At 71.5% G+C, this 55,683-nt stretch carries 53 protein-coding genes and 5 tRNA genes (2 of these 58 running past the window's edge); 20 read left to right on the top strand and 38 right to left on the bottom strand.

Annotation, left to right across the window (positions count from 1 at the left end; translation table 11 throughout):
* On the top strand, positions 1–219 hold the final stretch of the coding sequence (locus ACLIN4_RS25400) for a CAP domain-containing protein (protein ID WP_411576261.1). Its footprint begins 972 nt before the window's first position; the window shows 219 of its 1,191 coding nt (coding positions 973–1,191); its start codon lies beyond the left edge, outside the window; its stop codon occupies positions 217–219.
* Between the two features lie 208 nt (positions 220–427).
* Here the strand turns inward: ACLIN4_RS25400 and ACLIN4_RS25395 are convergent, their stop codons facing one another.
* Positions 428–856, bottom strand: coding sequence for a DUF6924 domain-containing protein (locus tag ACLIN4_RS25395; protein WP_411576260.1), 429 nt, complete (start codon positions 854–856; stop codon positions 428–430).
* 147 nt (positions 857–1,003) lie between these two features.
* On the opposite strand from ACLIN4_RS25395, the gene ACLIN4_RS25390 reads away from it, so the two are divergent.
* Positions 1,004–1,408, top strand: a complete 405-nt coding sequence (locus tag ACLIN4_RS25390; RefSeq protein ID WP_411576259.1) for a winged helix-turn-helix transcriptional regulator — start codon at positions 1,004–1,006, stop codon at positions 1,406–1,408.
* A 26-nt stretch (positions 1,409–1,434) separates the two neighbouring features.
* On the opposite strand, the gene mutM is transcribed toward ACLIN4_RS25390, so the two are convergent.
* The 9 genes from mutM to ACLIN4_RS25345 form a co-directional block, all read right to left on the bottom strand.
* Positions 1,435–2,295 carry a bifunctional DNA-formamidopyrimidine glycosylase/DNA-(apurinic or apyrimidinic site) lyase gene (gene mutM / locus ACLIN4_RS25385; protein ID WP_100044544.1) on the bottom strand — a complete coding sequence of 287 codons (861 nt, stop codon included), beginning with the start codon at positions 2,293–2,295 and terminating at the stop codon, positions 1,435–1,437.
* An 88-nt stretch (positions 2,296–2,383) separates the two neighbouring features.
* Complete coding sequence (rnc, locus tag ACLIN4_RS25380; protein ID WP_179342458.1) at positions 2,384–3,229, bottom strand: ribonuclease III; 846 nt, start codon at positions 3,227–3,229, stop codon at positions 2,384–2,386.
* Positions 3,230–3,236: 7 nt separating this feature from the next.
* On the bottom strand, positions 3,237–3,410 hold the full coding sequence (gene rpmF / locus ACLIN4_RS25375) for a 50S ribosomal protein L32 (protein ID WP_003951102.1): 174 nt from the start codon (positions 3,408–3,410) through the stop codon (positions 3,237–3,239).
* A 2-nt stretch (positions 3,411–3,412) separates the two neighbouring features.
* Positions 3,413–4,057 carry a YceD family protein gene (locus tag ACLIN4_RS25370; RefSeq protein WP_100044542.1) on the bottom strand — a complete coding sequence of 215 codons (645 nt, stop codon included), beginning with the start codon at positions 4,055–4,057 and terminating at the stop codon, positions 3,413–3,415.
* Between the two features lie 155 nt (positions 4,058–4,212).
* On the bottom strand, positions 4,213–5,328 hold the full coding sequence (locus tag ACLIN4_RS25365; RefSeq protein WP_107477931.1) for a cell division initiation protein: 1,116 nt from the start codon (positions 5,326–5,328) through the stop codon (positions 4,213–4,215).
* A gap of 142 nt (positions 5,329–5,470) precedes the next feature.
* Positions 5,471–5,950, bottom strand: coding sequence for a pantetheine-phosphate adenylyltransferase (coaD, locus tag ACLIN4_RS25360; RefSeq protein WP_290013448.1), 480 nt, complete (start codon positions 5,948–5,950; stop codon positions 5,471–5,473).
* Between the two features lie 26 nt (positions 5,951–5,976).
* Complete coding sequence (rsmD, locus tag ACLIN4_RS25355; protein ID WP_382086298.1) at positions 5,977–6,564, bottom strand: 16S rRNA (guanine(966)-N(2))-methyltransferase RsmD; 588 nt, start codon at positions 6,562–6,564, stop codon at positions 5,977–5,979.
* A 78-nt stretch (positions 6,565–6,642) separates the two neighbouring features.
* Positions 6,643–8,853 (bottom strand): ATP-dependent DNA helicase RecG, encoded by a 2,211-nt coding sequence (recG, locus tag ACLIN4_RS25350; RefSeq protein WP_289910734.1) that lies wholly within the window; start codon positions 8,851–8,853, stop codon positions 6,643–6,645.
* A gap of 61 nt (positions 8,854–8,914) precedes the next feature.
* Positions 8,915–10,630, bottom strand: a complete 1,716-nt coding sequence (locus tag ACLIN4_RS25345; RefSeq protein WP_411576258.1) for a DAK2 domain-containing protein — start codon at positions 10,628–10,630, stop codon at positions 8,915–8,917.
* 264 nt (positions 10,631–10,894) lie between these two features.
* Here ACLIN4_RS25345 and rpmB point away from each other — a divergent pair, with 264 nt between their 5' ends.
* Positions 10,895–11,080 carry a 50S ribosomal protein L28 gene (rpmB, locus tag ACLIN4_RS25340; protein ID WP_003993230.1) on the top strand — a complete coding sequence of 62 codons (186 nt, stop codon included), beginning with the start codon at positions 10,895–10,897 and terminating at the stop codon, positions 11,078–11,080.
* Positions 11,081–11,524: 444 nt separating this feature from the next.
* Here the strand turns inward: rpmB and thiD are convergent, their stop codons facing one another.
* Together thiD and ACLIN4_RS25330 are read right to left on the bottom strand one after the other, a co-directional pair.
* A complete protein-coding gene (gene thiD / locus ACLIN4_RS25335; protein WP_289910795.1) occupies positions 11,525–12,322 on the bottom strand; it encodes a bifunctional hydroxymethylpyrimidine kinase/phosphomethylpyrimidine kinase in 798 nt (265 codons plus the stop codon).
* Complete coding sequence (locus ACLIN4_RS25330; protein ID WP_043379495.1) at positions 12,319–13,287, bottom strand: thiamine-phosphate kinase; 969 nt, start codon at positions 13,285–13,287, stop codon at positions 12,319–12,321. Before ACLIN4_RS25330 ends, thiD begins: the two co-directional genes overlap by 4 nt.
* 229 nt (positions 13,288–13,516) lie before the next feature.
* On the opposite strand from ACLIN4_RS25330, the gene ACLIN4_RS25325 reads away from it, so the two are divergent.
* On the top strand, positions 13,517–13,750 hold the full coding sequence (locus ACLIN4_RS25325) for an Lrp/AsnC family transcriptional regulator (RefSeq protein WP_019328745.1): 234 nt from the start codon (positions 13,517–13,519) through the stop codon (positions 13,748–13,750).
* A gap of 231 nt (positions 13,751–13,981) precedes the next feature.
* Here the strand turns inward: ACLIN4_RS25325 and ACLIN4_RS25320 are convergent, their stop codons facing one another.
* The 3 genes from ACLIN4_RS25320 to ACLIN4_RS25310 all read right to left on the bottom strand — a co-directional run bounded on the left by ACLIN4_RS25320 (position 13,982) and on the right by ACLIN4_RS25310 (position 17,072).
* A complete protein-coding gene (locus ACLIN4_RS25320) occupies positions 13,982–15,151 on the bottom strand; it encodes a D-alanine--D-alanine ligase family protein (protein WP_107477928.1) in 1,170 nt (389 codons plus the stop codon).
* Between the two features lie 92 nt (positions 15,152–15,243).
* Positions 15,244–16,254, bottom strand: coding sequence for an NAD(P)H-dependent glycerol-3-phosphate dehydrogenase (locus ACLIN4_RS25315; RefSeq protein WP_100044538.1), 1,011 nt, complete (start codon positions 16,252–16,254; stop codon positions 15,244–15,246).
* The gene (locus tag ACLIN4_RS25310; RefSeq protein WP_411576257.1) at positions 16,251–17,072 is read right to left on the bottom strand and encodes a lysophospholipid acyltransferase family protein; all 822 of its coding nucleotides are present in this window, start codon (positions 17,070–17,072) and stop codon (positions 16,251–16,253) included. The genes ACLIN4_RS25315 and ACLIN4_RS25310 overlap by 4 nt, the downstream gene beginning before the upstream one ends.
* A gap of 135 nt (positions 17,073–17,207) precedes the next feature.
* On the opposite strand from ACLIN4_RS25310, the gene cofC reads away from it, so the two are divergent.
* Both cofC and ACLIN4_RS25300 read left to right on the top strand, forming a co-directional pair.
* On the top strand, positions 17,208–17,846 hold the full coding sequence (gene cofC / locus ACLIN4_RS25305; protein WP_290013441.1) for a 2-phospho-L-lactate guanylyltransferase: 639 nt from the start codon (positions 17,208–17,210) through the stop codon (positions 17,844–17,846).
* A gap of 9 nt (positions 17,847–17,855) precedes the next feature.
* On the top strand, positions 17,856–18,059 hold the full coding sequence (locus ACLIN4_RS25300; protein WP_043379509.1) for a hypothetical protein: 204 nt from the start codon (positions 17,856–17,858) through the stop codon (positions 18,057–18,059).
* 115 nt (positions 18,060–18,174) lie between these two features.
* Here the strand turns inward: ACLIN4_RS25300 and ACLIN4_RS25295 are convergent, their stop codons facing one another.
* The 4 genes from ACLIN4_RS25295 to leuC form a co-directional block, all read right to left on the bottom strand.
* A complete protein-coding gene (locus tag ACLIN4_RS25295; protein ID WP_411576256.1) occupies positions 18,175–18,852 on the bottom strand; it encodes an HU family DNA-binding protein in 678 nt (225 codons plus the stop codon).
* Between the two features lie 137 nt (positions 18,853–18,989).
* Complete coding sequence (locus ACLIN4_RS25290; RefSeq protein ID WP_043379514.1) at positions 18,990–19,220, bottom strand: hypothetical protein; 231 nt, start codon at positions 19,218–19,220, stop codon at positions 18,990–18,992.
* Between the two features lie 276 nt (positions 19,221–19,496).
* Positions 19,497–20,090 (bottom strand): 3-isopropylmalate dehydratase small subunit, encoded by a 594-nt coding sequence (gene leuD / locus ACLIN4_RS25285; RefSeq protein WP_100049732.1) that lies wholly within the window; start codon positions 20,088–20,090, stop codon positions 19,497–19,499.
* Positions 20,091–20,095: 5 nt separating this feature from the next.
* Positions 20,096–21,523: a 3-isopropylmalate dehydratase large subunit gene (gene leuC, locus ACLIN4_RS25280; protein WP_043379519.1), complete on the bottom strand. Its 1,428-nt coding sequence runs from the start codon at positions 21,521–21,523 to the stop codon at positions 20,096–20,098.
* A gap of 197 nt (positions 21,524–21,720) precedes the next feature.
* Between leuC and ndgR the strand changes: the two genes are divergently transcribed.
* Positions 21,721–22,437 (top strand): IclR family transcriptional regulator NdgR, encoded by a 717-nt coding sequence (gene ndgR, locus ACLIN4_RS25275; RefSeq protein ID WP_010984119.1) that lies wholly within the window; start codon positions 21,721–21,723, stop codon positions 22,435–22,437.
* 141 nt (positions 22,438–22,578) lie between these two features.
* On the opposite strand, the gene ACLIN4_RS25270 is transcribed toward ndgR, so the two are convergent.
* From ACLIN4_RS25270 to ACLIN4_RS25230, 9 genes are all read right to left on the bottom strand, one after another.
* Positions 22,579–22,651, bottom strand: a tRNA-Glu gene (locus tag ACLIN4_RS25270).
* Positions 22,652–22,695: 44 nt separating this feature from the next.
* Positions 22,696–22,767, bottom strand: a tRNA-Gln gene (locus ACLIN4_RS25265).
* A gap of 20 nt (positions 22,768–22,787) precedes the next feature.
* Positions 22,788–22,860, bottom strand: a tRNA-Glu gene (locus tag ACLIN4_RS25260).
* Between the two features lie 62 nt (positions 22,861–22,922).
* Positions 22,923–22,995, bottom strand: a tRNA-Glu gene (locus tag ACLIN4_RS25255).
* A 39-nt stretch (positions 22,996–23,034) separates the two neighbouring features.
* Positions 23,035–23,106, bottom strand: a tRNA-Gln gene (locus ACLIN4_RS25250).
* Between the two features lie 93 nt (positions 23,107–23,199).
* The gene (locus ACLIN4_RS25245) at positions 23,200–23,934 is read right to left on the bottom strand and encodes an HAD family hydrolase (RefSeq protein WP_107477926.1); all 735 of its coding nucleotides are present in this window, start codon (positions 23,932–23,934) and stop codon (positions 23,200–23,202) included.
* 124 nt (positions 23,935–24,058) lie between these two features.
* Positions 24,059–25,543, bottom strand: coding sequence for a glutamate--tRNA ligase (gltX, locus tag ACLIN4_RS25240; RefSeq protein WP_100049609.1), 1,485 nt, complete (start codon positions 25,541–25,543; stop codon positions 24,059–24,061).
* Positions 25,536–26,321, bottom strand: coding sequence for a fumarylacetoacetate hydrolase family protein (locus ACLIN4_RS25235; RefSeq protein ID WP_100049608.1), 786 nt, complete (start codon positions 26,319–26,321; stop codon positions 25,536–25,538). The genes gltX and ACLIN4_RS25235 overlap by 8 nt, the downstream gene beginning before the upstream one ends.
* Positions 26,322–26,491: 170 nt before the next feature.
* Positions 26,492–26,680, bottom strand: a complete 189-nt coding sequence (locus ACLIN4_RS25230) for a hypothetical protein (protein WP_179342456.1) — start codon at positions 26,678–26,680, stop codon at positions 26,492–26,494.
* A gap of 601 nt (positions 26,681–27,281) precedes the next feature.
* Between ACLIN4_RS25230 and ACLIN4_RS25225 the strand changes: the two genes are divergently transcribed.
* From ACLIN4_RS25225 to ACLIN4_RS25190, 8 genes are all read left to right on the top strand, one after another.
* Entirely contained in the window at positions 27,282–31,124 is a 3,843-nt protein-coding gene (locus ACLIN4_RS25225; RefSeq protein ID WP_411576255.1) for a nitrate- and nitrite sensing domain-containing protein, read from the top strand.
* 9 nt (positions 31,125–31,133) lie between these two features.
* Positions 31,134–31,547 carry a roadblock/LC7 domain-containing protein gene (locus tag ACLIN4_RS25220; protein WP_003973453.1) on the top strand — a complete coding sequence of 138 codons (414 nt, stop codon included), beginning with the start codon at positions 31,134–31,136 and terminating at the stop codon, positions 31,545–31,547.
* Between the two features lie 111 nt (positions 31,548–31,658).
* Positions 31,659–32,057, top strand: a complete 399-nt coding sequence (locus ACLIN4_RS25215) for a DUF742 domain-containing protein (RefSeq protein WP_019328729.1) — start codon at positions 31,659–31,661, stop codon at positions 32,055–32,057.
* Positions 32,038–32,613 carry a GTP-binding protein gene (locus ACLIN4_RS25210; RefSeq protein WP_003973455.1) on the top strand — a complete coding sequence of 192 codons (576 nt, stop codon included), beginning with the start codon at positions 32,038–32,040 and terminating at the stop codon, positions 32,611–32,613. Before ACLIN4_RS25215 ends, ACLIN4_RS25210 begins: the two co-directional genes overlap by 20 nt.
* 411 nt (positions 32,614–33,024) lie before the next feature.
* On the top strand, positions 33,025–36,324 hold the full coding sequence (locus ACLIN4_RS25205; protein ID WP_382024991.1) for a nitrate- and nitrite sensing domain-containing protein: 3,300 nt from the start codon (positions 33,025–33,027) through the stop codon (positions 36,322–36,324).
* A gap of 10 nt (positions 36,325–36,334) precedes the next feature.
* The gene (locus ACLIN4_RS25200) at positions 36,335–36,748 is read left to right on the top strand and encodes a roadblock/LC7 domain-containing protein (protein WP_004983065.1); all 414 of its coding nucleotides are present in this window, start codon (positions 36,335–36,337) and stop codon (positions 36,746–36,748) included.
* Positions 36,749–36,842: 94 nt separating this feature from the next.
* The gene (locus ACLIN4_RS25195; RefSeq protein ID WP_100045091.1) at positions 36,843–37,415 is read left to right on the top strand and encodes a DUF742 domain-containing protein; all 573 of its coding nucleotides are present in this window, start codon (positions 36,843–36,845) and stop codon (positions 37,413–37,415) included.
* Entirely contained in the window at positions 37,396–37,977 is a 582-nt protein-coding gene (locus ACLIN4_RS25190) for a GTP-binding protein (protein ID WP_009314218.1), read from the top strand. The genes ACLIN4_RS25195 and ACLIN4_RS25190 overlap by 20 nt, the downstream gene beginning before the upstream one ends.
* A 179-nt stretch (positions 37,978–38,156) precedes the next feature.
* On the opposite strand, the gene ACLIN4_RS25185 is transcribed toward ACLIN4_RS25190, so the two are convergent.
* From ACLIN4_RS25185 to ACLIN4_RS25175, 3 genes are all read right to left on the bottom strand, one after another.
* Positions 38,157–38,354, bottom strand: coding sequence for an acyl-CoA carboxylase epsilon subunit (locus tag ACLIN4_RS25185; RefSeq protein ID WP_043379547.1), 198 nt, complete (start codon positions 38,352–38,354; stop codon positions 38,157–38,159).
* A 17-nt stretch (positions 38,355–38,371) separates the two neighbouring features.
* A complete protein-coding gene (locus tag ACLIN4_RS25180; RefSeq protein WP_411576254.1) occupies positions 38,372–39,955 on the bottom strand; it encodes an acyl-CoA carboxylase subunit beta in 1,584 nt (527 codons plus the stop codon).
* Between the two features lie 154 nt (positions 39,956–40,109).
* Complete coding sequence (locus ACLIN4_RS25175) at positions 40,110–42,491, bottom strand: polysaccharide lyase 8 family protein (RefSeq protein WP_411576253.1); 2,382 nt, start codon at positions 42,489–42,491, stop codon at positions 40,110–40,112.
* Positions 42,492–42,630: 139 nt separating this feature from the next.
* On the opposite strand from ACLIN4_RS25175, the gene hpnR reads away from it, so the two are divergent.
* Together hpnR and ACLIN4_RS25165 are read left to right on the top strand one after the other, a co-directional pair.
* Positions 42,631–44,124 carry a hopanoid C-3 methylase HpnR gene (hpnR, locus tag ACLIN4_RS25170; protein WP_290014890.1) on the top strand — a complete coding sequence of 498 codons (1,494 nt, stop codon included), beginning with the start codon at positions 42,631–42,633 and terminating at the stop codon, positions 44,122–44,124.
* A gap of 91 nt (positions 44,125–44,215) precedes the next feature.
* Positions 44,216–44,773 (top strand): YceI family protein, encoded by a 558-nt coding sequence (locus ACLIN4_RS25165; protein WP_289911684.1) that lies wholly within the window; start codon positions 44,216–44,218, stop codon positions 44,771–44,773.
* 153 nt (positions 44,774–44,926) lie between these two features.
* Here the strand turns inward: ACLIN4_RS25165 and ACLIN4_RS25160 are convergent, their stop codons facing one another.
* Positions 44,927–45,541 carry a TetR/AcrR family transcriptional regulator gene (locus tag ACLIN4_RS25160; RefSeq protein ID WP_289911681.1) on the bottom strand — a complete coding sequence of 205 codons (615 nt, stop codon included), beginning with the start codon at positions 45,539–45,541 and terminating at the stop codon, positions 44,927–44,929.
* 76 nt (positions 45,542–45,617) lie between these two features.
* On the opposite strand from ACLIN4_RS25160, the gene ACLIN4_RS25155 reads away from it, so the two are divergent.
* Together ACLIN4_RS25155 and ACLIN4_RS25150 are read left to right on the top strand one after the other, a co-directional pair.
* Complete coding sequence (locus ACLIN4_RS25155; RefSeq protein ID WP_269955884.1) at positions 45,618–46,511, top strand: DMT family transporter; 894 nt, start codon at positions 45,618–45,620, stop codon at positions 46,509–46,511.
* Positions 46,512–46,693: 182 nt separating this feature from the next.
* A complete protein-coding gene (locus ACLIN4_RS25150; RefSeq protein WP_411576252.1) occupies positions 46,694–47,878 on the top strand; it encodes a Cmx/CmrA family chloramphenicol efflux MFS transporter in 1,185 nt (394 codons plus the stop codon).
* Positions 47,879–47,949: 71 nt separating this feature from the next.
* Here the strand turns inward: ACLIN4_RS25150 and ACLIN4_RS25145 are convergent, their stop codons facing one another.
* From ACLIN4_RS25145 to ureA, 6 genes are all read right to left on the bottom strand, one after another.
* Positions 47,950–49,308, bottom strand: coding sequence for a hypothetical protein (locus ACLIN4_RS25145; protein WP_289911677.1), 1,359 nt, complete (start codon positions 49,306–49,308; stop codon positions 47,950–47,952).
* An 83-nt stretch (positions 49,309–49,391) separates the two neighbouring features.
* Positions 49,392–50,996: a citramalate synthase gene (gene cimA, locus ACLIN4_RS25140; protein WP_107478618.1), complete on the bottom strand. Its 1,605-nt coding sequence runs from the start codon at positions 50,994–50,996 to the stop codon at positions 49,392–49,394.
* A 345-nt stretch (positions 50,997–51,341) separates the two neighbouring features.
* Entirely contained in the window at positions 51,342–51,956 is a 615-nt protein-coding gene (locus ACLIN4_RS25135) for a TetR/AcrR family transcriptional regulator (protein ID WP_289911674.1), read from the bottom strand.
* Positions 51,957–51,968: 12 nt separating this feature from the next.
* Positions 51,969–52,988, bottom strand: a complete 1,020-nt coding sequence (locus ACLIN4_RS25130; protein WP_107478620.1) for an agmatine deiminase family protein — start codon at positions 52,986–52,988, stop codon at positions 51,969–51,971.
* A 29-nt stretch (positions 52,989–53,017) separates the two neighbouring features.
* A complete protein-coding gene (locus tag ACLIN4_RS25125) occupies positions 53,018–54,730 on the bottom strand; it encodes an urease subunit alpha (protein WP_107478621.1) in 1,713 nt (570 codons plus the stop codon).
* Positions 54,727–55,485: an urease subunit gamma gene (ureA, locus tag ACLIN4_RS25120; RefSeq protein WP_382024406.1), complete on the bottom strand. Its 759-nt coding sequence runs from the start codon at positions 55,483–55,485 to the stop codon at positions 54,727–54,729. The genes ACLIN4_RS25125 and ureA overlap by 4 nt, the downstream gene beginning before the upstream one ends.
* A 145-nt stretch (positions 55,486–55,630) precedes the next feature.
* Here ureA and ACLIN4_RS25115 point away from each other — a divergent pair, with 145 nt between their 5' ends.
* A protein-coding gene (locus ACLIN4_RS25115; RefSeq protein WP_411576251.1) for a cytosine permease crosses the window boundary here: on the top strand, positions 55,631–55,683 show its 5' end (the start). 1,393 nt of this gene lie beyond the right edge of the window; 53 of the gene's 1,446 nt are visible here — the first part of the coding sequence; its start codon is at positions 55,631–55,633; its stop codon lies off the right edge, out of view.

The following is a 55,683-nucleotide window of genomic DNA, read 5'->3' as shown; positions in this document are numbered from 1 at the left end:
GGCGCGACCCCCTGGGACCGCGCCGAGGCGGCCGGGATAGGCAACCTCGGCGGCGAGAACATAGCCCGCGGCCAGACCGACGCCCAGGCCGTGATGGACGCCTGGATGGACAGCCCCGGCCACCGCGCCAACATCCTGAACTGCGACTTCCAGACCCTGGGCGTCGGCGTCCACTTCGGCTCCGGCGGCCCTTGGTGGACGCAGAACTTCGGCTACTGAGACAACCGCAGGTCAGCGGGCCAGGCGCCCTCATGGGCCGGGTCCGGGCCGTCAGCGGCAAGCTTCTCGTCCCACAAGACGCGACCGGTCCCGGCACTCGCGGCCCGAAGCGCCGGCCGGCTGTGGACCTCACCCCGAAGCAGCTCCAGCCCGAAGCCGCTCCGCCGACCCCCCCCCGCCGTCGTGCGCCGGGAGGGGACGGCCCGGTTCAGTCGTCGCCCCAGCCGCGGAATGTCCCTGAACCGTCAACCGCGTCGGCGAAATCGGCGAAGTCCATGTTGGCGATGCTCAGATTGGCGGAAACCTCGGGGTACCACCGGGCCGGTACCCGGAACGTCCGTCCGGGTTCGTCGTAGAGGTCGACGGCCAGGAGCGGAGACGAAGGGTCGGTCATGGTGGCCGTATCCGCGAGGAACACGTAGGTGAGGTCGTCGTCGTCCTCGGTGGCCGTCTCCTCGTCGGTCAGCGCCTGGATGCTCACGTCGGTGAAGCGGGGGTCACTGACGTACGTAGCGTGCGGGGATCCGTCTGCGGCGTCGATCGTTGCTTGTACCGAGACCCAAGCCGCGTCATCGCCGAAGTCGGTTCGCACCGTCGAGGTCAGATCCTTCGGTGCAGGCAGGAGCACGCTGGCCATCCTGCCAGGTGCGAGAAGCGTTGGGGTCGGGCCGTCTGCGGTCCGTGCGGGGGCGCACTTCCTCGGCTGCTGATCCCGCGCCGAGGAGCACTCACCCCCGCTCCGCGCGCTCTGCGGGGCAGCGCTGTGCTCACGTACGCTGGAGGTATGTCGACCACGCAGGAGCGCACGGTGGAGCAGGACCTGCCGTACGACGTGTTCTCCCGGGCCTGTCCCTCGCGCGGCACTCTGGAGCACGTCACGGGGCGCTGGGGCGCGCTGACGCTCGGCGCGTTGTACGAGGGGTCCTTCCGCTTCAACGAGCTGCGGCGCCGCGTCGACGGCGTCAGCGAGAAGATGCTGGCCCAGACGCTGCACGCCCTGGAGCGCGACGGCCTGGTGCACCGCGAGGCCCAGCCGACCAACCCGCCGCGCGTGGACTACGAGCTCACGCCGCTGGGACACGAGGTGGCCGGGCGGCTGATCGCCCTCATCGAGTGCCTGGAGGGGCGGATGGACGAGGTGCTCGCGGCGCGGGAGTGCTACGACGCGGAGCGGGCGCCCGCGGTGTGATCGCCCGCGGTGCGCGGTGTGGCCGCTTACGGGGTGGTCCTCGGGGGCCGCTGGCACTTCGGGCAGAAGTAGCTGGAGCGGTTCATCCACGGCCGGCGGCGCATCGGCGTGGCGCAGCGGCGGCAGGGCAGGCCCTCGCGGCCGTAGGCGTCGAGTGAGCGGTCGAAGTAGCCGGACTCGCCGTTGACGTTGACGTAGAGGCTGTCGAAGCTGGTGCCGCCGACGGCGAGAGCAGCGTTCATGACGTCCCGGACGTGACCGAGGAGTTCGGTGGTGCGGGGGCGGGTGAGGGTGGCCGTGGGGCGTTCGTAGTGCAGGCGGGAGCGCCACAGGGCCTCGTCGGCGTAGATGTTGCCGACGCCGCTGATCAGTGACTGGTCGAGCAGGGCCCGTTTGACGGTGGTGCGCTTGCGGCGCAGGGCGAGGTGGAATGCCTCGTCGTCGAAGAGCGGGTCGAGCGGGTCGCGGGCGATGTGCGCGATGACGTCGGGCAGGCCGTCGGGGCCGGTCTCGTGCAGGGAGAGACCGCCGAAGGTGCGCTGGTCGACGAAGCGGAGTTCGGTGCCGAGGGCGTCGGTGAAGCGGACGCGGATGCGCAGGTGCTTCTCGGCGGGCGCCTCGTGCGGCTGGACCAGGAGCTGGCCGCTCATGCCGAGGTGGGCGAGGACCGCCTGACCGGTGTCCTCCAGGGGCAGCCACAGGTACTTGCCGCGGCGGCTGGGTGTGCCGATGCGGTGGCCCTTCAGGCGGTGGGCGAAGTCGTCGGGGCCGGCGATGTGCCGGCGCACGGCGCGCGGGTGCAGGACCTCGGCGTCGGCGACGGTGCGGTGGGCGACCCAGCGCTCCAGGCCGCGCCGGACGACCTCGACCTCGGGCAACTCGGGCATGGCATCCCCTCGGGTGGGCCGGTGGACGAACCGAACGCCCGCCCCGGGAGCGGGGCGGGCGTTCGGGACGTGCGGGAGAACGGGTGCGTCAGGCGGAGGCCGACGAGGTGTCGGCGGCCTCGTCGACTTCGGCGGACGGCTGGTCCGCCGTCGCCTTGGCGCGCTCGTCCGCCGCGGTCTTGATCGACCGCCACGCGGATTCCGCGGCCTGCTGCTCCGCCTCCTTCTTGCTGCGGCCGGTGCCGGTGCCGTACGAGACGCCTCCGACGCGGGCGGCAGCAGTGAAGGTCTTCTCGTGGTCGGGGCCGGTCTCCGTGACCAGGTACTCGGGGACGCCGAGCCCTTCGGTCGCGGTGAGCTCCTGGAGGCTGGTCTTCCAGTCCAGGCCGGCACCGAGGTTGGAGGACTTCTCGATCAGCGGGTCGAACAGGCGGTGCACCAGTTCGGAGGCCGCGTCGAGGCCCTGGTCGAGATAGACCGCGCCGATCACCGCTTCGAGGGTGTCGGCGAGGATGGATGCCTTGTCCCGGCCCCCCGTGCCCTCTTCACCACGGCCGAGCCGGATGAAGGAGCCGAGTTCGAGCCCGCGGCCCACCTCCGCCAGCGCACGCGAGTTGACCACCGCGGCCCGCAGCTTGGCCAGCTGGCCTTCGGGCAGGTCGGGGTGGGTGCGGTACAGCGTGTCCGTGACGACGAGGCCGAGGACGGAGTCACCGAGGAACTCCAGCCGCTCGTTCGTCGGCAGACCGCCGTTCTCGTACGCGTAGGAACGGTGGGTCAGTGCACGCACCAGAAGGGCGGACTCGAGCCGGTAGCCGAGCCGCCCTTCCAGAAGCGTGTGGGACGAGGCCTGGTTGTTGTCCGCCTTCTTCTTGGCGGGTGGGTCCGCCTTGGCGTCATCCGCCTTCTTGGGGACTGACACAGTGCCTCTCACCAGCCGCTCAGACCTCGAGGACCTGGCGCTTGTTGTAGGTGCCGCAAGACGGGCACGCGATGTGCTGCTGCTTGGGCTCGTGGCAGCGCTCGCACGCAACCAAGGTGGGGACCGCAGCCTTCCACTGCGACCGGCGGTGGCGCGTGTTGCTGCGCGACATCTTCCGCTTCGGAACAGCCACGGCTACTTCTCCTGCTTCTCGTCGACGCCAGCTTCGGCGCCGCTCATCTCGTCCTTCTCGCCGTCTCCGAGTGAACCGGCGAGTCCCTGCAATGCCGCCCAACGAATGTCGACGGCGTCGTGGTGGTGGTCCGGGTCGTCCGACAGGCGTACTCCGCACTCGGAGCACAGGCCCTGGCAGTCTTCCTGGCACACCGGCTGCATCGGCAGTGCGAGCACCACCGCGTCGCGCAGCACGGGTTCGAGGCCGATCAGTCCGTCCTCGACGAAGAGCCTGTCCTCGTCGTCCTCGGCGTCGTCGCCGGGTTCCGCCACAGGGCGGCCCCGGTCGTCGGCGTCAGGGTACGAGAACAACTCCTGGAAGTCCGCGTCGAGCTGCTGCTCGAGCGGCTCCAGACACCTTACGCACTCCCCCTCGGCCTTGGCACGGGCGGTGCCTGTGACGAGCACCCCTTCCATGACCGACTCGAGCCGGAGATCGAGTTCCACCGGGGCGCCTTCCGGCACTCCGATGACTCCCTGGATACCGAAATCCCGGGGAGCGTCGACCGTGCGGGTCAGGCGCTGGAGCGCACCGGGCCGCCGTCCCAGCTCGTGCGTGTCGAACACGAGGGGGTCGCGGTGGTCGAGGCGCGCGTTCAGAACCATTCCTGCTTTCGGTCTTCATGGCTGGGGTACAGCTGGGGGACGCCGCCCTTCAGTGTTCCCGGGCAGCGGCGATCGCGGACGTACGCGCGACCGAAGAGCCAGGATACTGGACCATTCGCTCACGGCCCAATCCGGGCCGGTCGGGGTGCCGCGCGCTAGAGGCCGCGGCCCTGTTCGTAGGCCCGCAGCTGCTCGGCGCTGATCATGCTGGTGTCGAAGAGACTGGTCTCGTCGAGGGTCTGCGGCTGCGCCTGCGGGGCGTGCGCGGGCTGCGCGGGCTGCTGGGGCTGCGGATATCCCTGCTGTCCGTCGTACGTCTGCTGGGACGCGTCGTAGCCCTGGTACGCGTACGGGTCGGCGGTCTGCTGCTGGTAGCCGTAGGGGTCCTGGCCGCCGTAGCCCTGCTGGTAGCCCGCGTACGGGTCGGGCTGCTGCTGGGCGTAGCCGTACGCCGGCTGGTGGGCGGGCATCTCCGGTACGGCCTGTGCCGGCACCGGGGCCGCCGCCCGCTGCTCCCCGTACTCGCGCCGGCGGGGCTGCTCGGCGGGGGCGTCGGAGAGGGCGGCCAGGTCGGCGAGGTAGTCGGCGTCGCTGGAGTGCTGGACGGTGGTGGAGTCGTCGGCGAGGGCGCCGAGGTCGTCGGTGGCGATCCGGCCGTGCAGCTTCTGCCGGCCCCGGCCGACCGCCTCCAGGGTCTTGGCCAGTACCGCCTCGAAGGCGCCGAGCTTGGTGTCCACGTAGGCGTCGGCGTCGCGGCGCAGGGTCTGCGGGTCGTGGCTGCGCTCGGGGGCGTCCTCGTCCTCGTAGCCGTTCTCGTCGAGGCCGGGGCCGGTGCCGAGCAGCTTCTCGCGACCCCGGCCGACGGAGCCGAGGGTCTTGGTGAGGACGACCTCGAAGTTGGCGAGCTTGGAGTCGACGTAGTCGTCGGCCTCGGCGCGGACCTCCTCGGCCTCCTGGCGGGCCTCGGCGAGGATGCGGTCGGCCTCGGCCTGGGAGCGGCGGGCCACCTCGGTGTCGGCGATGAGGGAGCCGCGTTCGGCGTGTGCGCTCTCGATGATCCGCTCGGCCTCCTGGCGGGCCTGCGCCACCATCTGCTCCCGGTCGCCGATCAGCTCCTGGGCCTGGGCGAGGGAACCGGGCAGCTCGGCGCGCAGTTCCTCCAGCATCGAGAGCAGTTCCGCGCGGTTGACCACGCACGAGGCCGACATGGGCATGGCGCGGGCGCCGGAGACCATCGCGGTGATCTCGTCGAGCTTCTTCTGCACGTCCACCGTGTGCTCGCCACTCTCTACAGCTGTGTTGGAGACGGACGGGACGACTGTACGACCCTGGGGTGTCCGGGGGACACCGGGTGACGGTTTGTCAGCCTCCGGGAGCCGGGCGAGGCGGCGCGGGGCACACCCGGTCCCGCGCTCAGCCCTTGCGCAGGCGCTCGGACAGGGCTTCGAGGACCAGCGGCGGCACCAGGTGGGAGACGTCGCCGCCCCAGGTGGCGACCTCCTTGACCAGCGAGGACGACAGGAAGCTGTAGGTGGGGTTGGTGGGGATGAAGAGGGTCTCCACACCGGAGAGGCCGTTGTTCATCTGGGCCATCTGCAGCTCGTAGTCGAAGTCGCTGACCGCGCGCAGGCCCTTGACGATGGCCGGGATCTCGCGCTGCTTGCAGAAGTCGACGAGGAGGCCGTGGAAGGACTCCACGCGGACGTTCCCGTACTCGGCGGTGACCTGGCGGATGAGGTCGATCCGCTCCTCGATCTCGAACAGGCCCTTCTTGGCCTGGTTGATCATCACCGCGACGAAGACCTCGTCGTAGAGGCTGGAGGCCCGGGCGATGATGTCGAGATGTCCGTTGGTGATCGGGTCGAAAGACCCGGGACAGACGGCGCGGCGCACTTGATTTCCCTCGCTCTCCGGTCCGGTCATCGTGCGTCTTCGCACGTAGAGGCGGCGCGACCGTACCAAAACGTTCCCTCGCCGTAGCGACGGGCCCGGATCGCTTCGAAGCCGTCCGGCCAGCGGAATTCGCCGCCCCTGGTGCTGCGCTCCACGGTGACGAGCGCTTCCTCCGCGAGCCACCCCTCCGTGCGGAGTGTGAGCAGGATCTCCCGAAGATCGTCGTCGGAGACGGCGTACGGCGGGTCCAGGAAGACGATGTCGTACGGCTCGGCCGGGGCCGGGGTGCGGATGATCTGTTCCGCCTTGCCCGCCCAAACCTCGGCGCCGGGCAGACCGAGCGACTTGACGTTCTCCCGGACGGTGCGGGCGGCGCGGGCGTCGGCCTCCACGAGCAGGACGTGCCCGGCACCCCGCGACAGCGCCTCAAGCCCGACGGCGCCGGAGCCGGCGTACAGGTCGATGACCCGCTCGCCGTCCAGTGGGCCGCCGAGCAGGGACTGCCAGGTGGAGAAAAGGCCCTCGCGTGCGCGGTCGGAGGTGGGACGGGTGCCGGTCCCCTGCGGGACGGCCAGGCGGCGTCCGCCGGCTTTGCCGGCGATCACGCGGGTCATCTTGGGTCCTTGGTTGTCGGATGCGTTCGTCCAGTCTGGCAGGCGAAGGTCAGCCCCGCGCCTCTTGCTGCGCTGCCCTCAGCCCTTCTCCAGGTACCGCTCCCTCTCGTCGTCGAGCAGGGCGTCCAGGGCCGTCCGCAGTCCGGGCAGGCCGGTCAGCTCCGGGTCGGCGGCCACCACCGCTGCCGCCTCCTGTCTCGCCTCGGCGATGATCTCCTCGTCCTCGATGACCGCGAGCACGCGCAGGGAGGTACGGGCACCGGACTGGGCCTGGCCGAGGACGTCGCCCTCGCGGCGCTGTTCGAGGTCGATGCGGGAGAGCTCGAAGCCGTCGAGGGTGCCGGCGACGGCGTTCAGCCGCTGGCGGGCCGCGCTGGCCTCGGGCATCTCGGAGACCAGCAGGCACAGGCCTGGGGCGGAACCGCGGCCGACGCGGCCACGCAGCTGGTGGAGCTGGGAGACGCCGAAGCGGTCGGCGTCCATGATCACCATGGCGGTGGCGTTGGGGACGTTGACGCCGACCTCGATCACGGTCGTGGCGACCAGGACGTCGGTGTCGCCGGCGGCGAAGCGGCGCATGACGGCGTCCTTGTCGTCGGGCTGCATGCGGCCGTGCAGGACCTCGACCCGCAGGCCCTGGAGCGGACCCTTGGCCAGCTGCTCGGCGACGTCGAGGACGGCGAGCGGCGGCCGCTTCTCCGCGTCCCCCTCGGTGGACTGCTTGGCGCCCTTCTTCGGGTCGTCGTCCTCGTCGCCGATGCGCGGGCAGACGACGTACGCCTGGTGGCCGTTCGACACCTCCTCGCGGACCCGCTCCCAGGCCCGCGCCAGGAAGTGCGGCTTGTCGGCGGCCGGGACGACATGGCTGGCGATCGGGGAACGGCCGGCCGGGAGCTGGTCCAGGACGGAGGTCTCCAGGTCGCCGAAGACCGTCATCGCGACGGTGCGCGGGATGGGCGTGGCGGTCATGACGAGCAGGTGCGGGGGCTGCTTGCCCTTGCCGCGCAGGGCGTCGCGCTGCTCGACGCCGAAGCGGTGCTGTTCGTCGACGACGACCAGGCCGAGGTCGTGGAACTGGACCTTGTCCTCGATCAGTGCGTGGGTGCCGATGACGATGCCGGCCTCGCCGGTGGCCAGGTCGAGCAGGGCCTGACGGCGGGCGGCGGCGCCCATCGAGCCGGTGAGCAGCACGACCTTGGTGGCGTGCTCGGCGCCGCCGAGCATCCCCCCTTCGGCCAGCTCCCCCATCATCTCGACGACCGACCGGTGGTGCTGCTGGGCGAGCACCTCGGTGGGCGCCAGCATCACGGCCTGTCCCCCCGAGTCGACGACGGCGAGCATGGCGCGCAGGGCGACCAGTGTCTTGCCGCTGCCCACCTCGCCCTGGAGCAGCCGGTGCATCGGGTGGTCGGTGGCGAGGTCGTCGAAGATCTCGCGGGAGACCTTCAGCTGGCCGTCGGTGAGGGTGAAGGGGAGACGGTCGTCGAAGGCGGTGAGCAGGCCGTCCGGGCTCGGTTTCCTCGGGACCGCGGGGAGTTGGGTCTCCGCGTGGCGGCGGCGGGCGAGGGCGACCTGGAGGACGAAGGCCTCGTCCCACTTCAGGCGGGCGCGGGCGTCCTCGATGTCCGCCTTGGTGTGCGGACGGTGGATCTTGAGCAGCGCCTCGGGGAGGGAGACCAGCCCGCGGCCCTCACGCAGGGAGTCCGGCAGGGGGTCGACGGCCTCCTGCGCGCTGGGCAGGACCGTCTGGATCGCCTTGGCGAGCTTCCAGGACTCGAGCTTGGCGGTGGCCGGGTAGAGAGGGATGAGGGCGCCGGCCCAGGACTCGACGGCCTCTCCGCCGTCGGGGTCGCCGCGCAGCAACTCGTATGCCGGGTGGGCCAGTTGCAGTCGGCGGTTGAATACGGAGACCTTGCCGGCGAACATCGCGCGGGTGCCCGGCAGGAGCTCCTTGTGGGGCTTGTGCACGCCGTTGCCGAAGAAGACCAGTTGGAGGCGTCCGCTGCCGTCCGTGATGGTCACCTCGAGTCGCTGCCCCTTGCCGCGCGGCGCCTTCGACGAGGCGAAGGTGTGCAGACGGGCGTCGGCGACCTGGGCGACCACCGTGACGTGCTCGTCCATGGGCAGGTCGGCCAGGTGCGTGAGCTGTCCGCGCTCCTCGTATCTGCGGGGGTAGTGGTGGAGGAGGTCGCCGACGGTGTGCAGGCCGAGGTGCTCGGCCATCACCTTCGCGGTGGCGGGGCCGAGCACCTTCTTCAGGGGTTCTCGCAGTGCGGGCACGAGATCCATTGCACACCACGCCACTGACAACGGCCCCGCACGTCCCGCGGGACGCCCCGGAGAGTCTGTGCTATTCCACGCCGACCAGCAGCGGCGCGCCCTGCCGCCCGCCCCGGTAGACCACCGTGTCGACGGCCAGGTACGCCTCCCGGACGCGGGCCTCGAGATGCCCGGCGACGCTCTCGGGCGCCTCGTCGCCGAGGACGAGGGTGACCAGCTCGCCGCCGGCCGCGAGCATCCGGTCCAGGACGGTCGCGGCGACCTCGGTGACGTCCGCGCCGATCAAGGCCACGTCGCCGTCGATGAGGCCGAGCACGTCACCGGCCTGGCAGATGCCGGCGGTGGTCCAGGCCTGGCGTTCGGCGACGACGACCTCGCCGTAGCGGGTGGCGCCGGCCGCCGAGGTCATCGCCACCACGTCCTCGTCGAAGCGCCGCTCGGGCTCGTGCACGGCCAGCGCGGCGATGCCCTGGACCGCGGAGCGGGTCGGGATCAGGGCGACCCGGACGCCCTCGGTCCGCGCCTGCTCGGCCGCCGCGGCGGCGGTGTGGCGCAGTTCGGCGTCGTTGGGCAGCAGCACGACCTCGCGTGCGTGCGCCCGCCGTACGGCCTGGACCAGTTCCCCGCTCGCGGGTGGCTCCCCGGGGCGTGCGAGCACCGTCGTCGCGCCGGCCTCGGTGTACAGCCCGGCCAGCCCCTCTCCCGGCACGACGGCCACCACCGCGCGCTGGGCCCGTTCCCGGGGCGGACGCCCGGTGCCGGTGGTGTGTGCGTCGCCGTGGCCGAAGTGGGTGATCCGGATGCGGTACGGCCGTCCGGCCTCCACGCCCGCCTCCACCGCGGCGCCCGCGTCGTCGACGTGCACGTGGACGTTCCACAGTCCGTCGCCGCCGACGACGACGAGCGAGTCCCCGAGGGCGTCGAGCCGCTGCCGCAGCCGCGCGACGGCCGCGTCCCCGGCCTCCAGGAGGTAGATCACCTCGAAGGCCGGCCCGTCGTTCCCGTCGCCCTCCTCCGCGGTGCACTCGGCCGCGCGGTCCTGCGGGCCGCGCTCCACGCGCGCGTGCGGCACGGTGGCCGCCCCCGGGTCCGGCGCCCGGCCCGTGAACGTCTCCACCAGCGCCGCGAGGACGGTCACGAGGCCGTGCCCACCGGCGTCGACGACACCGGCGCGCTCCAGGGCGGGCAACTGGTCCGGGGTCGCGGCGAGCGCCGCGCGGGCGCCCTCGTACGCCGCGCGGGCCACCTCGGCGCAGTCGCCCTCGGCGCCGTCCGCCGCGTCGGCGGCGGCCGCGGCGACGGTCAGGACGGTGCCCTCGACGGGGTGGGCCACGGCCTGCCGGGCCGATTCGGCCGCGTGCCGGAGCGCCAGCCGCAGCCCCGGGCCGTCGGTGTGAGCCTCCTCACCGTCGACGGCGAGCACCTGGGCCAGGCCGCGCAGCAGCTGCGCGAGGATCGTCCCGGAGTTGCCCCGCGCCCCGATCAGCGCGCCGTGCGCCATGGCGCCCACGGTCTCGGCCAGCGAGGGACCGTCGCCGGCACCCACCGGTTCCACGGCGTCCGCCGTGTGCGCCGCGCCCACCTCGTAGGCCGCGAACACCGCCTCCACCGCGGCGACGGCCGATTCGACGGTCAGGTACAGGTTGGTGCCGGTGTCCCCGTCGGCGACCGGGTAGACGTTGATCGCGTCGATCTCCTCGCGAGCCCGCCCGAGCGCGCGCAGCGACAGACCGCACCAGGTACGCACCGCCAGAGCGTCGAAGATCCTCTGCGGCACCTGCGCCACCTGCGCCTCCCTGAGCTGCTGGACGTGGCTGGCAGCGTAGACCTCGGGAGGGGGCCCACCGGAAGAGGGCCGGGGGCGGGCCCCTGAGCTGCCGTGGTAGTTTCGTTGTACGGGAGCAGCCGTTGTATGCTGCTCCGGTTGCCCGATCCCGATCGGGCTCTCCCCCTGGCACCGCCACTCAGATCCCGGACGTTCGCGTCCGAGACTTTGATCCCGGCATGCCGGGATCAACCGTAAGTGCATCTGAAGTCTTTGGAGTGACCCGTGGCTGCCAACTGCGACGTCTGCGGCAAGGGGCCGGGCTTCGGCAACAACATCTCGCACTCGCACCGCCGTACGTCCCGTCGCTGGAACCCGAACATCCAGCGTGTGCGTACCGTGGTCGGCGGGACGCCGAAGCGCGTGAACGCTTGCACCTCGTGCATCAAGGCCGGCAAGGTCTCGCGCTGACGCGTCAGCTGAGCGCGCGGCCACTGCCTGGTCCGCTGCACGGAGCCGGCCCACCTTTCGGTGGGCCGGCTTTTTGCCTTTCGCAGACCGCCGTCGGCGCCGAGGCGTCCCGCGGGTGGGCCTGCCCTCCGAGATGACGAGCGGGGACGTCGAGATCCACCGCGGCGAGCCGGCGAAGATCCTGTACGGGCGCACCGAGTACACCGCCGGCCCCGGCCCTGACGGGCGGCGGCCACCGCACCGCGTTCGCTGAGTACGGGACACAGGTCCGGGGGCTTCACCAAGGCTGGCGGAAGACCTCCGGGAACCCGGGCCCCTTGTTCACCCCGCCCCCCCCCGAGCGCCGCAGCCGCAGTCGCGACCGCATGGAGCGCCCGGCCGCCCAACGTCCCGCGGCCCGCTTCTTCATGCCGCTCACGGAGTGGACGGCCATCGGCATCGGACTCAGGGAGTGTCCCGCCCGAGCGCCCAGCCGTGGTCCACGGGCCCGATGCCGCCGCCGAGCGCGAATCCGGCCCGGATCGCACCGGTGACGTACTCCTTGGCCGCCGCGACCGCCTCGGGCACCGACCGTCCCTTCGCCAGCCCGCAGGCGACGGCCGACGCGAGGGTGCAGCCGGTTCCGTGCGTGTGCCGGTTGTCGAGTCGGGGGGCACGCAGCCAGTGCTCCTCGGAGCCGTCGGTGAGCAGGTCCACGGCGTCGCCCGCCAGGTGGCCGCCCTTGATCAGCACCCAGCGCGGACCGTACTCCAGCACGGCCGCCGCGGCCCGGCGCAGATCGGCGTCCGACTCGACGCGGACGCCGGTGAGTTGGGCGACCTCGTCGAGGTTCGGGGTGGCGACGGTGGCGACCGGGAGGAGCTTGGTGCGGACGGAGTCCAGCGCGGAGGCGGCGAGCAGCGCGTCCCCGTGCTTGGAGACGCCGACCGGATCGATGACGGCGGGGGCGTCGGTGCCGCCGATCAACTCGGCGACCGTCTCGACCAGTTCGGCGGAGGACAGCATCCCGGTCTTGACCGCCTGGACGCCGATGTCGTCCACGACGCTGCGGTACTGGGCGCGCACCGCCTCCACGGGCAGCTCCCAGGCGCCCTGCACGCCGAGGGAGTTCTGCGCGGTCACCGCGGTGAGCACGCTCATGCCGTGGGTGCCGAGGGCGAGCATCGTCTTGAGGTCGGCCTGGATGCCGGCGCCGCCCCCGGAGTCGGAGCCGGCCACGGTGAGGACCAGGGGCGGTGTCATGACTCCACGTCCCCGCCGAAGTGGTCCCAGCCGCCCTTGCTGGTCCAGGGCGCCCCGTCGACGGTCACCTGGGGCAGCGCGGAGGGGTTGAGGACCTCGCCGATCACCTTCCAGCGGGCGGGCAGCTTCACGTCCGGCGGGAAGGTCGCCACGATCGCGTGGTCCTCTCCCCCGGTGAGCACCCACTGCATGGGGTCGACGCCGACCGCCTGGCCGATGTCGTTCATCTGGGTCGGGATGTCGATCTGGCCGGAGCGGATGTCGATCCTGACCTTGCTGGCCTCCGCGATGTGGCCCAGGTCGGCGATGAGTCCGTCGCTCACGTCGCACATGGCGGTGGCGCCGAGTCCGGCCGCGGCGGGACCCGCGTGGTACGGGGGCTCCGGTCGCCGGTGGGCCTCGACGAAGGCGCGCGGCGAGCGGAATCCCCGGGAGAGGACGGCGAACCCGGCCGCGGACCAGCCGAGCCAGCCGGTCACCGCGACGAGGTCGCCGGGCTGGGCGCCCCCTCGGGTGACGGGCTCCTGGTTGCGCAGGTCACCGAGCGCGGTGATGGAGACGGTGATCGTGTCACCGCGCACCACGTCGCCGCCGACCACGGAGGCGCCGGCGACCTGGCACTCGTCGCGCAGCCCGTCCATCAGCTCGGTCGGCCAGGTCACCGGCAGTTCGGCGGGGACGACCAGGCCGAGCAGCAGCGCGGTCGGCACGGCGCCCATGGCGGCGATGTCGGCGAGGTTCTGCGCCGCGGCCTTGCGGCCCACGTCGTACGCGGTGGACCAGTCACGGCGGAAGTGCCGCCCCTCGACGAGGATGTCGGTGCTGGCCACGACCCTGCGGTCGGGCGCGGCCACCACCGCGGCGTCGTCGCCGGGGCCGACCCGGACCGCCGGGGTGGTGGTGAGACGGGAGGTGAGCTCCCTGATGAGCCCGAACTCCCCGAGCTCACCAACAGTGCCCTTCATTGCCTTGACTCCCCTTCTGTCCCTGTCCGTGCCCGGTCGCGCGTCATCTCTGTCCTCGTTACGGTCGAAATGACCGTCGCCATTCGTCGGCGTGCTCGTCAACTCGTGTCATCGCGGCACCACGGCACGAGCGGCCCGCGCCCCGCGGGTCTCCCCGTGAAGAGCGGCGACGCGATACCGTGGCGTTCCTTTTCCCCCACATGATCCTCGTGGCCGCTCTGGAGGTTCCGTGGTACAGGCGTACATCCTGATCCAGACCGAGGTCGGCAAGGCGTCGACCGTCGCCGAGACGATCAGCAAGATCCCTGGAGTGATCCAGGCCGAGGACGTGACAGGACCCTATGACGTCATTGTTCGCGCCCAGTCCGACACGGTCGACGAGCTGGGTCGCATGGTGGTCGCCAAGGTCCAGCAAGTGGACGGCATCACCCGTACTCTGACCTGCCCGGTCGTTCACCTCTAGCCCCCTTCCGCCCGCTCGCTCTCGCCACTTGGATCATCACCGCAGGCTGTCCCTCAGCAGACGACAGCGAGTCGGCGGTGGTTCCCGGCCCGGACACGAGGTCACCGAGCTGTACCGGAACCCGGACATGGTGCTGCCGCCGGCGGGTGGCGGGCTGGGGAAACCCGCTGATCATACTGCGGAAGGCGATCCCCGAGGGGATCGCCTTCCGTACCGTGTGCGGGTGGGGTGTCAGCGCAGTCCGGTGGAGCGCCGCAGCGCCGCCTGGACCAGCCGGTCCACCAGTTCCGGGTAGCTCACTCCGGTCGCCTGCCACATCTGCGGGTACATGGAGATCGGCGTGAAGCCCGGCATGGTGTTGATCTCGTTGATCACGAACTCGTCGTCCTCGGTGAGGAAGAAGTCCGCGCGCACCAGCCCCTCGCAGGAGGCGGCGTCGAACGCCGCGACCGCGAGGCGCCGGACCTCGGCGGTCTCCTCCTCCGTGAGCGGGGCGGGGACGACACCGGGCGTGGAGTCGATGTACTTGGCCTCGAAGTCGTAGTACGCGTGCTCCGAGGGCGGCGGGATCTCGGCGGGGACGGAGGCCCGGGGGCCGTCCTCGAACTCCAGGACCCCGCACTCGATCTCCCGGCCGCGCAACGCCGCCTCGATGAGGATCTTCGGGTCGTGGCGCCGGGCCTCCTCGATCGCCTCGTCGAGGCCGGAGAGGTCGTCGACCTTGGTGATGCCGATCGAGGAGCCCGCGCGCGCGGGCTTCACGAACAGCGGCCAGCCGTGCTCGCCGGCGAAGTCGACGACCTTCTTGCGGGCGGCGGAACGGTCCTGCTCCCACTCGCGGGGGCGGATCACCACGTACGGGCCGACCTTCAGTCCGTAGGAGGTGAACACCGCCTTCATGTACTCCTTGTCCTGGCCGACGGCCGAGGCGAGCACGCCCGATCCGACGTAGGGCACGCCCGACAGCTCCAGCAGGCCCTGGAGGGTGCCGTCCTCGCCGTAGGGGCCGTGCAGCACGGGGAAGACGACGTCCACCTCGCCCAGCGCCTTGGGCACCGAGCCCGGTTCGCTGTAGACGACCTCGCGGTTGGCGGGGTCGACGGGGAGCACCACGCCGCCCTCGGTCGACTCGGCCAGTTCCTCGACGTCCGGCGTACGGCGGTCGGTGATCGCCATGCGTTCCGGTTCGTCGGCGGTCAGGGCCCACCGGCCGTCCCGGGTGATGCCGATCGGCAGGACGTCGTACTTCGTCCGGTCGATGGCAGCGAGGACGGCGCCGGCGGTGACCACGGAGATCCCGTGTTCGGAGCTGCGTCCGCCGAACACGACGGCCACACGCGGCTTGCGAGGGGGCTGCTCCGGACTCTGCTCGGGGCTCTGGGGGAGGTTCTCGGTGCTCATATCGCGTTGAGAGTACCCGCCCGAGGTGCCGCGAGACAGCGTCGGCGGGGCCGCGTGGCGCGAGCGGAACCCGGGCTCCGGCCGGGTGTCGCTCAGCGTCGTTCGGGCTTCGCGCTGCGCGACATCAGCTCCTTGACCGCGACCACCGGAGCCTTGCCCTCGTGGACGATCGCGACGACCGTCTCGGTGATCGGCATGTCGACGCCGTACCTGCGGGCCAGATCCAGCACGGACTCGCAGGACTTGACGCCCTCGGCGGTCTGCTTGGTGACCGCGATGGTCTCCTGGAGGGTCATGCCCTTGCCGAGGTTGGTGCCGAAGGTGTGGTTGCGGGACAGCGGCGAGGAGCAGGTCGCCACCAGGTCGCCGAGCCCGGCGAGACCGGAGAAGGTCAGCGGGTCGGCGCCGAGGGCGACTCCGAGGCGGGTGGTCTCGGCGAGGCCGCGGGTGATGAGGGAGCCCTTGGCGTTGTCGCCCAGGCCCATGCCGTCCGCGATGCCGACGGCCAGCCCGATCACGTTCTTCACGGCGCCGCCCAGCTCGCAGCCGATGACGTCGGTGTTGGTGTACGGGCGGAAGTACTGCGTGTGGCAGGCGGTCTGGAGGCGCCGGGCGACCGACTCGTCCGGGCAGGCGACCACGGCGGCGGCCGGCATGCGGGCGGCGATCTCGCGGGCGAGGTTGGGCCCGGTGACCACGGCGATGCGCTCCGGGCCGACCTTGGCGACGTCCTCGATGACCTCGCTCATCCGCATCGCGGAGCCGAGTTCGACACCCTTCATCAGCGACACCAGGACGGTGCCGGGCGCCAGCAGCGGCGCCCACTCGGCGAGATTGGCGCGCAGGGTCTGGGAGGGGACCGCGAGGACGGTGAAGTCCGCGCCCCGCGCGGCCTCGGCGGCGTCGGTGGTGGCCCGCAGGCCCGCGGGGAGTTCCACGCCGGGCAGGTAGTCGGGGTTGGTCCGGGTGGAGTTGACGGCGTCGGCGAGTTCGGCGCGGCGCCCCCAGAGGGTGACGTCGCAGCCGGCGTCGGCGAGGACCATGCCGAAGGCCGTGCCCCAGGACCCGGTGCCGAAGACGGCCGCCTTGACGGGGTCGCTCACGTGCTCTGCCCTTCCGCCTGCTGCGGCTGCTCGTTCTGCTTCCGTTCGCCCGGCGCCTGTTCGCCGCGCCGGTTCTGGGCCTGCGTGCGGCGCCGCTGCTCGATCCGCTCGCGGCGCGGGTCGTAGGGCGTCTCGGGCGCCTTCTCGCCGCGGATCTCCTCCAGCTGGCGGGTGACGGCGGCCATGATGACCTCGGTGGCCTCCTTCAGCACCTCCGCGGTCATCTCCTTGTCGTAGAACCGCGACAGGTCGACCGGCGGGCCCGCCAGCACACGGTGGGTCTTGCGCGGGAGGAGGTGGGGCTTCTTGGTGTACGGCGGCAGGAGTTCGTTGCAGCCCCACTGGGCGACCGGGATCACCGGGCACTTGGTCTGGAGAGCGACGCGGGCGGCACCGGTCTTGGCGGTCATGGGCCAGCCGTCCGGGTCGCGGGTGAGGGTGCCCTCGGGGTAGAAGGCGACGCACTCGCCGCGCTCCACGGCGTCGATCGCGGCCCGGAAGGCGCTGAGCGCGTCCGTGCTCTCGCGGTAGACGGGGATCTGTCCGGTGCCCCGCATCGCGGCACCGACGAATCCTTTCTTGAAAAGCCCGCTCTTCGCCAGGAATCGCGGGACGCGCCCGGTGTTGTACTGGTAGTGCGCGTACGCGAAGGGGTCGACGTGCGAATTGTGGTTCACGGCGGTGATAAATCCACCGTCGGCCGGAATGTTCTCCATTCCCCGCCAGTCCCGCTTGATCAGAACCACGAGCGGCGGTTTGCAGATCACCGCGGCGAAGCGGTACCAGAAGCCGATTCTGCGGCGGGGGCACGCTGACACCTTTCCTCCAGGGCCTGGGGCCGGACAAGTGTCGCCCCGGGCCGCCCGTCTGTCGAGAACACCGTACGCCCCGGCGAGTGAACCGGCGGATGTCCCAGGTGACAATGGCGGCGACGAGAGAAGGACGGAACGCTCGTGCAGTGGACCTTGGTCGTACCCGTGAAGCCCCTCGCCCGGGCCAAGAGCAGGCTGGCGGACACCGCGCACGACGGGGTGCGGCCGGGCCTCGCGCTGGCGTTCGCCCAGGACACCGTGGCGGCCGCGCTGGCCTGCCCGGAGGTGGCGGATGTGGCAGTCGTCACGGACGACGTGCGGGCGGGGCGCGAGCTGGCGAAGCTCGGCGCCGGGGTCGTTCCGGACGAGCCGGGCGGCGGTCTGAACGCGGCCCTGGCGCACGGGGCGGCCGTGGTACGGGCGACGCGTCCCGCACGCCCGGTGGCCGCGCTCAACGCCGATCTTCCCGCACTGCGGCCGGCTGAATTGACGCGCGTACTGGCGGCGGCCACGGAATTCCCACGCGCCTTTCTCGCGGACGCGGCAGGAATCGGCACGACCCTGCTGGCCGCCGCGCCGGGCCGCGAATTGACTCCCGCATTCGGAATGGATTCCAGGGCTCGCCACCGCGCGTCCGGCGCGGTGGAACTGCGGCTCGAAGGGGTGGATTCCGTACGGCAGGACGTCGACACCGGCGGTGATCTGCGCGCCGCGCTGGCGCTGGGGGTGGGGCCACGTACGGCCGCGGTCGCGGCGCGGTTGCTGATCGCCGGGCAGTAGGCTGCCGACATGCAGGCGACCGCATACACGTACGACCCGGAAGAGCGCAGCGGGCAGGTGCTGCTCGACGACGGCACACCGGTGCCCTTCGACGCGGCGGCGTTCGACGCGGGGGGCCTGAGACTGCTGCGGCCCGGGCAGCGGGTGCGGATCGAGACCGAGGGCTCGGGCGCGGACCGCCGGATCACGCTGGTGACGCTGCAGACGTTCTGACCGGCCGTTCCGACCGGCCGGGGCTCCGCGCCCCGGGTGCGCACACGCCGCGGGCCGGACTCCGAGAGGGAGTCCGGCCCGGCGCGTGAGTGCCCCTGCGACCTGCCGCTCGTCGCTACTTCTTGCGGGCGGTGGCCTTCTTGGCGGTGGTCTTGCGGGCGGTCGACTTCTTGGCCGGAGCCTTCTTCGCCGTCGCCTTCTTCGCGGGTGCCTTCTGGGCCGTGGTCTTCTTCGCCGCCGCGGTGGTCTTGGCGGTGGACTTCTTGGCCGGGGCCTTCTTCGCCGTCGTCGTCTTCGCGGCCCCGGTGGTCTTCTTCGCGGTCGTCTTCTTCGCCGCCGCGGTCGTCTTCTTCGCCGCACCCGTGGCCTTCTTCGCCGCGCCCGTGGCCTTCTTCGCCGCGCCCGTGGCCTTCTTGGCGGCGGCCTTCTTGCCCGCGGCCTTGGAGATGGTGGGCGGCGGACCGGACAGGCTGCCCTTGGGCGCCTTCTTGACCGCGATGTCGTTCTTCGGGAGCTTCTTCGAGCCGCTCACCAGGTCCTTGAAGCCCTGTCCCGCGCGGAAGCGCGGCACGGACGTCTTCTTGACCCGAACCCGCTCACCCGTCTGCGGGTTGCGGGCGTAACGGGCCGGTCGGTCGACCTTCTCGAAGGAACCGAAGCCGGTGACCGAGACCCGGTCGCCCGCGACCACTGCGCGGACGAGTGCGTCCAGGACCGCGTCGACAGCGTCGGCGGCCTGCTGGCGACCGCCCAGCTTGTCGGCAATCGCTTCTACGAGCTGCGCCTTGTTCACGTCTTCCCCTTCGGAGACATCGCCAGAACGAATGTGTTCAAGCTTTTTCGCACGTTAGGCAGATATATACCGCAAATCAAACACGAAACGGGCTAATCACCCTTGTGCCGCAACGGACTCGGGCCGCCCCGGCCGGTTCAGCCGTCCTCTTCGGGGAATCGACCCTCGTCGAGGTCCGCGTTGAACCTCTCCAGGCGCCGTGCCGCACCGGCGAGATCGTGTTTGGCCGCGGCCGTAATGACCAGCAGCTTCCGGGTCAGCGCCATCCGTACGCCCTCCGGGACTTGCAGTGCGCGCACTCTTGTGTGCGCTTCCTTGAGCCGGGACGCGACCGCCGCATAGAGCTGGAGTTGGCCGTCGTGTTCCATGCACAGATTGTGCCATCTGGGGCGAGTTGTCGCCTGCGCAGGGGGCAACTGCCGCCTCGGACGGCCGTCCGGCCACACCCGGAAACCGCGCCTCCAGGACTCGCGTACCCCTCCAACCACGCCTCTAACGTGGGAAGTTGCCAGACACGGCCGAGCCGTGCACGCCGGAACGGACGCAGAAAAGGCTGTACCCCCGATCGGTCCGATCGGGGGTACAGCCGGGTGCTCGGGTGGCCGAAACTCGCCCTTGCGGGGGCCTCCGGAGAGGCCCGGACGTCAGACCTGGACGGTCTGCGGCTTGAACGACGGGCGCTTCGCCTCGTACGCGGCGATGTCGGCCTCGTTCTGGAGGGTGATCGAGATGTCGTCCAGCCCGTTCAGCAGACGCCAGCGGGAGTTCTCGTCCAGCTCGAAGGAGGCGGTGATGCCCTCCGCACGGACCTCACGGGACTCGAGGTCGACCGTGACCTCGGCCTGCGGGTCCTTCTCCGTGAGCTCCCACAGCGCGTCCACGACCTTCTGGTCGAGGACCACGGTGAGCAGCCCGTTCTTCAGCGAGTTGCCGCGGAAGATGTCGGCGAAGCGGGAGGAGATCACGGCCTTGAAGCCGTAGTTCTGCAGCGCCCACACGGCGTGCTCACGGGAGGAGCCGGTGCCGAAGTCGGGGCCGGCGACCAGGACGGTCGCGCCCTGCCGCTCGGGCCGGTTGAGCACGAACTCCGGGTCCTTGCGCCAGGCCTCGAACAGCCCGTCCTCGAACCCGTCCCGGGTCACCTTCTTGAGCCAGTGGGCGGGGATGATCTGGTCGGTGTCGACGTTGGAGCGGCGCAGCGGGACGGCCCGGCCGGTGTGGGTGGTGAATGCTTCCATGACTCTCAGACTCCAGCGGGCGTGGGGACGTCGGCGGACAGGTCGGCCGGGGAGGCCAGGTGGCCCAGGACCGCCGTCGCGGCCGCGACCTGCGGCGACACCAGGTGGGTGCGGCCGCCCTTGCCCTGCCGTCCCTCGAAGTTGCGGTTGGAGGTGGACGCGGAGCGCTCACCGGGGGCGAGCTGGTCCGGGTTCATGCCCAGGCACATGGAGCAGCCCGCGTGCCGCCATTCGGCGCCGGCCTCCTTGAAGACCACGTCCAGGCCCTCGGAGACGGCCTGCAGGCCCACCCGCGCGGACCCGGGGACGACCAGCATCCGCACGCCGTCGGCGACTTTGCGGTCCTTGACGATCTCGGCGGCGGCGCGCAGGTCCTCGATGCGGCCGTTGGTGCAGGAACCTACGAAGACGGTGTCCACCTTGATGGAGCGCAGCGGCTGCCCGGCCTCCAACCCCATGTACTCCAGGGCCTTTTCGGCGGCGAAGCGCTCCGAGGCGTCTTCGTACGAAGCCGGGTCGGGGACGGCGGCGGAAAGCGGCGCGCCCTGGCCCGGGTTGGTGCCCCAGGTGACGAACGGCGACAGCTCGGCGGCCTCGATGACCACCTCGGCGTCGAACTCGGCGTCGTCGTCGGTGCGCAGCGTCTTCCAGTACTCCACCGCCGCGTCCCAGTCGGCGCCCTCGGGGGCGTGCGGACGGCCCTGGAGGTAGGCGAAGGTGGTCTCGTCGGGGGCGATCATGCCCGCGCGGGCGCCGGCCTCGATGGACATGTTGCAGATGGTCATCCGGGCCTCCATCGAGAGCTTCTCGATGGCCTCGCCCCGGTACTCCAGGATGTAGCCCTGGCCGCCGCCGGTGCCGATCTTCGCGATGATGGCGAGGATCAGGTCCTTGGCCGTGACGCCCTCGGGCAGTTCGCCGTTGACGGTGATCGCCATGGTCTTCGGGCGGGCCATGGGCAGCGTCTGGGTGGCCAGCACGTGCTCGACCTGGGAGGTGCCGATGCCGAACGCCAGCGCGCCGAAGGCGCCGTGCGTGGAGGTGTGGGAGTCGCCGCAGACCACGGTGGTGCCGGGCTGGGTCAGGCCCAGCTGCGGGCCGACGACGTGCACGACGCCCTGCTCGACGTCGCCCAGCGGGTGCAGCCGGACGCCGAAGTCCGCGCAGTTCTTGCGCAGCGTCTCCAGCTGGGCCCGGGAGACCGGGTCCGCGATGGGCTTGTCGATGTCGAGGGTCGGGGTGTTGTGGTCCTCGGTGGCGATGGTCAGGTCGAGCCGCCGCACCGGGCGGCCGCTCTTGCGGAGGCCGTCGAAGGCCTGCGGGCTGGTCACCTCGTGCAGCAGGTGCAGATCGATGAAGAGGAGGTCGGGCTCGCCCTCGGCGCGCCGGACGACATGGTCGTCCCAGACCTTCTCCGCGAGTGTCCTACCCATCGCTTTCCCTCCGGCCGGCGACAACGCGACGGCCCAACTAGAGATCTTGGGGAAGCGGCGCCCGCACCCCTGTGTTTCCGGGCAACCGCCACCAGGCCCTTTCGTCACGGGCCGCTGTGACTTCCTGCCACCAAGAGTGGCGGGTTCCACGGAAAATTGAACTTGCGTTTCACAGAGTGAGACGGGAGTATCGTTGCATGGACAACAGTAGCGGCGTCGGCGTTCTGGACAAGGCGGCCCTCGTCCTGAGCGCTCTGGAGTCCGGCCCGGCCACCCTCGCGGGGTTGGTCGCGGCGACCGGACTGGCACGACCCACGGCCCACCGCCTGGCCGTGGCACTGGAACACCACCGCATGGTGGCGCGCGACATGCAGGGCCGTTTCATTCTCGGCCCGCGCCTGGCCGAGCTGGCCGCGGCGGCCGGCGAGGACCGCCTGCTCGCCACGGCGGGCCCGGTGCTCACCCACCTCCGTGACGTGACGGGCGAGAGCGCCCAGCTCTACCGCCGCCAGGGCGACATGCGCATCTGCGTCGCCGCGGCCGAGCGCCTGTCCGGCCTCAGGGACACGGTCCCGGTCGGCTCGACGCTCACGATGAAGGCCGGTTCCTCGGCGCAGATCCTCATGGCCTGGGAGGAGCCCGAGCGCCTCCACCGCGGCCTCCAGGGCGCCCGCTTCACGGCGACGGCCCTGTCCGGCGTACGGCGCCGGGGCTGGGCCCAGTCGATCGGCGAGCGGGAACCGGGCGTCGCGTCCGTCTCCGCGCCCGTGCGCGGCCCCTCCAACCGCGTGGTGGCCGCCGTCTCCGTCTCCGGCCCCATCGAGCGCCTGACCCGCCACCCGGGCCGGATGCACGCCCAGGCGGTCATCGACGCCGCCGGCCGCCTCTCCGAGGCCCTGCGCCGCACGGGCTGACCCGCTCCGGGTACGTGACCGGCAACGGGCCCGCCTCAACGCCGCGGCGGGCCCTGCCTGTTCGCCCCTGAGCACTGAGCGCTTCTCGGAGCCGAACGCCGAAGGGGGCTCCCACCTGAGTGGGAGCCCCCTTCGGACTCGTACCCCCGACCGGATTCGAACCGGCGCTACCGCCTTGAGAGGGCGGCGTGCTAGGCCGCTACACAACGGGGGCGAGGATCTTGCGGGCGTTGAATACTGCATCGCCGCAGATCCGAGCTGGTCTACCAGGACTCGAACCTAGACTAACTGAACCAGAATCAGTCGTGCTGCCAATTACACCATAGACCAATGTGGTTTAGACCAGTTTGTACCCCCGACCGGATTCGAACCGGCGCTACCGCCTTGAGAGGGCGGCGTGCTAGGCCGCTACACAACGGGGGCCCTAGCGATCCTGCATCGGGGTCGGTGGGAGCTACCCTGACCGTCCCCGCGGGAAGGATCTGTACCCCCGACCGGATTCGAACCGGCGCTACCGCCTTGAGAGGGCGGCGTGCTAGGCCGCTACACAACGGGGGCTTTGCGGATGTTCTCCGCGGTGCAGATAAGCTCTGCGAGCTGGCCTACCAGGACTCGAACCTAGACTAACTGAACCAGAATCAGTCGTGCTGCCAATTACACCATAGGCCACTGGAACGCAAGCCCCTGAGGGGATCTTGTTCTAGCTTCGCGCTTCCGGTTCCCGGCCCTTTCGGCCCGCTCCCCGGCGGCGCAGAAAGAACATTACCCGAAGGTGGACGGGGCTCCAAAACGGGTATCGGCGCCGAGGAGCGCCGGGAGTTCGGAGAGCGACGCGATACGGCGCGGTCCGGCGGGCGGGTCGAGGGTCGCACAGGCGCCGCCACGGTCGATCCAGACCGAGAGCAGCCCGGCGTCGGCGGCGCCTCGGCCGTCGATCTCCGGGTGGTCGCCGACGTAGGCGACCTCCCGCGGGGCGAGGGAGAGGGCGTCGCAGGCCGCGAGGAAGGCGCCGGGCTCGGGCTTGGAGACGCCCAGCTCGGCGGCGCACAGGATGGCCTCGAAGCGGTCGTGCACCCCGAGGACGCGCAGTTTGCGGTCCTGGACGGTGAGGCTGGAGTTGGAGAGCACCGCGTGCCGGTGGCTGTCGGCGAGGGCGTCCAGGACGGGCATCACGTCCGGGAAGAGGGACCAGGCGGCCTCGTAGTGCGTGACGTAGCGCTGGAACCAGTCGTCGGCCTCGGCATCCGTCAGCTCCGGCCGGCCCAGGAAGACCCGGGTGCGGTCGCGGCGCTGTGTGACGAAGTCGACTTCGCCGGCCGCGAATCTGGCCCACTGCTGGTCGGTGATCTCCCGCCAGCGCGCCAGGGCCTCCTCGGCCGTCCCGTACCCGGCGAGCAGTCCCTCCGCCACCAGGTGGGCGCGCATGCCCTCGCGGTCGGCGGTGGTGTAGTCGAAGAGGGTGTCGTCCACGTCCCAGACCACGGCGCGAATGCTCATGATCCGACGGTAACGCCGCCGGGCCCGCCGCGTCCGGCCGTACGGCGAAGGGACGGCTCCAGGAACGCGCGAGGGGCGGCCCCGGAGTCCGGGAGCCGCCCCGAAGGCGCGGGTGCGGGCGGTGTCAGGCCGCGAGCCTCGCCAGCGCCGCGTCGATCCGGGCCAGCGCCTTCTCCTTGCCCAGGACCTCCAGGGACTCGAAGAGGGGCAGGCCGACCGTGCGGCCGGTGACGGCGACGCGGACCGGGGCCTGGGCCTTGCCGAGCTTGAGGCCGTGGGCCTCGCCGGCGGCCAGGACGGCCTCCTTCAGGGACTCGGGGGACGTCCAGTCGGCCGCGTCCAGCTTCTCGCGGGCGGTGCGGAGCAGGGCGTCCGACCCCTCCTTCATGGCCTTGGTCCAGGACGCCTCGTCGAAGACCGGCTCCGGCAGGAACAGGAAGTCGACGTTGTCCGTGATCTCGGAGAGGACCTTCAGGCGGGTCTGCGCGTGCGGCGCGATCGCCTGCCACTTCGCCTCGTCGAAGTCCTCGGGCGCCCAGGGGGCGACGGGGGCCTTCAGCCACGGGCGGCAGCGCTCGGTGAAGTCCTTCACCTCGAGCATGCGGATGTGGTCGCCGTTGATCGCCTCGCACTTCTTCAGGTCGAAGCGGGCCGGGTTGGGCTGGACGTCGGTGACGTCGAAGGCCGCGACCATCTCGTCGATCGTGAAGATGTCCTGGTCGGCGGAGAGCGACCAGCCGAGCAGGGAGAGGTAGTTGAGCAGACCCTCGGGGAGGAAGCCGCGCTCGCGGTAGAGGTTCAGGCTCGACTGCGGGTCGCGCTTGGAGAGCTTCTTGTTGCCCTCGCCCATGACGTACGGCAGGTGGCCGAAGGCGGGGATCTCCTTGGCGACGCCCAGCTCGATCAGCGCCTTGTACAGGGCGATCTGGCGCGGGGTGGAGGAGAGCAGGTCCTCGCCGCGCAGGACGTGGGTGATCTCCATCAGGGCGTCGTCGACCGGGTTGACGAGCGTGTAGAGAGGGGCGCCGTTGGCGCGGACGATGCCGTAGTCCGGGACGTTCTCCGGGAGGTAGGTGATCTCGCCGCGGACCAGGTCCGTGAAGGTGATCGTCTCGTCGGGCATCCGGAAGCGGACGATGGGCTCGCGGCCCTGGGCCTTGTACTCCTCGACCTGCGCGTCGCTCAGGTCGCGGCAGTGGCCGTCGTAGCCGGAGGGCTTGCCGGCGGCGCGGGCGGCCTCGCGGCGGGCGTCCAGCTCCTCCTGCGAGCAGTAGCAGCGGTAGGCGTGGCCGGCGTCCAGGAGCTTGGCGGCGACGTCCCGGTAGATGTCCATGCGCTGCGACTGGCGGTACGGCGGGTGCGGGCCGCCGACCTCGGGGCCCTCGTCCCAGTCGAAGCCCAGCCAGCGCATCGCGTCCAGGAGCTGGTTGTACGACTCCTCGGAGTCGCGGGCCGCGTCGGTGTCCTCGATGCGGAAGACCAGCGTGCCCTGGTGGTGCCGGGCGAACGCCCAGTTGAACAGGGCGGTGCGGACCAGGCCCACGTGGGGGTTACCGGTGGGGGACGGACAGAATCGGACGCGTACTGGGGAGCCGGGTGCGCTAGCCACGCTTGACAACCTTGTTGGTGAGAGTGCCGATGCCTTCGATGGTGACGGCGACCTCGTCGCCGACGTTGAGGGGGCCGACCCCAGCCGGGGTGCCCGTGAGGATCACGTCGCCGGGGAGCAGCGTCATGGCCTCGGAGATGTTGACGACCAGGTCCTCGATGGAGTGGATCATCTCGCTGGTGCGGCCGAGCTGGCGCTGTTCGCCGTTGACCGTCAGCTGGATGGTCAGGTCGGCCGCGGCCGCGATGTCGATGTCCGTCTCCACCCAGGGGCCCAGCGGGCAGGAGGAGTCGAAGCCCTTGGCCCTGGCCCACTGCTTCTCGCGGCGCTGCACGTCGCGGGCGGTGACGTCGTTGGCGCACGTGTAGCCGAAGATCACGTCCTTGACGCGGTCGCGCGGGACCTCGCGGCACATGCGGCCGATGACGACGGCGAGCTCGGCCTCGTGGTGCAGTTCCTCGGAGAAGGAGGGGTACTGGATGGCGTCGCCGGGGCCGATGACCGAGGTGGACGGCTTGAAGAAGGCGAACGGGGCGTCGGGCACCTCGTTGCCGAGTTCACGGGCGTGTTCGGCGTAGTTGCGGCCGAAGGCGACGACCTTGTTGGGGAGGACGGGCGGCAGCAGCCGCACCTTGCTCAGGGGCACCTTGGTGCCGGAGAGCTCGAAGTCCGCGAACGGGATGCCCTTGATGATGTCCAGGACGAGCTGGTCCGGCTGGTCGCCCTCGACCGCGCCGAAGGCGACGTTCCCGTCGATGGAGAACCTGGCGATGCGCACGGGTTGCTTGGCCCCTCGCTGAGCTGGCTGGAGTCTGACGCTCCAGGCTAACGCGGCAAAGGACGGGCGCCTCGCGCATTACCGACGTGCCCCGGGTGGAGGGGTTGTCGTGGCGCGGGCGCCCCGGTGTTCCGTGCGGCCGGCTGAACGTGCGGCGGCCGGCCGGCGTACTACTCTGCGGCGGAGGCTCCGACCGGCATCTCCATGAGGACCGTGCGGCGGGGGTTGGCGGTCTGGGCGGGCAGCTCGACGGCGTGCTCCGGCTGCTCCGGCGTCTGCAGTTCGTCGGCACCGCCGAGGTGCGCCAGCGTCGTGCGCCGCGGGTTGGCGATCTTGTGGAACATCATCGTCGTCTTCACGGTTGTACGGAACCTTGTCGTGTCCGGGCGCCGGAGGGGTGCAAGAACCCCTGCGAGGGCGCGGGTTGTCGGTTTTGCCTTCTCTGTAAAGCGTCAGGCTAAACATGCGATTCCCCGCCTCCCCGGGCGGGGCTCATGATCGCCGTGTGAGTTTGCTCACTTATCAAGGGTCAAACCGGTCAATTCCGGCTCACGCAGCACCCTGACGAAACCGACATTGCCCACCTGAAGCCATCATTCCGCTCCTGATCATGTCGACTGGGACACCCTCTCCGCATCGGCGAATCGGGGGCATACGTCCCTTTTATTGTTGATCATTTTCTACGTCCGGTGACTCGACCCTCACGTGCTGTCACCTCTGTCACGGCCTGCCCCACGGGCCTTGTTGGAGATCCGGCACTGTGCTGGAATTCCACGGACCGCTGCGGGATCTAGCCGGCGCACAGGGGGCGCACACCAGCGCCGAGCGGCGGCGAGAAGGGGGAACCAGCGCCGGTCACTCACGACCACCACGGGGGCGTATTCAGGGCGCCCCTATGACGCCGACACCGTGCCCAGTCGTTCACGCGGCCGGGTGCCTGGTCCAGAGGTTGCGACGCTAGTGCAGGGACGTTTCAAGAGGGATGGCAGCGCTTCGGCGGAGCCGGAGCCGCAGCACGGCGGGACTGGCCCCAAGGCCGTCAGCTCCTCGCCCCAGCACGCCCAGAACCCGGGTCAGGCCCAGTCGAGCGGCAACGGGGACGGCACCGGGCGCCCCGGCCAGGGCGCGGCCTCCCCCGCTTCCGGCCAGCAGCCGCCCGTGAAGCCGGCCAAGGGCTCGACCGGCCCCGGCCCGCGAATAGCCCTGCGCAACTGGCGGATCTCCACCCGTCTGGTGTCACTGCTCGCGCTCCCGGTGGTCGCGGCCACCTCGCTGGGCGCGATGCGCATCAGCCAGTCGATGGACGACATCCAGCAGCTCGACAACATGAAGCTGCTGACGGAGATGACCAAGCAGGCCACCGAGCTGGCCGCCGCGCTCCAGGAGGAGCGCGACCAGTCCGCCGGTCCACTGGCGCACGGCTCGTCGTCCGGCGCGATCGCCGTCAAGGGCGACCGGGAGAAGACCGACCGGGCCCGCAAGAACTTCCTCGACAGCTCCGAGGCGATCGACGCCGCCAGCAAGGACGGCAACCTCGTCGGCGTCCGCGACAGCCTCGTCGGCCTCGCCGGCGACCTGAACGACCTGGAGCGGATCCGCAGCACCGCCTACGAGGCCGAGGGCAACTCGACCCAGACCATCGAGGCCTACCACCGCCTGATCACCCACCTGCTCGACCTCTCGCAGGACATGGCGGAGGCGACCAGCAACCCCGAGATGATCCAGCGCACGCGCGCCCTGGCGTCGTTCTCCTCGGCCAAGGAGTACGCGTCCATCCAGCGCGCGGCCCTCGCGGCGGCGCTCCCCGCGAACACCACCAGCAAGCCGGACCTCGCGGAGAACGACCGGCTCTACGCGCAGTCGGCGCTGCAGAGCCAGTCGTCCGAGATCCGCAGCTTCACCAGCATCTACGGCGACGGCGCCGAGGAGCTGCTCAAGCCGATCTCCGAGGGCAACCCGGTGATCGAGTCGTCCGACCAGTACGCGAGCCGGGCCCTGGGCCAGACCAACGGCCTGGCGGACCTGAAGGTGCGGTCCTACCAGGACTGGCTGGACGACAGCTCCACCAAGATCCAGCAGATGAAGAACATCGAGCTGAAGCTGCTGGAGGACATGGAGCAGCAGGCCCGTGAGCTGCGCAGCGAGTCCGAGCGCGAGGCGATCATCTCGGGTGTCGTGATCCTGCTGGTGCTCGGTGTCTCCCTGGTCGGCGCCTTCGTCGTGGCCCGCTCCATGATCCGCTCGCTGCGCCGGCTGGAGGACGCCGCGACCAAGGTCGCCCAGGACCGCCTGCCCGAGCTGGTCAAGCAGCTCTCCGAGACCGACCCGCAGGACGTCGACACCTCGGTGGAGTCGGTCGGCGTGCACTCCCGGGACGAGATCGGCCGAGTGGCCGCGGCCTTCGACGACGTGCACCGCGAGGCCGTCCGCCTCGCCGCCGAGCAGGCCCTGCTGCGGGGCAACGTCAACGCGATGTTCACCAACCTCTCGCGCCGCTCCCAGGGCCTCATCCAGCGTCAGCTCTCGCTCATCTCCGAACTGGAGTCCCGCGAGGCCGACCCGGACCAGCTCTCCTCGCTCTTCAAGCTCGACCACCTCGCGACGCGCATGCGCCGTAACGGTGAGAACCTCCTCGTCCTCGCCGGTGAGGAGCCGGGCCGGCGCTGGACCCGGCCGGTCCCGCTGGTCGACGTGCTCCGTGCCGCCGCCTCCGAGGTGGAGCAGTACGAGCGCATCGAGCTGTCCTCCGTGCCGACCACCGAGGTCGCCGGCCGAGTGGTCAACGACCTCGTGCACCTGCTCGCCGAGCTGCTGGAGAACGCGACCTCGTTCTCCTCCCCGCAGACCAAGGTCAAGGTCACCGGTCACGCGCTGCCCGACGGGCGGGTGCTGATCGAGATCCACGACACCGGTATCGGTCTCTCCCCCGAGGACCTCGCCGCGATCAACGAGCGGCTCGCCGCGCCGCCCACCGTGGACGTCTCCGTCTCCCGCCGCATGGGTCTGTTCGTGGTCGGCCGCCTCTCGCAGCGCCACGGCATCCGCATCCAGCTGCGTCCGTCCGACTCCGGCGGTACGACCGCGCTGGTCATGCTGCCCGTGGACGTCGCCCAGGGCGGCCGCAAGCCGCAGCCCAAGCAGGGTCAGCAGGGCGCCGGCAACGGCGGTCCGGCCGCGGCCCAGGCCGCCGCGGGTGTCGCGGCGGCCCGGCGCGGTGGCGGCCAGGGCGGCGGCGCCTTCGGTGGTGGCGGTGCCCTCGGCGCCGGTGCGCCGGGCGGCGGCCGGCTCGCGGCCGGCCAGGGACCGCGGGCCGCACTGCCGGGGCGCGACGCGGGCGGTCGCCCGGGTGCGCCGGGCGGCGCGCGCGGACCCCAGGCCCCCGGGCAGCAGTCCCCCGCGGGCCCCGGGCAGCAGAACCGGCCGGCCCCGGCCGGCGCCGGACAGGCGCCCGGTGCTCCGCAGGGCCTTCAGGCCGCGGGCATGAACGCGCCGCAGGGCAACGCGCCGCAGGGCCAGGACATGTTCGGCGGCGGACGCGGTCCCTCCGCGCCCCCGCAGCGCGGGAAGCGCCGGGGCAACGCCGACGGCGAGCAGGGCCGCCGTCCGCAGCTGCCGCCGCGCGGCGGACCGCGGGCCGAGCTGCCCGGCGGCAACCCGCAGCCCCGCACGCCCAGCTGGAGCGACGAGAACGCGCAGCCGTCCGTGCCGCGCGCCTCGCTCGACGGCCCGCGCGGCCACGAGGAGCCGGACAGCGGCCGTACGGACCGCAAGCCGCGCCACGACGACCGGCAGGGTCCCGGCTCGACCACGGAGATGCCGGCGGTCCCCCGCCTCGGCGAGGTCCAGGGTCCCGGCGCCACCGCCGAGTTCGCCCGTCCGGACTTCGACGCCCCGGCGCCGCGCCAGGAGGACCCGCAGAGCACCGGCCAGTTCGCCCAGCCGGCCCAGGACCCGTTCGGTCAGGACCAGTACGGCACGAGCGCCCCGCACGACGACCAGTTCGCGCGGCCCGAGCCGGCCGCCCCGCAGCAGAACGGCACCTTCGTCCGCTCGGACGTGTTCGGCGGACAGCCGGGCCAGGCGGGTCCGAACGACCCGGCCTCGACCGGCGGCTTCACCGGCGCCCAGGGCTACGGCAACGGCTCGACCGGGCAGCACCGCCTGCCGGAGCGCCAGACCCCGGCCACCACCGGCCAGTTCGAACGCCCGCAGGCCGGCGGCACGCACGGCGGCAACGACTTCGCCGCCCCGCAGCCGCCCGTTCCGCAGCAGCGTCCCGCCGCTCAGGAGCCCCAGATCGGGACCGCCGCGCAGCGGCCGAACGACGGCTGGGCACTGCCCCCGGCCTCCGGCCCCGGCGACGGCCGTACACCGCTGTACGACACGCTGGAGACCAACTGGTTCCACGGCGACCGTGAGGCGCGGGATCAGCACAACGCCCCCGCCACGGCCCCGGAGCCGCAGGCCGTCCAGCCCCAGAACCCGGCGGCCCCCCAGCGGCCCGCCGCCTCCGCCTGGCGCAGCTCGCCGAACGACGACCTCGTCCGGCAGGCCGAGCGCGTCCGGCAGCCGGCCGCGGGCGGGGTCACCACCTCCGGCCTGCCGCGCCGGGTGCCCCGGGCCAACCTGGTCCCGGGCACGGCTCAGCAGCAGTCGAACCAGAACGGTCCGCAGGTCTCGCGCGCGCCCGACGACGTTCGCGGCCGGCTGACCAATCTCCGTCGGGGAATCGCACAGGGCCGTCAGGCCGGTACCAACCAGACCGGCAGCTACCCGCGGCCCACTCACCAGCAGGAGCGTTAGTTGAGCCCGATGAGCCAGGCGGCACAGAACCTCAACTGGTTGATCACGAATTTCGTGGACAACACCCCGGGGGTGTCCCACACCGTCGTCGTGTCCGCCGACGGACTCCTCCTGGCGATGTCGGAGGGCTTCCCGCGCGACCGCGCGGACCAGCTCGCGGCCGTCGCCTCGGGCCTGACCTCGCTGACCGCCGGGGCGTCCCGGATCTTCGAGGGCGGCAACGTCGCACAGACGGTGGTGGAGATGGAACGCGGGTTCCTCTTCCTCATGTCCGTCTCGGACGGCTCGTCCCTGGCCGTCCTCGCCCACCCGGAGTGCGACATCGGCCTCGTCGGCTACGAGATGGCGCTCCTGGTCGACCGCGCGGGCGCCGTGCTCACGCCCGACCTGCGCGCTGAGCTACAAGGAAGTCTGCTCCACTGATCGGCCCCGGCACCACCCGTGTTACCAAATCACCGTCCGGCCGCCACAATCCCCCCACCGGCCTCGTCAGACGGCACGACTGACCGACCTGCTGTCCCGCCCGGAGGATTCATGACCCCGCCCACCGCCTCTCATGATCCGTACGCGGAGCCGTACGAGGACGAGGGCGACCAGCCGCTGGTACGTCCCTACGCGATGACCGGCGGCCGGACCAGGCCGCGCTACCAGCTCGCCATCGAGGCGCTGATCAGCACGACGGCCGATCCGGCAGCGCTCATGGGGCTCCTTCCCGAGCACCAGCGCATCTGCCACCTGTGCCGCGAGGTGAAATCGGTGGCCGAGGTGTCGGCCCTGCTGGCCATGCCGCTGGGGGTGGCCCGGATCCTGGTCGCGGACCTCGCGGAGGCCGGCCTCGTCGCGGTTCACCAGCCGGGCGGCGACGAGAACAACGGCGGTGCGCCGGACGTGACACTGCTCGAAAGGGTGCTCAGTGGACTTCGAAAGCTCTGACGGAGGGCGGGCGACCACCTCCGCGAAGATCGTGGTGGCCGGCGGCTTCGGCGTCGGCAAGACCACGTTCGTGGGCGCCGTCTCCGAGATCAACCCCCTGCGCACGGAGGCCGTGATGACCTCCGCCAGCGCCGGGATCGACGACCTCACACACGCCGGGGACAAGACGACCACCACGGTCGCCATGGACTTCGGACGCATCACGCTCGACCAGGACCTGATCCTGTACCTGTTCGGCACGCCCGGCCAGGACCGCTTCTGGTTCATGTGGGACGACCTGGTGCGCGGCGCCATCGGCGCGGTCGTGCTGTGCGACACCCGCCGGCTGGCCGACTGCTTCCCTGCGGTGGACTACTTCGAGAACAGCGGTCTGCCGTTCGTCGTCGCACTCAACGGCTTCGACGGCCAGCAGCCCTACTCGCCGGACGAGGTGCGGGAGGCGCTGCAGATCGGCCCGGACACCCCGATCATCACGACCGACGCCCGGCACCGCGCCGACGCGAAGAGTGCCCTGATCACGCTGGTCGAGCATGCGCTGATGGCGCGGTTGCGGTAGGTACGCAAGCGGTCGCAGCCAAGTCGGCAGGGCTCTACGGCAGTTGTCGTAGACGGGACGGAGCCGTCTGTGTCCTTTGACACGGTCGGCTCCGCCGTTCATAACGTTTCGGCAGAGGAATCGGGTGGTATCGACACGCGTCGCGGTCAACTGGTCTCGCTGCGCGCACGAACGCCCCGTCTTTTGACGGGCCTCGCTCTTTATGACCGTTTTATCGGGGGCTTACATCACGTGTAACCCCCGCGTACCACTGTTTGGAAGAGCGCAGGCCGCCGTGCTGGAATGCCAGAACTGCCCATTGGTCAATGACGCACGAGACGTACTCAGCGGTAGCACGTACTCGTCGACGGACTGGGCTCTGAGACACAGCGGCACGACGTAGGTGCCGACCGCCGAGAGGTTGTTGGTCGAGTGAGGCGAAGCAAGAACAGTCCCGAGCCATCGGCCCGGGGCAACTTCACCCCGCCGCCGCGTACAGCGGCGCCCGCCCCCGTGCCCGCTGCGGAAACCAAGGAGGAGCCCGCCCCGAGCGGCGGCCGCCTCTCCCCGCGCAACTGGCGGGTGACCACCCGGCTGAACGCGATCCTGCTCATACCCGTGCTGGTCGGCCTGGTCATGGGCGGCTTCCAGGTGAAGAGCTCGATCGACACCTGGCAGGACGCCGAGGACGCCGAGAGCACCGCGCGTCTGGTGCAGGCCTCGCTGAACTACGCGAGCGCCCTCTACAACGAGCGCGACATCACCGCCGCCCCGCTCCTGCAGGGCAAGGGCCAGAAGGACAGTGACGTCAGCAAGGCCCGCCAGGCGACCGACCAGGCGGCCGACGTCTTCGACGAGGCGGCGCAGGGCATGCCGTCCAAGCCGGGCCTGGAGCGCCGGCTGAAGGTGTTCCGCGAGCAGGAGCCCAAGCTCCAGTCGCTGCGCGTGGCCGCCTACACCTCCAAGCTCAAGGGCGTGGAGACCGAGGAGGGCTACACCGGCGTCGCCCACCCCCTGATGGAGTTCGCCAACGAGCTCGGTCTGGGCACCGGAAACATCACCTCCTACGGCCGTACCGTCTACGCGATCTCCCTGACCAAGGCGGCGCTCTCGCTGGAGCGTTCCATCGGCATGCACATGCTGGTCAAGCCGGGTCCGGAGCCGAGCCACCTCGCCAGCCAGCGCGTCGCCCTCTCCTCGTACGCCTACCTGGAGCGGATCGCGGTCGAGGAGTACATCGGCGGCGGTACCGAGGCGGACGCGCAGAAGCTCGAGGACGCCGAGGCGCAGCTCAAGGAGGACGGCGCGGCCATGGCCAAGGAGGCCAAGGCCAAGGACCCGGACTACGTCCCGCCGCCCACCAACCCGACCACGATGGTCTCGGAGCTGGCCCAGCTGAGCTCCACGAGCAGCAGTGCGCGGGCCGACCTGGCCGATCAGGGCATCACGCCGGAAAACTGGTGGGCGGTCAACACCCTCAAGTTCGACGCGTACCAGAAGATCGAGTCGGACCTGGCCGACAAGGCGGTGACCGAGGCGTCGACGATCGCGGACGACGCCGAGCGGGACGCCTACATCACGGGTGCCGCGGTCGTGATCGCGCTGCTCGCCGCGTTCATCCTGGCCGGCATGGTGGCCCGCCAGATGAGCCGCTCCATGCGCCAGCTGCGCACCGCCGCCTTCGGCATCGCCGAGCAGCGCCTGCCGATGCTGGTCGACCAGCTCTCCCGCACCGACCCCGGCCGGGTCGACACCCGGGTCGCGCCGATCCCGATCACCTCGACCGACGAGATCGGCGAAGTCGCCCGCGCCTTCGACCAGGTGCACCGCGAGGCGGTCCGACTCGCCTCCGAGCAGGCCCTGCTGCGGGGCAACATCAACGCGATCTTCACCAACCTGTCGCGCCGCAACCAGTCGCTGATCGAGGGCCAGCTGACCCTGATCACCGACCTGGAGAACAACGAGGCCGACCCCGACCAGCTGGAGAACCTGTTCCGGCTGGACCACCTGGCCACCCGTATGCGCCGCAACGGCGAGAACCTCCTGGTCCTCGCCGGCGAGGAGCCCGGCCGCCGCTGGGACCAGCCGGTCCCGCTGGTCGACGTGCTGCGCGCCGCCTCCTCCGAGGTGGAGCAGTACGAGCGCATCGAGCTGTCGGGCGTGCCCGAGGCCGAGATCCACGGCCGCGCCGTGACCGACCTCGTGCACCTGCTCGCCGAGCTGCTGGAGAACGCCACCACGTTCTCCTCCCCGCAGACCAAGGTCCGCGTCACCGCGACCCGTCTTCCCGACGGCCGCGTGATGGTCGAGATCCACGACAAGGGCATCGGCCTGACCGCCGAGGACTTCGCGGACATCAACCACAAGCTGGCCAACCCGCCGACCGTGGACGCCGCGATCTCGCAGCGCATGGGCCTGTTCGTGGTCGGCCGGCTGTCCGACCGGCACGGCATCCGCGTCCAGCTGCGCCCCTCCGGCGAGCAGGCGGGCACCACCTCGCTGGTCATGCTCCCGGACGCCATCACCCACGGTGGCGGCGGCGAGCAGCAGCAGCGCGACGAGTTCACCGTCTCGCAGATCATCCCGGAGCAGAACTTCCAGGGCGAGAACTTCTCCCAGGTCGGTCAGCCCATGCGGACCGCCGCCGAGCTCGGCTTCGACGACAGCCGGTACACCGAGGTGCCCGACGACATCCGCGAGCTCGACCCCGTCGGCCGCTCGCTGATGCGCGAGGAGCGCCGCGCGGCGCTGGAGGCCCAGTCGCACCCCGAGCTGACCGGCCCGGAGGAGCACAGCGGCCGCGAGGACACCGCCGCATCCGGCTACCAGGACCAGTTCACCGGGCAGCAGCCGGTCTACGACCAGGGCGCCGGCGGCTACCAGGAGCAGCAGACCGGCGGGTACCAGGAGCAGCAGACCGGCGCCTTCGACCAGCAGTCGGCGTACGCCGACCAGCAGCAGGCGGCGTACCGGGAACCGCAGCAGCAGGCGTACGACGAGCAGTACTTCGCGCCGAACGGCGGTCTGCCGCAGGGCGAGGGCTACGCGACGGGCGGCGGATACCCGGACACCTCCTACGAGGAATCCGCCCGCAACGGCCACCAGTCGGCCGGTTCCGGCGCCCAGGAGGGCTACTCGGCCTTCGAACAGCGCCGCCACCAGGACGACTGGCCGCAGCAGGACGGCTACCGGAACGGTTACCCGGACCAGTACCCTGCCGGTGCCCCGGAGGCTGAATCCGCGCAGGCCGCTGACGTGAACGAGGCGGACCGCGTAGGCTTCGACCGTCCGGGTCCGGCCCCCTCCGCCACCCACGAGCTGACCGACGCCGGTCTCCCCCGCCGCGGGTCCCCCGCGGGCGGCGCCGGTGGTGCGGGGCCCGTGGGCCAGGAGACGCCGGCCGCCGCGGCGGGCGCGGGCGGGGACAGCTGGCGGTCGGCCAACGACGACCGCTGGCAGCAGGCCGCGCAGCTGCGCAAGCCCAAGGCGGGTGGGGTGACCTCCTCCGGGCTGCCGCGCCGGGTACCCAAGGCCAACCTGGTCGAGGGCACCGCCGAGTCCACTCCCCAGGGGGGCCCACAGGTCTCCCGCGCTCCGGAGGACGTCCGGGGCAGGCTGAGCAACCTGCGGCGCGGCGTCGAACGGGGCCGCAACGCAGGCAGTGAAACGAACGGCCAGGACACAACGAATGAACACCGTGGTCCTGACAGCACCTACAACCAGGAGCGTTAGTGTGAGCCCGATGAGCCAGGCGGCACAGAACCTGAACTGGTTGATCACCAACTTCGTGGACAACACCCCGGGGGTGTCCCACACGGTGGTGGTCTCCGCCGACGGACTCCTTCTCGCGATGTCCGAAGGGTTTCCGCGCGACCGCGCCGACCAGCTCGCGGCCGTCGCCTCCGGCCTGACCTCGCTGACCGCGGGTGCCTCGCGCATCTTCGAGGGCGGCAGCGTGAACCAGACGGTTGTGGAGATGGAGCGGGGATTCCTCTTCATCATGTCCATCTCCGACGGGTCCTCCCTCGCGGTTCTCGCACACCCGGAGGCGGACATCGGTCTCATTGGGTACGAGATGGCCCTTCTGGTGGACCGTGCGGGCACGGTCCTGACGCCCGACCTGCGGGCTGAGCTCCAAGGCAGCCTTCTCAACTAAAGGACAGACGGTGCGTTTTGGCGTCCCGTGGCCGTAAAGTTTCGGGACGCGGCTCCACAGTGATGGATGCCAGGCACAGTCGGAGGAGGAAAAAGTGGCAACACCCCCAGGCGGTCCGTCATCGGGCAACTGGTCGTACGGCCCTGTCCAGGGTCCGAACGACGGCTCGGCGAACGGGTACGGCTACCCCTCCGTCCCGGGCCACCGGCAGCCGTACGCACCGCAGGGCCCCGGCCCCGCGCCGTACGACCAGCCGCAGGCTCCGCGCATCCAGCCCGTGCAGCCGCAGCGCCGCACCCCTGAGCCGGCGCCCGCGGGGGCGTCGAACAACCCCCTGGTGCGCCCGTACGCCATGACGGGCGGTCGCACCAGGCCGCGGTACCAGCTCGCCATCGAGGCGCTGGTGCACACCACCGCGCAGCCGCACCAGATGCAGGGCCAGTTGCCCGAGCATCAGCGGATCTGCAACCTCTGCCGGGAGATCAAGTCGGTGGCCGAGGTCTCGGCCCTCCTGACGATCCCTCTCGGCGTGGCCAGGATCCTCGTCGCCGACTTGGCGGAGGCGGGACTGGTCGCCATCCATCAGCCCGGCGGCGACGAGAACGCCGGCGGCCAGCCAGACGTGACACTGCTCGAAAGGGTGCTCAGTGGACTTCGCAAGCTCTAGCGGCGGTCCTTCCCGCTCCACCACTTCCGCGAAGATCGTGGTGGCGGGCGGCTTCGGCGTGGGCAAAACCACGTTCGTCGGCGCTGTCTCGGAGATCAATCCGCTGCGCACCGAGGCCGTGATGACATCCGCGTCCGCGGGCATCGACGACCTCACCCACACGGGGGACAAGACGACCACGACGGTCGCCATGGACTTCGGACGCATCACGCTCGACCAGGATCTGATCCTGTACCTCTTCGGTACTCCCGGCCAGGACCGTTTCTGGTTCATGTGGGACGACCTGGTGCGCGGCGCCATCGGGGCGATCGTGCTGGTCGACACGAGGCGGCTCGCCGACTGCTTCCCCGCCGTCGACTACTTCGAGAACTCGGGCCTGCCGTTCGTCATCGCCCTCAACGGCTTCGACGGCCAGCAGCCGTACAACCCGGACGAGGTCCGGGAGGCGCTGCAGATCGGCCCGGACACCCCGATCATCACGACCGACGCCCGGCACCGCGCCGACGCGAAGTCCGCGCTGATCACGCTCGTCGAGCACGCGCTGATGGCGCGCCTGCGCTGACGCGCCGGGCTGCGACACGCCCCCTGCGGCCACTGGGCTGCCGGGGGCGGTTTCGTTGCCGGGTGCGGGTGATCCGTGGCCGGTCGCGCAGTTCCCCGCGCCCCCGGGTGCGCTGTCCAGCCCCTGGTCATACGTAGAGGCCCCCTCCTGTGCGGAGGGGGCCTCTACGTCGTGTCGGGTCAGCGCCAGCTGTGCGGCGCGCGGAAGCCCGGCTCGCGTTCCAGGCGGCGCCAGCCGGCTCGGACGCGGCCGCCACCGTGGGTCGGGGCGATCTCGGCGGGGCGGGCGGCGGCGCGGGCCAGGAGGAGGGCCGTGATGGCGGCGACCTCCTCGGGCTCGGCGTGGCCCTTCTCGACGCGGATGTCGGGAATGGACATGGACGTGGCTCCTCGGGTCACTGCGGCGGGTTGCCGTGCTTGCGGGAGGGCAGGTCGGCGTGCTTGGTCTGGAGCATCGTCAGGGACCTGATGAGCACCTCGCGGGTCTCGGCGGGGTCGATGACGTCGTCGACGAGGCCGCGCTCGGCCGCGTAGTACGGGTGCATCAGCTCGGCCTTGTACTCCTTGACCATGCGGGCGCGCATGGCCTCGGGGTCCTCGGCCTCGGCGATCTGGCGGCGGAAGATGACGTTGGCCGCGCCCTCGGCGCCCATCACGGCGATCTCGTTGGTGGGCCAGGCGTAGGTGAGGTCGGCGCCGATGGACTGGGAGTCCATGACGATGTAGGCGCCGCCGTACGCCTTGCGCAGGATCAGGGAGATGCGGGGCACGGTGGCGTTGCAGTAGGCGTAGAGGAGCTTGGCGCCGTGGCGGATGATGCCACCGTGCTCCTGGTCGACGCCGGGCAGGAAGCCGGGGACGTCGAGGAGGGTGAGGATCGGGATGTTGAAGGCGTCGCACATCTGGACGAAGCGGGCGGCCTTCTCCGACGCCTCGATGTCCAGGACGCCGGCCAGGGCCTGCGGCTGGTTGGCGACGATGCCGACCACCTGGCCGTCCAGGCGGGCCAGGGCGCAGATGATGTTGCGGGCCCAGCGCTCGTGGACCTCCAGGTACTCGCCGTCGTCGACGATCTCCTCGATGACCTTGGTCATGTCGTACGGCCGGTTGCCGTCCGCCGGGACGAGGTCGAGGAGGGTGTCGCCGCGGCGGTCGGCCGGATCGGAGGGCTCGTGGCGGGGCGGATTCTCCCGGTTGTTCTGCGGGAGGAGGGAGAGGAGGTAGCGGACCTCGGCGAGGCAGGTCTCCTCGTCGTCGTACGCGAAGTGCGCGACACCGCTCGTCTCGGCGTGCACGTCCGCGCCGCCGAGCCCGTTCTGGGTGATCTCCTCACCGGTGACGGCCTTGACCACGTCGGGCCCGGTGATGAACATCTGCGAGGTGTCGCGGACCATGAACACGAAGTCCGTGAGGGCCGGGCTGTAGGCCGCGCCGCCCGCGCACGGGCCGAGCATCACGCTGATCTGCGGGATGACCCCGGACGCCTTCGTGTTGCGCTGGAAGATCCCGCCGTACCCGGCCAGCGCGGAGACACCCTCCTGGATACGGGCACCCGCACCGTCGTTCAGGGACACCAGCGGGGCACCGGCCGCGATGGCCATGTCCATGATCTTGTGGATCTTCGTCGCGTGGGCCTCGCCCAGCGCACCGCCGAAGATCCGGAAATCGTGCGCGTAGACGAAGACCGTACGGCCCTCCACCGTGCCCCAGCCGGTGATCACACCGTCCGTGTACGGCTTCTTGGCCTCCAGGCCGAACCCGGTCGCCCGGTGCCGGCGCAACTGCTCGACCTCCCGGAACGACCCCGGGTCCAGAAGCAGCTCGATACGCTCCCGCGCCGTCAGCTTCCCCTTGGCGTGCTGCGCCGCCGTCGCCTTCTCGCTCGGTCCGGCCAGAGCCTGCGCACGGATCTCGTGCAGTTCGGCGACCCGCCCGCGCGCGTCCGTCGGCTCACCCGGCGCCTCATCCAAAACGGTCATGTAGCGACTCTACGAACCCGACCGAGGAATGCGAGCCGTCGACTCCGTACAGTCTCCGGCGCGTTTTCCTGGTAGCACTGAACAGAACCCCCATCGCATGCAGCCGTTTCGACTGCTCAGGGGGCCAGTTGCTTGTAGGGGTCGCACAAAGGTGTCAGCTGAGAGTCACCTCACATTCATGGGTGGTACATACCACCCCTGGAGTGACGCGGAGGTGCAGTCGGCGGCCGGTGGCGAGGATCTCGACCGTCTCGTCGGCCCTTACCACCCCCCGCACCGGGTGGTCCCAGATGATCTCCAGGGGCTCTCCGGTGCGCGGCGGTTCGCTCACGCAGAGGGTAGCGGTGCGGCCCCGGCGCCGGACCAGCACACTGGCGCCCGCGGTCGCGGTGAGCGGCCCTGCCGTGCCGGCCCGCCAGAAGTTGGCCGCGGTGAGGCCGAGCGGGGGCACGGTGACGGCCTGGCGGTGGTCGTCGTTGGCCAGGACGGTCAACCACCGGCGGTCGGCGGCGCGGCGGGCGACGGTCCCGCGGGAGGCGCCCGGCATGAGGACGTAGCGGTAGCCGGCGTCGGTCGGGTCCGTGCCGTGGTCCAGCCAGAGGGTCTGCCAGCGGCGGGTGCGGCGCTCGGTGGTGCTGGTGGTGTTGATGTCGGACCAGGCGCCGGTGCGGGCCTCGCGCAGGGTCCGCAGGTCGCCGTCGGGCACGATCCAGCCGCCGTGGCCCTCCAGGTGGGCCCAGTGCCGGCCGCGTGCGAGGGTCTGGCTGCCGTCCTCCCCCAGATTGCGGTTGTCGACGACCGTCTCCACGGGGACGCCGTCCGCGCAGGTGATGCCCGCGCCGAGGCAGACCACCGCGTCGGCGACGAAGAACCAGGACTTGCGGGCCTCGAGGGTCGAGCCGAGGCCCTTGAGGTGCTGTCCGACGGCCGCGTACTCGCCGTCGGTCGTGCCGCCGACCCAGCGCGCGTCGGGTTTGGGGGCGCCCCACTCGCCGCCCGCGCGGTCGGGCAGGCGTTTGGTGGAGACGGTGGTTCCGGGCAGCCGGTACCAGTCGACGGTCGGCCAGAACCAGTCCGTGTACTGGTCGGATCCGGTCCCGTTCGCCCACCAGGTGAGCAGGCCGGCGCCGGTGTGCCAGCCGCGCGGGTTCTCGCCGTTGCCGCACTCGTAGTGGGCGATGCGGTCGCTGGCCATGGCGAGGCCGGCGGTGAAGGCCGGGCGGCGGTGGACGGCGCGGTCCATGGCGGCGAAGAGGCGGTGCCCGGTGGGCTCGGGCGCTGCCTGGACGGGGGCGTCGGCGATCGCGTGCAGCCGGGCCAGGTCGGCGACCGGGAACTGGGGTGCGGTGAGGATCGGGGTGACGGTGTCCCGTTCGATCCAGCCCTTGATCCGCGCGTGCCAGCGCTCGCGCTCGGCGTCGCTCGCGCCGCCCGCGAGGACCGCCATGGCCGCGATGAGCTGCTGCCCGTGGAAGTGGTCGCTGCGCATGACGCGCAGGTCGTCGCTCTTGAGGTAGCCCCGGCTGATGGCGCGTCCGTTGACGCCGTCCATGACCAGTCCGTCGTGGACGAGGGGCGCGTAGGCGTGCTCGACGCTGTCCAGGACGATCTGCCTGCCGGGGTCCGTCACCTCCCACTCCGAGCCGGCGAGCAGGGTGAACAGCCGGCCGAGTCCGTCCAGCATGACCTGGCCGTACGTCCCCGAGTAGGCGACCCAGGTGTGCTGGACGAACGAGCCGTCGGCGTAGAGGCCGTCCCCCTCCGTGACGTAGGGGAAGACCGGGGAGAGGGCGTCGCGGGCCAGGGCGATCTTGACGGGACTCCGGCCCAGGACGCCGCGCAGGGCGACGGAACGGCACAGGTCGACGCGGTTGGCGCCGGTGGACGTGCCGGAGTAGTCGCCGAGCATCGCGTCGGGGACGAAGTGGTCCACGGCGGCGCAGGCGGCGGCGGTGCGGTCGGGGCCGAGGTGGTCGTACAGGGCGGCGGTGATGTCCATCAGCAGGCGGGGGGTGCCGATCTGCCATTCCCACCAGTTGCCGTAGCGGGTGGTGGCGGGGTTGTAGACGGTGGCCGAGAGGTGGTCGAGGCCGCGCAGGATGTCGGCGAGGAGGCCGTGGTCGCCGGTTGAGCCGGTGCCCTGCTGGACGTAGGCCTGGGTCATGGTCCACAGGCGGCCGTAGGCGAAGGTGATGCCGGCGGGCGGGTCGAAGGGATGGCCGGGCCACAGGGAGGTGGGGGTGGGGGCCATGGTGGCGCGGTGGTCGCGGGCGCGGGCGCCGGTCTCGGCGAGGCGGGAGGCGTACGGTTCGGCGGCCGGGTCGTAGCCGGTGCCGAGGGCGATGTCGAGCCAGCGTCTGCGCAGGGTGTCGTAGGGATCATCCGCCGGGTCCCCGGCGGGTGCGGGGGCGGCGTGGGCGGGCGCTGCGAAGGCGGGGCTGAGCGCGGCGGCCAGGGCGGTCGCGAGCAGGAAGGTGCGGCGGGTGGGTTCGGCGCCGGTCCGGCGGGCGTACGGCCACGTGGGGGTCATGCTCATGACCCTTCCCCGTTCCGGGCTCCACCAGGCGGCGGTACGGAGGCTGCGGCGGCGCGTCGGCCGGGTTACGAAAGGGGTGCCCGACCGCCGTTCCGGTTCGCCCCCGTGCCGGTGCGTTCCGACCCGCGACGAGGTGACCATGCGCCTGCTGCTCGTGCATCCCAGCGCCCTGATGTACTCCGAGATCTTCCTGCGCCTGGAACCGCTCGGCCTCGAACGGGTGGCGGGCGCGGCCCGCGAGGCGGGACACGAGGTGCGGGTCGTGGACCGCCAGGTGCTCGGCGAGCGCGTCCTGCGCGACGAGGTGCGGTCGTTCCGGCCCGAGGCGCTCGGCATCTCGCTGAACTACCTGGCGAACATCCCGGAGGCGATCGAGCTGGCGGTGAAGGTGAAGCGGGAGGTCCCGGACTGCTTCGTCTTCTTCGGCGGGCACAGCGTCTCCTTCGTCGCCGAGGACGTGCTGGACCAGTCGGCCGGGGCGGTGGACGCGGTGGTCCGGGGCGAGGGCGAGCCGGTGATCACGCCGCTGCTGGAGGCGGTGCGCGACGGCGGGGTGGACGGCGTGCCGGGGATCGTCACCGCGGCCGGGCGGGGGCCCGCGCCGCTGATGATGCACGGCATCGACTCCCCGCTCCCGGCCCGCGACCTGATGCGCAACCGGCGCCGCTACTTCATCGGCGAGCTGGACCCGTGCGCCTCCATCGAGTTCACCCGCGGCTGTCCCTGGGACTGCTCGTTCTGCTCGGCCTGGACGTTCTACGGCCGCAGCTACCGCAAGGCCTCCCCCGAGGCGGCGGCCGAGGACCTGGCGCGGATCCGCGAGCCCAACGTGTTCATCGTCGACGACGTGGCCTTCATCCGGCCCGAGCACGGCAACGCCATCGCCGACGAGGTGGAGCGGCGCGGCATCCGCAAGCAGTACTACCTGGAGACGCGCAGTGACGTGCTGCTGCGCCACCCCGAGGTCTTCGAGCGGTGGGCGCGGCTCGGCCTGCGCTACATGTTCCTGGGCATGGAGGCCATCGACGCCGAAGGGCTGGACCTGTTCCGCAAGCGGATCAGCCCGGACGAGAACTTCCGTGCGCTGGAGGCGGCCCGGCGGATGGGCATCCAGGTCGCGATCAACCTCATCGTGGACCCGGCGTGGGACGAGGAACGGTTCCGGGTGGTGCGGGAATTCGCGCTGTCGGTGCCGGAGATCGTGCACTTCACGGTGATGACGCCGTACCCGGGCACGGAGATCTGGCACACCGAGTCCCGCCGGCTGACCACCCGCGACTACCGCCTCTTCGACATCCAGCACGCCGTGGTGCCGACGACGCTGCCGCTGGACCGGTTCTACGAGGAGCTGGTGCGGACCCAGGCCGTGATCAACCGCAAGCACCTGGGCCTGAGGACGGCGTTCGGCGCGGCCCGGATCCTCGGCCGGAACCTGCTGCGCGGACAGACGAACTTCGCGCGCATGCTGTGGAAGTTCAACCAGGTCTACAACCCGCGCCGGCAGCTCGCGGACCACGGCATGCCCGTCCGGTACGAACTCCCGCTGCCGCGCCCGGTCGACGTCGGCGACCGGCGGCAGCTGTACGTGCACACCCGGCCCGCTCCGCAGACGTCGCCGCCACGCCGGTCATAACCGTTGAAGGCCGTACGGAATAGGACTAGAGTCGGCACCGTTGGACTGGTTGAACATTCAACATCACGGCTCGACCTTCCTGGAGGACACCATGACCACGACCCCCGACCTCGCGACCCTGACCGGCGAGTACACGATCGACCCGGCCCACACGACGATCGGCTTCACCGCGCGCCACGCCATGGTCACCAACGTCAAGGGCAAGTTCCTCGACTTCAGCGGCACGCTGCACCTGGACGGCACCGACCCGGCGAAGTCCACGGCGACCCTCGACGTCACGATGGACAGCATCGACACCGGGTCCCCCGACCGCGACGGCCACCTCAAGAGCTCGGACTTCTTCAAGACGGACGAGTTCCCGAAGATGACCTTCCGTTCCACCTCGGCGGAGCCCCTCGGCGGCGACGACTACCGCATCACCGGTGACCTCACGATCCTCGGCACCACCCGGCCGATCACCATCGACCTGGAGTTCAACGGCGCCGCCAAGGACCCGTTCGGCAACGAGCGCGTCGGCTTCGAGGGCAAGGCGGAGATCAAGCGCTCGGACTGGGGCCTGACCTGGAACGCGGCCCTGGAGACGGGCGGCGTGCTGGTCTCCGACAAGATCAAGCTGAACTTCGACATCTCGGCGATCAAGCAGGCCTGAGTTCGACGTCGGCGGCGGCCCGGACCCGGATGCGCCGGCCGGGCCAGCCGATCGTCCGGTAGATCGTGTCGTACTGCGCGATCGAGTCGTCCGCCGGCATCAGGCGGCCCGCGTCGGCAGCGGTCCGCCGCGACGGTACTGGGCGGCATGGGCTCACCGTAGCGGCGCGTCCCGCGGCGCCGCCCCGCTTTCCAGCAGTCCCCGCGCCTGATCGAGGGCCGCGCCGAAGGGGTCGGGGAAGACCCCGAGCCCGTGTGCGACCAGCGCCCCCTCGTGCAGCAGCATCAGGGCGCGCCCCAGACGGTCCGCCCCGGCCGGGTCGGCCCGGCGGGCCAGGCCGGTGAACAGTTCCAGCATCCACCGCTTCTGCCCGGTGATGACCGCGTACGCCGGATGGGCCGGATCGCTGATCTCCGCATGCGCGTTGATCATGCTGCACCCCTTGGCCCCGTACTCCGCCGCCCACACCCGCGAGGCCTCGAAGACGGCCGCCACCCGGTCCGCCGCTCCCTCCCCGGCCGCGTCCAGCCGGCCGGCGAGCAGCGCCCGCCAGCGCTCGTCGCGTGCGGCCAGGTACTCCACGACGATCTGCTCCTTCGAGCCGAACCGGTCGTACAGCGTCTTCTTGGTCACCCCGGCCTCGGCGGCGATGAGATCCACGCCGACGGCGTGGATGCCGCGCTCGTAGAACAGCCGCTCGGCGGCCTCCAGCACCCGTCGCGCGCCGAGCGTCATCCGGACGCGGCGCGGCTTGTCTTCCGACCCCATGCTCCCGAGTATACCGATCTGTATAGTGGGCACCCGAGTCGAGTAAACCGATCTGTCTACTCGGGATGTGGTCGACGTGAACGCCCTGCTCTCGGTCGCCTTCGTACTGTGCTGGAGCTCCGGCTTCATCGGCGCCAAGCTCGGCGCGGGGACCGCGGACGCGAGCACGCTGCTGATGTGGCGATTCCTGCCGCTCGCGGTGGTCCTCGTCGCCGCCGCGGCCGTCTCGCGGCAGGCCTGGCGAGGGCTGACGCTCCGGGACACCGGCCGACAGGTCGCCATCGGCGCGCTCTCCCAGAGCGGCTACCTGCTCAGCGTCTACTACGCCATCCAGCTCGGCGTCTCCAGCGGCACCACCGCCCTGATCGACGGCGTCCAGCCGCTGGTCGCCGGCGCGCTCGCCGGGCCCGTGCTGCGGCAGTACGTGTCACGCAGGCAGTGGCTGGGGCTGTGGCTGGGCCTGGCCGGTGTCGCCACGGTGACCGTGGCCGACGCCGGGGCGGCGGGCGCGGACGTGGCCCGGTGGGCGTACTCCATACCCTTCCTCGGCATGCTGTCCCTGGTGGCGGCCACCTTCCTGGAGGGCCGCTCGCGCCGTCCGGTCGCGCCCCGGGCGGCGCTCACGATCCACTGCCTGACCAGTGCCGTCCTCTTCTCGGCGCTGGCGGTGGGCGCCGGGGCCGCGGTCCCGCCCGCCGACTCCTCGTTCTGGACGGCGACCGCCTGGCTGGTGGTGCTGCCCACCTTCGGCGGCTACGGGCTGTACTGGCTGCTCCTGCGCCGGTCGGGCCTCACCGAGGTCAACACGCTCATGTTCCTCATGGCTCCGGTCACGGCCGTGTGGGGCGCCCTGATGTTCGGCGAGCACTTTGGCGTGCAGACCGCGATCGGCCTGGTCGTGGGCCTCGCGGCCGTCGTGGTCGTGCGGCGCGGGCGAAATCCGGTCGCGCCGCTCGCCGCGAGCCGCTAACGTGCCCGGCGTGAACAGCCCCGAAGCGTCCAGACTCCGGCCACCGGTCCTCCGGTGGCTGTTCGTGATGCCGGGCCGCGGGACGCGCTGAGCGCGTACCCGTAGTCACCGCCGCACCACCGCCCCCGGACGGCCGTCCGCCGTGTCGTGTTTCGAGTCGACTTCCGGGTGCGGAGTTCTTCATGCCGTTCGCTCTTCTTCTGCTGGGCCTTGCCGTGTTCGCCCAGGGAACGTCCGAGTTCATGCTGTCCGGGCTGGTGCCGGACATCGCGAGGGATCTACAGGTCACCGTGCCTGCGGCGGGGGCCCTGACCTCCGCCTTCGCGGTGGGGATGGTCGTCGGGGCGCCGTTGATGGCGGCGCTCGGCCGGCGCTGGTCGCGGCGGGGCGCCCTGTTGGGCTTCCTGCTCGTCTTCCTCGCCGTCCACGTGGTCGGTGCGGTCACCGACAGTTTCGAGGTGCTGCTGGCCACACGGGTGGTGGGCGCGCTGGCCAACGCCGGCTTCCTGGCCGTGGCGCTGGTGACCGCCGCCGGCCTGGTGCCGCCGCACGCCAAGGGGCGGGCCACGGCCACGCTGCTGGGCGGCGTGACGCTGGCCTGCGTGGTCGGGGTGCCCGCCGGTGCGCTGCTCGGTCAGGTGTGGGGCTGGCGCTCGGCGTTCTGGGCGGTGGCGTTGCTGTCGGTGCCCGCGGTGGTCGCGGTGACCCGGTCGGTACCGGGCGGGGCGGCAGACGCCACGCCTCCCCTGCTGGTGGACGAGCTGCGGTCGCTGCGCAGCCCGCGGCTGCTGCTCGCGCTGCTGCTGGGGGCCCTGGTGAACGGGGCGACCTTCTGCACGTTCACATATCTCGCGCCGCTGGCCACGGAGGTCGGCGGGCTGGGCGACGCGTGGGTGCCGGGGGTGCTCGCGCTGTTCGGGGCCGGATCGTTCGTCGGGGTGAACGTGGGCGGGCGGTTCGCCGACCGCAGCCCGACGTCGGTGGTGACGGCGGGCGGGGCCGCGCTGGGCGCCGGGTGGTGCGTGCTCGCGCTGGCCGCCGGGCACCCGGTCCTGCTGCTCGGGCTCGTGTGCCTGCTGGGCGCGCTGTCCTTCGGGGTCGGCTCCACGCTGATCTCCCAGGTGCTGTACGCGGCACCGGACGCCCCGACCCTGGCCGGCGGTTTCGCGACGGCCGCGTTCAACGTGGGCGCGGCACTGGGCCCGTGGGCCGGAGGGCTGGCGATCGGCGCGGGGTACGGGTACCGGTCGCCGGCGTGGATCAGCGCGGGGCTCGTCGTCTGCGCCCTGGCCCTGACCGTCACGGCGTCGGCCTCCGGCGCGGTGGGCCGGGCCGACGGGACGGCAGGCGTGCCGCGCCGGCCGTAGACAGGTGACCGTGGGGGCCGCCCGAGCCGTGGCGCCGGGCGGCCCGCACGCCGCCAGAAGCCCGAGTCGGGCTAGAAGCCTCCGCCGAAGTCCCCGCCACCGCCGCCGAAGCCGCCGCCCCCGCCGAAGTCGCCGCCCCCGAAACCGCCGCCGAAGTCGCCGGAATCGAAGTCGCCGCCCGTGACGTCGCCGCCCTCGTGGCCGCCGAAGTCGCCGTACCCGGCGCCGTAGCCCGCCCCGTAGGCCGGACCGGCCATCATGCTGCCCAGCATCGTGCCGACCAGCAGGCCGGGCAGGATGCCGCCGCCGAAGTAGCCGCCGGCCCAGGGGCCGTAGGCCGGGCCCGCGTCCCAGTAGGGGCGGCGGCCGTACTCGGTGTCCACCTCGCGGACCATCGGGTCCAGGCCGTCGGACAGGCGGGCCTGATCGGCCGCGCAGACCGGCACCCGTCGGGTGGCGCCGCCCGGCGGGGTCCAGGTGACGTCGGCGACGGACGGGCCGTGGCGCGGGTCGAAGAAGCAGGGCGGGCGGCGTTCGGGCAGCGGCCTGCCCCCGCGGCGGGCGGCGAGCTGGGCCAGCGAGAAGCGGCCGTCCTCCAGGGCCTGGGTGACCGCGCGCACGTCCTCCGGTTTGCGGGCGTCCGCCATGTACGTCTTGGCCTGCTCGTAGGCGTCGAGGGCGCGTTCGTAGTCCGTGCGCATCGCGTCGTCGGCGCCCGGCTCGCCGGGGTGGAAGTCCAGGCGGTCCAGTTCCTCGCCGAACGCCGTGATGTCCTCGTCGACCACCACGCGCAGCCGCGCCAGCGCCTCCCGCTGCTCCTCCTCGCGGCGGCGCCGGTTGCGCCGCGAGACCGCGTAGACGCCCGCGCCGCCGGCCACCACGACCGCGCCCGCGGTGATCAGGGCACCCGTCGAGACGGAACCGCCGCCGCCGGAGTCCCAGGACGCCGGCGCGGAGCCGCGGACGCTGCGCAGCGCGTCGTCGACGAAGTCGTTGAGCTGGGCCTTGGGGTCGCCCGCGCCCTGCGCGGCCGTGACGAGGTTGTTCACGCCCTGGCGGCTCAGCACGCTGCTGTCGGCGCGCGCGTCGAACTCGTCGCCGAGCCGGATGCCGTACAGGCCGGTGATCCCGGTCTCGGTACGGAGGTTCTGGAAGAGGTTCGCGGTCGGGTAGTCGGCCGGGAGAACCGCGACGAAGACGGGTTCGTTCGCGTCCTCGATCTTGTCGGCGAGTGCCTCGGCGTCCGCCTCGGACAGCAGGTCGGAGGCGGCCGGGTCCACGTAGACGGGACTCTCGCGCAGGGCCGCGCCGATCTCGGAGACGTCGGTGGCCGCCTGCGCGCCGGGCGCACCGGCCATCAGCACCGCCAGGAGGGCGACGACCGGCGCGACCAGGAGGCGAATGAGGACTCGAACGCGTGCGTCCTTCATACGTTCGAAAGTACCCGAATCGACCTCAATAAGACATCAGTGAGGAAGGGGAAACCGAGGGAAACCGATCCGGGTCCGGAGGCTCACTCCGCGGGCTCGACCCCCGCCCGCAGCAGTCCGTACGTGTACGCGTCCTCCAGGGCCTGCCACGAGGCGGCGATGACGTTCTCCGCGACGCCCACCGTGGACCACTCCCCCGTCCCGTCGGTCGTGGAGATCAGGACCCTGGTGGTGGACTGGGTGCCGTGCACGCCCTCCAGGATGCGGACCTTGTAGTCGACGAGGTCGAGCTTGGCCAGCTCCGGGTAGATCTTCTCCAGGGCGACGCGCAGTGAGCGGTCCAGGGCGTTGACCGGGCCGTTGCCCTCCGCGGTGGCGACGATGCGCTCGCCCTTGGCCCAGAGCTTGACGGTGGCCTCGTTCGCGTGGGAGCCGTCGGGGCGGTCCTCGGTGATCGCGCGCCAGGACTCGACGTCGAAGTACTTCAGCGGCCTGCCCTCGGCCTCCGCCCGCAGCAGCAGCTCGAAGGAGGCGTCGGCGGCCTCGTAGGTGTAGCCCGCGAGCTCCCGCTCCTTGACGCGCTCGACGACCCGGCCGACCAGTTCGCGGTCACCGCCGAGGTCGATGCCGAGTTCCTTGCCCTTCAGCTCGATCGAGGCGCGGCCGGCCATGTCGGAGACCAGCATCCGCATGGTGTTGCCGACCAGCTCGGGGTCGATGTGCTGGTACAGGTCCGGGTCGACCTTGATGGCGGAGGCGTGCAGTCCGGCCTTGTGGGCGAAGGCGGAGACGCCGACGTAGGGCTGGTGGGTGGAGGGCGTGAGGTTGACGACCTCGGCGATGGCGTGGGAGATGCGGGTCATCTCGCGCAGCCGCCCCTCGGGCAGCACCTTCTTGCCGTACTTCAGCTCCAGCGCGGCCACGACCGGGAACAGGTTGGCGTTGCCGACGCGCTCGCCGTAGCCGTTGGCCGTGCACTGCACGTGGGTGGCGCCCGCGTCGACCGCGGCGAGGGTGTTGGCGACGGCGCACCCGGTGTCGTCCTGGGCGTGGATGCCGAGCCGGGCGCCGGTGTCGGCGAGCACCGTGGCGACCACGGCCTGGATCTGCGCCGGGAGCATGCCGCCGTTGGTGTCGCACAGGATGACCACGTCGGCGCCCGCCTCGGAGGCGGCGCGGACGACGGCCTTCGCGTACTCGGGGTTGGCGCGGTAGCCGTCGAAGAAGTGCTCGCAGTCGACGAAGACCCGGCGGCCCTGGGCCTTGAGGTGGGAGACCGTGTCCGCGACCATCGCGAGGTTCTCGTCGAGCGTGGTGCGCAGGGCCAGCTCGACGTGCCGGTCGTGGGACTTGGCGACCAGCGTGATCACCTCGGCGCCGGACTCCAGCAGTGCCCTGACCTGGTGGTCCTCGGCGGCGGTGGCGCCCGCGCGGCGCGTGGAGCCGAAGGCGACCAGCTGGGCGTGCTGGAAGTCGATCTCCTCGCGGGCACGGGCGAAGAACTCGGTGTCCCGCGGGTTCGCGCCGGGCCAGCCGCCTTCGATGAAGCCCACGCCGAAGTCGTCCAGGTGCCGTGCGATGGCCAGCTTGTCCGCGACCGTGAGGTTGATGCCCTCGCGCTGCGCGCCGTCGCGCAGGGTGGTGTCGAAGACGTGGAACGAATCGTCGAGTTCGCTGGGTGCGGTCATGATCTGAAGGCTCCTGTATGGGATCTCGGTCTACCGGAATGACCGGTTCCACCGTCCGTCTATGATCCCTCGCGCTCTCTTCCCGGCTGGGGGTGGGCCAGGAAAACGAAAAACCTCTCGCGGGTGCGAGAGGTCTGCGCGCGGGTCGAGGACGACGGTGTCCACCCGTACCTGGTCGTACGTGGTGGTCACTGCGGACCGGCGCGCCTGCTGCCAATAATCATGGCGAACGAGAGCACGGCGGCAGTCTGGCACAGTTCGTCCCCGTGCTCACCGTCCGTCTCAGGATGCGAGCAGTGTGCGTCCGGAACCGGACGCTCACGGGGCCCTCCGGGGGGAGACCGCTCAGGCCCCGGCGAAGAGCCCGTCCGCCAGGAACTCCCGCACATGGCCGAGCACCTGCTCCCGGTCCGTGCCGCGCAGTCCGATCGCCACGTGGATGGCGAAGCCGTCGAGCAGGGCGCGCAGCCGGGAGGCGAAGCGGTCGGGGTCGACGGGGCGGAACTCGCCGCGCGAGACGCCCTCGGCGAGCAGTGCGACCAGGTCGCGGTGCCAGGCGCCCTCGATGGCGGCCTGCCGGTCACGGGCGGCGGATTCCTCTGCGGCGCTCTGCGAGCGGTTCCAGACCTCCAGCCACAGCGTCCAGTGCGGGTCGCGGTGGCCTTCGGGGACGTACAGGTCGACGTAGGCGTCGAGGCGTTCGCGGGTGGTGCCGGTGCGGGTGAGCAGGCGTCCTCGTTCGGCGCCGAGGCGGCCCTCGCTCCACTCCAGGGTGCGCAGCAGCAGTTCGTCCTTGGAGTGGAAGTAGTAGAGGAGGTGGCCGCTGCTCATGCCGACCTCGCGGCCGAGCGCCGCCATGGTCAGCTTCTCCAGGCCGCGCTCGGCGATCATCTCCATGGCGGCGGCGAGGACGTCCTCGCGGGGCGGTGCGTTCTTCCGCGCTCGCGCCGCACCGGCCATGGCTGACTCCTTCTAGATCCTCGGCTGCTGTTGCGTGATGCAGTGGATGCCTCCACCGCCCGCGAAGATCGTACGGGCGTCCACCGGTGTCACCGTGCGCTCGGGGAACAGGCGCCGGAAGATGCCCGCCGCGAGTTCGTCGTGCGGGTCGTCGAAGGCGCACAGGACGACGCCGCCGTTGCACAGGTAGTGGTTGATGTACGAGTAGTCGACCCAGTCGCCCTCCTCGTCCTTCAGGACGGTCGGGGCGGGGACCTCGACGACCTCCAGGCGGCGCCCCTTGGCGTCGGTCTGGCCGCGCAGGATCTCCGCGTACAGCTGCGAGCGGGCGTGGTCGGGGTGGGCGGGGTCGCGCTGGCTGTGCACGACGACGGTGCCCGGGCGGGCGAAGGCCGCGACGATGTCGACGTGGCCCTGGGTGCCGTACCTGCCGTAGTCACCGGTCAGGCCGTGCGGGAGCCAGATCGCCTTGCTCGTGCCCAGCTTGGCGTGGATCTCCGCCTCGACCTGCTCGCGGGTCCAGCCGGGGTTGCGGCCGGGGCCGAGCTGGACGGTGTCGGTCAGCAGGACCGTGCCCTCGCCGTCGACGTGGATAGCGCCGCCCTCGTTGACGAGCGTGCTGCCGAGGACGGGGACGCCGGCGAGGTCCGCGACATGGTGGGCGATCTTGGAGTCGTGCTCCCAGCGGGCCCAGTCCTGGGCGCCCCAGCCGTTGAACACCCAGTCCACGGCGGCCAGCCCGCCCTGCCCGTCCGTCACGAAGGTCGGGCCGATGTCCCGCATCCAGGCGTCGTCCAGCTCGCGCTCCACCAGGTCGACGTCCGGGCCCAGCAGCTCGCGCGCGGTGTCGCCCTGGCCGGGTCCGTGCACCATCGTCACCGGCTCGAAGCGGCGCACCGCGCGGGCCACGGACGCCCAGGCCGCACGGGCCTCGGCCAGCTCCTGGTCGTCGGCGAACGTCGGGTTGGGGCCGGGCCAGGCCATCCAGGTGCGTTCGTGCGGGGCCCACTCGGGGGGCATGCGGAAGGTCATGGAGGTGTCCCAGGAGGTCGGGGGGCAGGTCAGAGGAAGTAGAGGCGGTTGAGGGAGACCGAGTCGGCCGGTTCGGAGCGCAACGGGTCGCCGTCGAGGGTGACGAGGCCGGTGCGCTGGTCCACGTCGACCGCGCCGGTACGGGAGTTCAGGCGCAGGTCGGCCGGACCGATGCCGCGGGTGCCGCGCACGGCGACCCTGCGCCGGCGGGTCGGCATGGTGTCGTTGCCCTGGTCGAGGGCGGCCTGCGCGACGAAGGCCACCGATATCTCGGCCGGGGTGGCGCCGTGGGCGCCGAACTGCGGACCGAGGACGAGGGGTTCGCAGGTGTCGGTGGCCGCGTTCGGGTCGCCGACCACGCCGTACGCCGGGAAGCCCGACTTGAGGACGAGCTGCGGCTTGGCGCCGAAGTGGTCCGGCCGCCACAGCACGATGTCGGCCAGCTTGCCGACCTCGATCGAGCCGACCTCGTGGGAGAGGCCGTGGGCGATGGCCGGGTTGACGGTCAGCTTGGCGATGTAGCGCAGGACGCGCTCGTTGTCGTCGTCCCCGTCGGCGCCGAACTGGGCCTTCATCTTGCCGGCCATCGCGAAGGTGCGGCGGACGGTCTCACCGGCCCGGCCCATGCCCTGCGCGTCGGAGGAGGTGATGCCGATGGCGCCCAGGTCGTGCAGCACGTCCTCGGCGCCCATGGTCCCGGCGCGGATGCGGTCGCGGGCCATGGCGGCGTCGCCCGGCAGGTCGGTCTTGAGGTCGTGGACGGAGACGATCATGCCGTAGTGCTCGGCGACCGCGTCCCGGCCGAAGGGCAGGGTGGGGTTGGTGGAGGAGCCGATCACGTTGGGCACGCCGGCCATCTTCAGGACGTTGGGGACGTGTCCGCCGCCGCAGCCCTCGATGTGGAAGGCGTGGATGGTGCGGCCCTCCAGGACGCGGAGGGTGTCCTCGACCGACAGGCACTCGTTCAGGCCGTCGCTGTGCAGGGCGACCTGGACGTCGTGCTCCTCGGCGACGCGCAGGGCGGTGTCCAGGGCGCGGGTGTGGGCGCCCATGTCCTCGTGCACCTTGAAACCGCTCGCGCCGCCCTCGGCCAGCGCCTCGATCAGCGGCGCCTCGTGGGACGACGAACCCCGGCCGAGGAAGCCGATGTTGACGGGCCAGGCGTCGAACGCGCCGAACGCGTGCTTCAGCGCCCAAGGCGAGTTGACGCCGACGCCCCACACCGGGCCGAACTCCTGCCCGATGATCGTCGTCACGCCGGACGCGAGCGACGCCTCCATGATCCGCGGTGAGAGCAGGTGGACGTGGGTGTCGACGGCTCCGGCGGTGGCGATGAGCCCTTCGCCGGAGACGATGGTGGTGCCGGTGCCGACCACGACGTCGACCCCGTCGAGGGTGTCGGGGTTGCCGGCCCTGCCGATCCCGCTGATCCGCCCCTCGCGGATGCCGATCGACACCTTCCTGATGCCCTGGACCGCGTCGATCACGACGACGTTGCTGATCACGACGTCGCAGGTCTCGCGGACGGCGGCGGCCTTGAGGTGCAGTCCGTCGCGGGCGGTCTTGCCGAAGCCGGCCAGGAACTCGTCGCCGTACCGCTGGGCGTCGGACTCCACGCGGATCACCAGCCCCGAGTCACCGAGGCGGACGCGGTCGCCGGCCCGGGGGCCGTGGGTGGCGGCGTAGGCGTGGGGGTCGACGTGGATCGACTCGCTGATCTCGCGTCCTTTCGAGCGGCTCATCGCCCGCCTCCTTCCGGTGCGTGCGGCTCTCCTGGTACTCCGCGCGCTTCCCGCTCTTCCTGCACTTCCCGTACGTCCTGTGCGACCCCCAGGTAGCCGCAGGCCGCGGCCCGCCGCAGCGCCTCTTCCCTCGCGCCCGGCGCGTCCAGCGGCCCGTCCACCAGGCCCGCGAAGCCGATCGCGATCCGCCGCCCGCCGATGGGCACGAGGCCGACCTCGGCGCTCTCCCCCGGCCCGATGCGGACCGAGGATCCGGCGGGGACGGCCAGCCGCATGCCGTAGGCCCGCTCGCGGTCGAAGTCCAGTCGCGGGTTGGCCTCGAAGAAGTGGAAGTGGGAGGTCACGGAGACCGGCACGGTCGCGGTGTTGGTCACCGGGATGCGCACCGCGGCCTCGGGCTCGGCGTGGTCGGGCCCGGGCAGCAGGGCGCCCGGTGCCTCCTCCCCCAGCCCGTCCCCGATGGGGTCGCCGACCACGGCGAGCCGGGACCCGTCGTCGAAGACGGCCTCCACGTGCACCTCGGTGACCACGTCCGCGACACCGGGCAGCACGTCGTCCGGGCCCAGCACGGACCGGGCCCGCTCGATCGCCTCCGCGAGCCGGGCGCCGTCGCGGGCGGCCTCGCACACGGTGTCCGCGATCAGCGCGGTCGCCTCCGGCACGTTGAGCCTGAGCCCACGGGCACGGCGGGCCCGGGCCAGCTCGGCCGCCCCGAAGAGCAGCAGCCGGTCACGTTCCGTGGGAGTCAGTCTCACGACGTGGCACCTCCTTGCCTTCCCTCGAATTTGAACATCACTCTAAGCGGCAAATACATGGAACGGAACCGTTGACGGACAGCAGCGCCGCACGTCACATTGAGCGTCGCTCTAAACCACAGGCGGCCGTCGAAGGAGACCAGCCATGCCGATCGAACAGCGCGGAGTCGACACCGTCCCCGAGGAGGAACGCACCAG

Origin of the sequence: Streptomyces mutabilis (assembly GCF_046628145.1) — a bacterium.
GTDB classification, from domain to species: domain Bacteria; phylum Actinomycetota; class Actinomycetes; order Streptomycetales; family Streptomycetaceae; genus Streptomyces; species Streptomyces mutabilis.
Note: the sequence above shows the minus strand (reverse complement) of the source record. Positions and strands in the feature narration are given on the sequence as shown.

Excerpts from the sequence above, each read along its gene's own strand:
- ACLIN4_RS25395 (WP_411576260.1), bottom strand. The coding sequence starts at position 856 with ATGGCCAGCGTGCTCCTGCCTGCACCGAAGGATCTGACCTCGACGGTG.
- ACLIN4_RS25390 (WP_411576259.1), top strand. The coding sequence starts at position 1,004 with ATGTCGACCACGCAGGAGCGCACGGTGGAGCAGGACCTGCCGTACGAC.
- mutM (WP_100044544.1), bottom strand. The coding sequence starts at position 2,295 with ATGCCCGAGTTGCCCGAGGTCGAGGTCGTCCGGCGCGGCCTGGAGCGC.
- ACLIN4_RS25370 (WP_100044542.1), bottom strand. The coding sequence starts at position 4,057 with ATGGTTCTGAACGCGCGCCTCGACCACCGCGACCCCCTCGTGTTCGAC.
- rsmD (WP_382086298.1), bottom strand. The coding sequence starts at position 6,564 with ATGACCCGCGTGATCGCCGGCAAAGCCGGCGGACGCCGCCTGGCCGTC.
- recG (WP_289910734.1), bottom strand. The coding sequence starts at position 8,853 with ATGGATCTCGTGCCCGCACTGCGAGAACCCCTGAAGAAGGTGCTCGGC.
- thiD (WP_289910795.1), bottom strand. The coding sequence starts at position 12,322 with ATGACACCGCCCCTGGTCCTCACCGTGGCCGGCTCCGACTCCGGGGGC.
- ACLIN4_RS25330 (WP_043379495.1), bottom strand. The coding sequence starts at position 13,287 with ATGAAGGGCACTGTTGGTGAGCTCGGGGAGTTCGGGCTCATCAGGGAG.
- ACLIN4_RS25320 (WP_107477928.1), bottom strand. The coding sequence starts at position 15,151 with ATGAGCACCGAGAACCTCCCCCAGAGCCCCGAGCAGAGTCCGGAGCAG.
- ACLIN4_RS25300 (WP_043379509.1), top strand. The coding sequence starts at position 17,856 with ATGCAGGCGACCGCATACACGTACGACCCGGAAGAGCGCAGCGGGCAG.
- ACLIN4_RS25290 (WP_043379514.1), bottom strand. The coding sequence starts at position 19,220 with ATGGAACACGACGGCCAACTCCAGCTCTATGCGGCGGTCGCGTCCCGG.
- leuD (WP_100049732.1), bottom strand. The coding sequence starts at position 20,090 with ATGGAAGCATTCACCACCCACACCGGCCGGGCCGTCCCGCTGCGCCGC.
- leuC (WP_043379519.1), bottom strand. The coding sequence starts at position 21,523 with ATGGGTAGGACACTCGCGGAGAAGGTCTGGGACGACCATGTCGTCCGG.
- ndgR (WP_010984119.1), top strand. The coding sequence starts at position 21,721 with ATGGACAACAGTAGCGGCGTCGGCGTTCTGGACAAGGCGGCCCTCGTC.
- ACLIN4_RS25245 (WP_107477926.1), bottom strand. The coding sequence starts at position 23,934 with ATGAGCATTCGCGCCGTGGTCTGGGACGTGGACGACACCCTCTTCGAC.
- ACLIN4_RS25220 (WP_003973453.1), top strand. The coding sequence starts at position 31,134 with ATGAGCCAGGCGGCACAGAACCTCAACTGGTTGATCACGAATTTCGTG.
- ACLIN4_RS25215 (WP_019328729.1), top strand. The coding sequence starts at position 31,659 with ATGACCCCGCCCACCGCCTCTCATGATCCGTACGCGGAGCCGTACGAG.
- ACLIN4_RS25200 (WP_004983065.1), top strand. The coding sequence starts at position 36,335 with ATGAGCCAGGCGGCACAGAACCTGAACTGGTTGATCACCAACTTCGTG.
- ACLIN4_RS25185 (WP_043379547.1), bottom strand. The coding sequence starts at position 38,354 with ATGTCCATTCCCGACATCCGCGTCGAGAAGGGCCACGCCGAGCCCGAG.
- ACLIN4_RS25180 (WP_411576254.1), bottom strand. The coding sequence starts at position 39,955 with ATGACCGTTTTGGATGAGGCGCCGGGTGAGCCGACGGACGCGCGCGGG.
- ACLIN4_RS25175 (WP_411576253.1), bottom strand. The coding sequence starts at position 42,491 with ATGAGCATGACCCCCACGTGGCCGTACGCCCGCCGGACCGGCGCCGAA.
- hpnR (WP_290014890.1), top strand. The coding sequence starts at position 42,631 with ATGCGCCTGCTGCTCGTGCATCCCAGCGCCCTGATGTACTCCGAGATC.
- ACLIN4_RS25165 (WP_289911684.1), top strand. The coding sequence starts at position 44,216 with ATGACCACGACCCCCGACCTCGCGACCCTGACCGGCGAGTACACGATC.
- ACLIN4_RS25160 (WP_289911681.1), bottom strand. The coding sequence starts at position 45,541 with ATGGGGTCGGAAGACAAGCCGCGCCGCGTCCGGATGACGCTCGGCGCG.
- ACLIN4_RS25150 (WP_411576252.1), top strand. The coding sequence starts at position 46,694 with ATGCCGTTCGCTCTTCTTCTGCTGGGCCTTGCCGTGTTCGCCCAGGGA.
- ACLIN4_RS25145 (WP_289911677.1), bottom strand. The coding sequence starts at position 49,308 with ATGAAGGACGCACGCGTTCGAGTCCTCATTCGCCTCCTGGTCGCGCCG.
- cimA (WP_107478618.1), bottom strand. The coding sequence starts at position 50,996 with ATGACCGCACCCAGCGAACTCGACGATTCGTTCCACGTCTTCGACACC.
- ACLIN4_RS25135 (WP_289911674.1), bottom strand. The coding sequence starts at position 51,956 with ATGGCCGGTGCGGCGCGAGCGCGGAAGAACGCACCGCCCCGCGAGGAC.
- ACLIN4_RS25130 (WP_107478620.1), bottom strand. The coding sequence starts at position 52,988 with ATGACCTTCCGCATGCCCCCCGAGTGGGCCCCGCACGAACGCACCTGG.
- ACLIN4_RS25125 (WP_107478621.1), bottom strand. The coding sequence starts at position 54,730 with ATGAGCCGCTCGAAAGGACGCGAGATCAGCGAGTCGATCCACGTCGAC.